The following is a 56583-nucleotide window of genomic DNA, read 5'->3' on the forward strand; positions in this document are numbered from 1 at the left end:
GCCGCGCAGGCGCGCGGCATCGACGTCGCCAAGGCGGCGTTCTATCCGAACGTGAACCTGCTCCTTTCGATGGGCGGCTACGCGGCCGCAGGCCCGCTGTTCCAGTTCCTGAAGTCGATGAGCGGCAGCTGGGCCGGCGGCCCCGCGCTCTCGCTGCCGATCTTCGATGGCGGACGCCTGCGCGCGCAGCTCGGCGCGCAATCGGCTGCGTACGACATCGCCGTCGACCAGTACAACCAGACCATCGTCACCGCGCTCAAGGAAATCGCCGACGAGGTCGTGCGCATGCGCTCGCTCGCGACCCAGGAAGACGACGCGCATCGCTCGGTCGACGCCGCGCAGCGCAATTTCGATCTCGCGACGGAAAGCTATCGCCGCGGTCTCACCGACTATCTGAACGTGCTGATCGCACAGACGCAATTGTTGCGCGCGCAAGAAAGCGTCGCGCGCATCGCGGCCGAACGCCTTGTTGCGCAAGCAACGCTGGTGGCCGCGCTCGGCGGCGGCGCAATCGATTCGTCGACCGGACCGGCCGACGCCGAGCAACTGCCCGCGCACGGCAAGACGACGCGCACGGTGCCGCTCGCGCCCGCTGCGCTGCTTGCGCCCGCGGATCGCGCAGACCACACGGATCGCGCGGACCGGCGCGACGAGTAAGGCAGCGCCCATGCAAGCGTCCCCCTCCGCCTCATCCGGCTCCGAGCGGCTGATCGCAGCCCTCGCCGACTGGGCGCGCACCGATGGCCTCGTCTGGATCTATCTCTTCAAGGCGATCGCCGCTGCGCTGCTCGCGCTCGGCATCGCCATGAAGCTCGACCTGCCGCAGCCGCGCACCGCCATGACCACGGTGTTCATCGTGATGCAGCCGCAAAGCGGCATGGTGTTCGCGAAGAGCTTTTACCGGATCGGCGGCACGCTGATCGGGCTCGTCGTGATGCTCGCGTTGATCGGCCTGTTCGCCCAGCAGCCGGAGCTGTTCATCCTCTCGACGGCGCTCTGGGTCGGCATCTGCACCGCCGGCGCCGCGCGCAACCGCCACTTCCGCTCGTACGGCTTCGTGCTCGCGGGCTACACGGCCGCGCTGATCGGCATTCCGGCCTCGCAGCATCCCGACGGCGCGTTTATGTCCGCGCTCACGCGCGTCGCCGAGATCTCGCTCGGCATCGTGTGCTCGGGCATCGTCAGCGCGGTCGTGTTTCCGCAATACACCGGCAATCAGTTGCGCGCGACCGTGCGCCAGCGCTTCTCGGCGTTCGTCGACCATGTGTCGGCGGCGCTCTCGGGACGCACCGAACGCGCGCAGATCGAAGCGACCAACGCGCGCTTCGTGGCCGACGTCGTCGGCTTCGAGGCCGCCCGCACCAGCGCCGTCTTCGAATCGCCGGATTCGCGCATGAAAAGCGGCCGGTTCGCGCGCCTGAACAGTGAATTCATGACGGCTTCCACGCGCTTTCACGCGCTGCATCAGCTGATGAACCGGCTGCGCGGCGACGCAGCTTCGGCAAGCGTCGAAGCGCTCGAACCGTACTTCCGCGAAATCGCGCCGCTCTTCGCGAAGTGCGGCGAACCGGTGCTCGCCGCCGCCGATGCCGCTCACGTCTCGCAGCAGCTCGAAGCCTGGCGCGCAACGCTGCCGAAGCGCGTGCGCGCCACGCGTGCCGAACTCGAAGCGCGCGGCACGGCAAATCTGCTCGACTTCGATACGGCGACCGAACTGCTCTATCGCTTCATTCACGAGATGACCGAGTACACGGCGACCTACGCGTCGCTTGCCGTCGATACGCACGTGCGCGAGAACTGGCTCGCGCGCTACGTGCCGAAGACGAACTGGATCGCGGCGGGCGTCGCGGGCCTGCGCGCGGCAGTGACGATGTCGTTGCTCGGCGCATTCTGGATCGCCACGGCCTGGCCGAGCGGCCCGAACCTGGTGCTCATGGCGGCAACGATCTGCGCGCTCGCGTCGTCGTCGCCGTTTCCGTCGCGCACCGCAAGTCAGATGGCCGTGGGCGCGGCGCTCGCATCGCTCGTCGGCATGGTCCTCACGTTCGGCGTGTTTCCGCACATCGACGGCTTTGCGCTGCTTGCCGCCGTGCTCGCGCCCGCGCTCGCGTTCGGCGTGTTCCTCACGACGCGCCCGAAATACGCGGGCTGCGGCGTGGGCTACTGCATCTTCCTGTGTTTCCTCGCGGGACCGGACAACGTGATCCAGTACAACCCGGGCAACTACATCAACGACGCCATCGCGCTCGTCGCGTCGATGGCAGTGGCGGCCGCCGCATTCGCCGTGTTCCTGCCGCCCTCCACGCCGTGGCTGCGCAACCGTCTTCTCGCCGACCTGCGCGGACAGGTCGCGCATGCGTGCCGCACGCGCCTCTTCGGCCTGCGCAACCGCTTCGAGAGCGGCGCGCGCGATCTGATGTTCCAGATCCAGGCGCTCGTCGGCAGCGACGACACGCTCAAACGCGACACGTTGCGCTGGCTCTTTTCGGTGCTCGAAGTGGGCAACGCCGTGATCGACCTGCGCCACGAACTCGCCACGCTGCCCGCGCACCCGCGCTACGCGGCGGGCACGGCGTGGCGCGCAGCGATCCACGCGATGCTCGGCACGTTGAGCGCGCTCTTCGCGCGCCCTGGAACGCGCCGCCATGCGCAGGCGCTGTCCGCCACCGATGCGGCCATCGCCGCGGGCCAGGCCGTGCTCGACAGCTTCGAGCCGCCGCGCGAAGAGCGCCATCAGTTGCAGCGCATCCTGAGCCATCTGCATTTCATCCGCACCGCGCTCATCGATCCGCAATCGCCGCTTCCGCACCATGCGGCACCGGCGGGGCACGCTGGTTCAGCGCAAGGAGTCAACCATGCCGCGTGACGTGGCTTTTCTCGACGCCTACATTCCGGCGATCGTCCTCTTGTTCATCCTCGGCTCCGCCATCACCTGGGTGCTCGATTCCATGCTGGCGCGCGCCGGCCTCTACCGGATAGTCTGGCACCCCTCCCTCTTTCGCGTGAGCCTGCTGGTGGTCGTGTGCTGCGCGCTCGGCCTCGCCGTCTATCGTTGAACCGTTCAATCATGACTATCCGAAACATCATGGGCTTTATCGCGACCGCGATCATCTTCGTCGTCGCCCTGCTGGTCGGGCGCGTGCTGTGGGTCCACTACATGGACGAGCCGTGGACCCGCGATGGCCGCGTGCGCGCCGAAGTGGTCAACATCGCACCCGATGTCTCGGGCGCCGTGGTCGAACTGCCCGTCGCCGACAACCAGTTCGTCCACAAGGGCGATCTGCTGATGCAGATCGACCCGTCGCATTACGCGATCGCCGTGGAGCAGGCGCAGGCGGCTGTCGCCGCGCACAAGGCGGAACTGACGATGCGCGAGGACGATGCGAAGCGTCGCGCCGATATGGACAACCTCGTCGTCTCGAAGGAAAACCGCGAAAACGCGTCGCACACCGCGAGCGCCGCGCAGGCGCAGTACCAGGAAGCGCTCGCCGCGCTCGACGCCGCGAAGCTCAATCTTCAGCGGACGCGCGTGATTTCGCCGGTCGACGGTTACGTGACGAACCTTCAGGTGTTCAAGGGCGACTATGCGATTGCCGGCCAGGCGAAGCTTGCGGTGGTGGACAGCCACTCGTTCTGGGTCTACGGCTACTTCGAGGAAACCAAGCTGCCGCACGTGAAGGTGGGCAACAAGGCCGAGATCAAGCTCATGAGCGGCGGCACGCTGGAGGGCCACGTCGAAAGCATCTCGCGCGGCATCTACGACCGCGACAATCCTCAGAGCCGCGAATTGCTCGCCGATGTGAACCCGACATTCAACTGGGTGCGCCTTGCGCAACGCGTGCCGGTGCGCGTGCATATCGACAAGGTGCCCGACGACATGGTCCTCGCGGCGGGCACGACCTGTACGGTGGTGGTGAAGCCCGGGACTTGAGCGATGTGCGTGAAGCGACCGTTGACTATTGGTGGTACCAGTCTCTGTTAATGTCGACCGGCTCCGATCTACCATCGTTCGAGCGCCAGGCGACTTTATAGGCTGCCCGGAAATTTTCGGTCATCCTTACGGCAATGTCCTTGACGGCGTTTGTCTTTGAATCGCGCTCCTGGATCTGAATGAGTTTGCGTTGGTAATTTACTGGGCTCCTAAGCTCGGGCAGTCCATCCCCCAAGCCGAATGCCGGCTCTGCAGCCGGATGGTTCTCGTATGCGACATATACGGGGACCGTATACCCCCCCACCAAAGCACCAGGGATCTGAAGCGCGTCGCAGCACTGCTTGACCCAACTCTCTTGCTCCTGTGCGTTGGTGGGCGGCGCACCCAACGTGCACCCGACGACGCATACTTTCTTTAACCTCCACGACTCCCCTATTTTGGTCTGAACATCCTTCAACAGCTTTGCGATCTGCCCGGGCGACGTATTGTGAGTCGACACCCCGCCATAGCCATGCAAAATAACGTATGCGCCCCATGTAAGCGATTCCGCTTTCTTGTTTGAATAGAGGAGTTTGCCGAGATCGCTCTTCCCCGACTTCATTTATTTTGCGACTGCGTTCCTGATGCCTTCCGCATTTTTTTCATCGAGCCCGGAGAAGCCGATCAAGAACGAGCGCACCACCTTACCCTGCAGTTTTGCAATGGCCTCGTCATTCGTCGCAAGGGCTCGGGCCTCGTCGTGGCGCGCTTTTAGATTCCTCGCTGTCGTGGGCGATTCGCCCTCGGGATTACGCTCTTCCTCGTACAGAATTACAAGGCGATCGACTCTCATATCCCTCCCGATGGCGCAACCGCATTGGAATCGGCCCAAGTCTCACCAGTTATAGCCAGGGCCAACCCAAATTGCCATCTTGGCGGAAGAAAACAAGGGTGGCTTTCTGCCGGAGCGACGCGCAAGCCATTGAACAGCTAAAAGATTGCAAATCGCGCGCGCGTTGGGCTGAATCCTCACTTCGAGACCTTCAACTTCCAACTCGGCCCACCCGAGGAAGAAACGAGAACATAGGCTCCATCCTCAGCCTTCGCGACTGAGCGGCACCAGTCCGAAACCGATTTGCGCCACTCTATGTGGCTGCAGAACTTACCGTCATCGCTGATGTGCCATGTTCCAGGCGCATACGACGAATAGTTCTTGCCGCCGGAAGCCAGACCGGATTGACCCACGGCATGGAGCGTGCCGTCAGCGTTGTTTGTCCAGGTGTTGGTGCCGCCGGAGTCAAAGGTAATGTCAACTTTGGCGCCAGGCATCAACTGCATCAGTTCATCCTTCGTAAGAACCTGTGCGTCTTGCGCATATGCAACGCGGCCAACGCAAGCGACGAGCAAAATCATCGATGTGGACACCAGGTAGAGGCGGGACATGTTGTTCTCCTCTCCGCGCTCAGCGAAGCTGGGGGCGGTAGCAGAGTGACAGGTGAAGGCAATCTTGGACTTCTGGACGCGTGATGACTAAACGGCGAATCACGGGCAAAGGGCTCGCCCGGGTTAAAACAGCAACTGACTGGCTATATGGCCCGGCAATTGTAGTCAGCGCAAAATCACTCGCTCTGTGCGATACCACACAGACGGCACGACGAATCCGCCTCTCTCGTCATACGAGACGGCGCTTTTCCGCGCTCCGGTCCGGCAGTTTGGCTCGTTGTCATTCTGGAAAACTAACCTTTATGCAATTCCGCTTTCCGAAATCCTGTCACGTTTAGAAACATTGGAAATGACGGCTGTACATTGGAAATGGAAGCCGGTGCGACGAGACCAACCGATGCGCTCAGAGTCGCTTATGCAAAAGAAACTACTCCGCCAACTGAAGGGCCGAGCTATCCGGCTATTGTGGTGAAGTCACCATTTCTGAGTTCATCGTCGCTAGACGTCTATACCGCACGTGATGGAATTCCTCTGGCCCAGTTCGATAATCGACCACATACTAAGGCAGCCTCAGAATTTCGGATCCTTTAGAGTTGAAAAATCCAGCACTACTCAGGAGCTTCGTTCAATCGGTCGGAAAGAAGAGCACGTAATCCGGCATGTCAAGTTTCGACACTGCGTCATCCATATATGCACATTGCATCATGAGGTAGTCCGGCCGGCTCAGTTAGTAAAGACGTCGCCCGTTGTGAGAGAATCGGTCGATCAAGAAAACAGTACGGGGAGTAAGGGTGAGGTATCGCGAGAGCAGCATCGACAAAGACCTTCGGCAATGGTTTTCCAACGATTACACTAAGACTCTTCTTCGAGGAATACAGCTCACATCGGGTAGCCTACGGGGTGTGAACTCACTAGATATCACCTTTGACTATCCCATCACGGCATTTGCCGGCGTGAACGGGGCTGGAAAATCCACGATCCTCGCCCTTGCAAGCTGCGCGTACCATGCAGAAGAGGATGGTTTCAAATTGCCCCGAAGAAACCTCCCGTATTACACATTCTCCGATTTTTTCATCCAACACGCGAAAGAAATTCTTCCACAGGGAGTCGAGATTTACTACTCCTTTGCGTACGACAAGTGGAAATCAAATGCCGATATCCCGAATGGCATCGGCATCGGCGCGCAAGTTCGAAGAAAGAAAAAAGGCGGAAAATGGAACGATTACGATAGTAGATTCAAGAAATGTGTAATCTTCCTCGGTATTGAGCGTATCGTTCCACATAGCGAACGCAGTCAGTCACGCTCATACTCACGTTCATTTTCCGATGTAAAACTGAAAGGTTGGGAAGACAAGGTAAAACAAATAGTTGGAAATATCCTTGGAAAGAAGTACGATGATTTTCGATATTTGGAGCACTCCAAATACAGCTTGCCGCTCGTCAAAATCGGAAACCTCACCTATTCCGGATTCAATATGGGCGCCGGCGAAAATGCTCTTTTCGAAATCTTTTCTACCATCTACTCCTGCGGCCAACCGTCCCTTCTCGTTTTGGACGAAATTGAGCTTGGATTACATTCCAAGGCGCAACGGCTCTTTATGCAAGAGCTCAAAAAAGTCTGCAAAGAGACAGGCACTCAAGTCATCTGCACTACACATTCACGCGACATCTACGAGTGCTTGCCGGACGAAGCCAGGTATTTTGTCGAGTCAGTTGGCGGGAAAACGCGCATCACACAAGGTATCTCGGCTGATTTTGCGTTCTCCAAGATGGGGGCAAAGCGAAACTTCGAGTTGGATGTGTTCGTAGAAGACGAGGTTGCACAAGCCCTGATCGAAGAGGCACTTCCTGCCAGCACGCGCTCACGTATCAAAATCACGGTAATCGGATCCGCGACTGCGATTTCGAGACAACTAGCGGCCCTCTACGTCAGGGGCGAGGAACGAAACACAATTGCGGTGTTCGACGGCGACCAGAAGGCAAAGGAATCTGCGAACAGAAAACATGCAAGGCAAATGGCTGAAAATGTCGATTCGACATTTGATGGATGGTTCAAAGAACGTATCGCTTACCTGCCGGGTACGACATGGCCGGAATCATGGATCGTTGAAAAGTGCAGGGCCAACCTGACAGCGACAGCCAATATGTTGTCGATCGAGGACGAAGCAGACGCAAGCGACATACTCGGATACGGACTTCAGGCTGGAAAACACAACGAATTCCATGAAATCGCCAAGCACGTGGGGCTACGCAAAGACCAGGTGCTGCAGCGACTGACATCTGCGGCGAAGACCACGTCCCCCTCTGACTTCTCGCTGATCTCGAGTGCGATCACTGCGAAGCTGAGCTAGTGCATGGAAGGCCGAAAGTCGCATTTCGCTCCCTGCGGTCTTCCCAAATAACCTCCAGGCGTTGTCCTGGCGTCAACATTCAGCTATTGCGGTCCACCGTGCGAGTGATTCGTGCCGTTGAATTTCAATAGGAGCACTTCCTTCGACACACCAAATTATTCGACAAATCATGAGCAATCGCATCGAGGTGGCCGGCACGGATAGAGATTTACTCCCACACCGCGACATGGACCGCGTCCACGTTTTATACGCCCACTATTTTTTAGCTGCCGATTTAATGCGATCGCATTATGCAAAATTAAGAGATAAGTGGGACTCTCGGAATCAAATAAGCCAAAACAATCGCGTCAATTTCGGAATATATTTTTGCTCATGGTTAGGATTTCTCGGCGTTACTAGCGAAGGTTTTCGTGATCTGAATTTGCGCCTACTCCTTCAGCGTGAGCGTCCGGCCAGCTTTGCCGAATTAACAAATAAATCAGATGAGATCGGAAAAATCATGAAGAAGCACGAAGATCCACTTCGCAAATTCAGAAACGATGTCTTTCATCTCAGGAAAAACTCTGACGGCATGACAAAATTTCTCTCTGGTGAAGTTAACCGACTGGAATGGGCTGAAGAACTGCATGAGAAATTCTCTGAGTTTTTTTCTGAATATCGGATTTTATGTGAAGTTCACTACATCCTCAATGGCAGGAACAGCGAGTCACAGCTAGTGAAACAGGATTCGAAGCGTCGCAGAACTAGTACACCGTGAATCGGAGAATTTGAGCGCCCCATGGTGTGAAGCCGTGCTGGCCTCGGTCGACGAGCACCACAATTGCTACTCACACAATCCTAGCTACACGATCCTGGAGGTCTACGGAATCTCGTTTTCTGAACGATTGCGACCAGCGTTTGCAAACTGTGGATTCTCGCTCTTCGAAAATAAGTACTACGGGTTTCGTGCGTGTAAATCCTGACCAAATGCGGAAAACCCGACTGCGATCGACCGCTTTAGGAAACCCTGTCCGTCCGTACCGGCTCGATCCGATCCCAACCCATTCCGCTCCCACAGCGAGCATCGATTTCCCGAACCGCAACATTGATCACAGGATTTGATTCATGTCTATTCAGATCGCATCAGCCACCCTCGATTGATGCAGATCATTGGTACGCGTTCCTGTGTGGAACAGACTGGAAGTGACCGGACGGGCGATTATGCGACGGCCCAATTGCACAGACTTCCCGGAGCAAATAGCTCGCGCAGGGCCGTCACACCTGCCGGTAGTGGTTCTTCAGCTTTACAGAGTCGCCAGCCAGGGTCGCACCCGCTATCGCATGCGCTTAGTAATGCTTTTCGATATCACGCCATGATTAAAAACCTGCACAATGCTCCTGCTCTCATTGAAGCCAGCGTCGCGAAAAATCCAGCCGCCGATCATGGAGGCCGGATTTTAGACAGCGACGATCATCGCCCAGACAGAACTCCGACGACAAGTGACGGTATTTCCGATTACGGCATACCGATCCCTGAGTACCTCCGTCGCGTGTATTCGTACTTTTACATCAAGCCGTGGGCTATTCGATTATTCGAGCGGCCATGGCTCGTGAATCTGATCCTCTGGGGCTGGTACCGGAATCTGGGTAACGCTGCGCTCGAAGCGCTTGGCGTCAAACTCCGCGGCGCAACCATCCAGATCGGCTGCGCTTACGGCAACCTGACGCAAAGACTCGCCTCGCAACTTTCAGCTGCGGGCGGCCGCCTCGACGTGGTCGACATCGTCGAAGGGCAGTTGCGCAACATGAAGGCGAAACTGGATCCGAAGGCTCCGGTGCGCGGCCTGTGCATGAATTCCGCCGATCTCAAGATCCCGGACGCCACCTACGACCGTGGCCTGCTGTTCATGCTGCTCCACGAGATGCCGCAAGATGTGCGCGCCGCCACGCTCAACGAAGCGCTACGCGTCATCAAACCGGGCGGAAAGCTGGTGATCGTAGATTTCGCGCCTTGCTCGCGCTGGCATCCGCTCAAATATCTCTGGCAAGTGCCATTAAGCGTGCTGGAACCGTTCGCACCCGATATCTGGACCCAACCGATCGAGCACTGGCTGCCCGAGTCGCATCGCGACAAGATCGTCGCCAGGACTTTCTACTTCGGGCGGTTCTATCAACGTATCGTGATCGAAGTCTGAACGCGTCGAACCCTCGTTTTATTTTGAAGGCGCCCGGTCGTGCCGCACCGTCCCGACCGGGCGTTTCAGGTTCTAAAAGCCTGCAGCCCCTCAACGTTGATGCAGATCAAAACGCGGCACAGTCTGGGATCGCGCCGGTTTGAAGGCTCGCATCGAAACATCGGCACGCGGCTGCATCGGCGGCACTGCACCGCGATGCCCGCACGCACCGCAGCATAAGGGTCGCGCGCCGCCCGCCACTGCGCCGCGCGTACGCGGGCGCATCGAACCACGCGTCGAAGATCGGGCGCGACACCGCCAAAACCGTGCAGCGCATCATGGAGAACCCGCGTTGCCCGCCTGAGCCGCACTGCTCTATTCTGCGAAAAAACCCACAAAACCAGGCAGGACGACCGCCCCCCGAAGGAGTGTTTTCATGCGCAGCTACCGCGACTTTCACCGCGAATCGATTGCCGACCCCGAGAACTTCTGGCGGCGCGAAGCCTCGCGCATCCATTGGGAAACGCCATTCGACGCCGTGCTCGACCGCTCGAACCCGCCCTTCGCGCGCTGGTTCTGCGGTGGCCGCACGAATCTGTGCTTCAACGCGGTCGATCGCCATCTCGCCGAGCGCGCGCAGCAAAACGCACTCGTCTATGTTTCGACCGAAACCGGCATCGAGCACCGCTACACCTACGCCGAACTCCACGCCGAAGTGAACCGCATGGCCGCCGTGATGCGCTCGCTCGGCGTGAAGCGCGGCGAGCGCGTGCTGATCTATCTGCCGATGATCCCCGAGGCGGTGTTCGCCGTGCTCGCGTGCGCGCGGCTCGGCGCGATCCATTCGGTCGTGTTCGGCGGCTTCGCCGCGCCCTCGCTCGCGGCGCGCATCGACGATGCGAAGCCCGTGCTGATCGTCAGCGCCGATGCGGGCGCGCGCGGCGGCAAGGTGATCGACTACACGCCGCTCGTCGACGAAGCGATGTCACGCGCGCAGCACGCGCCCTCGCGCGTACTGCTGATCGACCGGCAACTCGCGCCCGAGCGCCTGAAGGCGAGCTATATCGTCGACTACGCGCCGCTGCGCGAGCAGTACCACGACGTCCAGGTCCCGTGCGAATGGCTCGAATCGAACGAGCCGTCGTACATCCTCTACACCTCGGGCACGACCGGCAAGCCCAAGGGCGTGCAGCGCGACGTCGGCGGCTATGCCGTGGCGCTGGCGTCGTCGATGGAATACATCTTCGAAGGCCGCGCGGGCGACACGATGTTCACCGCCTCGGATATCGGCTGGGTGGTCGGGCACAGCTACATCATCTATGCGCCGCTCCTCGCGGGCATGACGACCGTGATGTACGAAGGCACGCCGATCCGCCCCGATGGCGGCGTCTGGTGGCGCCTCGTCGAGCAGCATCGCGTGAACCTCATGTTCACCGCGCCGACCGCGATCCGCGTGCTCAAGAAGCAGGACCCGGCGCTGTTGCGCGCCGCCGATCTGTCGAGCCTGCGCACGCTGTTCCTCGCAGGCGAGCCGCTCGACGAGCCGACCGCCGAGTGGATCTCGGAAGCGCTCGACAAGCCCGTGGTCGACAATTACTGGCAAACCGAAACCGGCTGGCCGATGCTCGCGATCCAGCGCGGCGTCGAAGTGCTGCCGCAAAAGCTCGGCTCGCCTGGCGTGCCCGTCTACGGCTACAACCTCACGCTGCGCAATGAGCACACGGGCGAGCCGTGCGCAACGGGCGAGAAAGGCGTGATCACGCTGGGCTATCCGCTGCCGCCGGGCTGCATGCAGACGGTCTGGGGCGACGACGCGCGCTTCGTGAAGACGTACTGGGAAAGCGTGCCTGGCGAGCAGGTCTATTCGACGTTCGACTGGGGCGTGCAGGACGACAACGGCTACGTGACGATCCTCGGCCGCACCGACGACGTCATCAACGTCGCCGGCCACCGGCTCGGCACGCGCGAAATCGAGGAAGCGATTTCCTCGCATGCGGCGGTGGCAGAAGTTGCCGTCGTGGGCGTGAACGATGCGCTAAAGGGCCAGGCCGCGCTCGCGTTTGTCGTGCTGCGCGATGCGGGCGCGAGCGCCGATCCGGCTGCGGCAAAGACGCTCGAAGTGGCGATTGCGTCGACGGTCGATCGTCATCTCGGCGCCATCGGGCGGCCCGCACGCGTGCATTTCGTCGGCGCGCTGCCGAAGACGCGTTCGGGCAAACTGCTGCGCCGTGCAATCGCCGCGCTCGCCGAGGGTCACGAGCCGGGCGATCTGCCGACGATCGAAGACGCGTCGGCGCTGCAGCAGATCCGCGAGGCCGTGGCGCGCGCGTAGCCGTTAAGTCGCAGGTGCGTGGCCAAAGCGCCGGTTCTCCGGCGCTTCAGTGACTCAGCGCCTCAGCGCGGTGTCGATGCGTACGCAACGAGGAAGCGCTTGAGGATGCCCGTGGAATAGGTACCCGCGATATCGGTGAGAAAACTCGCGAACGAGATGCTCGCGTGTTCGTCGGCGGTATCCGAAATCGTGCGCACCACCGCGCACGGCACGCCGTATTCGTGGCAGACCTGCGCGATGGCCGCGCCTTCCATTTCGACCGCGAGCGCATCGGGTTGCGCTGCGCGCAATGCAGCGACCGCCTGCGCGCTCGCGACGAACTGATCGCCGCTGATCACGAGCCCGCGATGCACGCGCGGCGTCGCCGTCTTGAAGTGCGCGGCGAGCGCCGTGCCCTCTTGCTCCACGAAACGCTCGCACGCATCGGCGAGCGCCTGCGAAAGCGTGCGGTCGGCATCGAAGCGCGCGCGCCCAAGCAGCGGAATCTCGAAGCGCGGAAAGAGCGGCTCGGCGTTCATGTCGTGCTGAAGCAGCGTTTCGCCGACCACGATGTCGCCGATATGCACCGAAGCGCCGACACCGCCCGCGACCCCCGTAAACACGATGGCTTCGACGTCGAACTCATGGATCAGTGCGCTCGTCGTGGCCGCTGCCGCGACCTTGCCGATGCGCGCGAGCGTCACGACGCAGGGCACGCCGTGCACGGTGCCGACGTGATAGTCGCGCTTGCCGTGCGTGCGCGTAACGACGCCCGATTCGGCCTGCATCGCCGCGATGAGGTCGCCCAGTTCTTCGGGCAGTGCGGCGAGCACGCCCAGCGGACGCACGGCCGCATCCTTCGTCATGTTCGACGTTGCGTTCTTCGTTGAATTCATCGCTTTCTTTTTTTCGTTGAGGTTCAGTCGGGCCGAAGCACCGGGTCATTCCACCGGCTGCAGCTTCGCCACTGCAAGCGCGAGCCACTTCTCGCCGTGACGCTTGAAGCGGACCTGCGCCTTCGCGTCCGTGCCGCTGCCTTCGAGCGCGGTGATCGTACCTTCGCCGAACTTCGTGTGGAAGACCTGCTGGCCGACGCGAAAGCCCGTCTCGGCCGCGCGTTGCTCGTTGGCGAACGACGGCAGCGGCGCCTTGTCCGGCACGTAGGCATCGCGCTCGCGGCTTCCGCCACCGCTGTTTCCACCACCATTTCCACCCGAGCGCCCGAACCAGTCGCGGCCCCAGCCCGCGTTGTCGGAGCGTCCGCCCCAGCGCGCGCCCGCCTCGACCTTCGGCGTGAGCCACTTGAGCGTCTCTTGCGGCAGTTCGTCGAAAAAGCGCGAACGCACGTTATAGCGCGTCTGTCCGTGCAAGAGACGGCTTTGCGCGAACGACAGATAGAGCCGCTCCTTCGCGCGCGTGATCGCGACGTACATCAGGCGGCGCTCTTCTTCGAGGCCATCGGCTTCCATCGCGCTGTTCTCGTGCGGGAACAGCCCTTCTTCGAGGCCGGTAATGAACACGGCCGTAAATTCGAGGCCTTTCGCCGCGTGCACGGTCATCAACTGCACCGCATCCTGGCCCGCCTGCGCCTGGTTGTCGCCCGCTTCGAGCGATGCATGCGAGAGAAAGCCCGCGAGCGGCGTCATGACGTCGGGATTCTGCGCGGGATCGGTGATTGCGGGCGCATCGATCACTTCGATTTCGCCGTCGAGCGACACGATCTCCGGCGCCGACGTTGCTCCCGGGCGCAGCGGAATCGAGCGCGCGGGCGTATCGAGCCCATAGCCTTCTTCGCTCACGAACGCCGTTGCCGCGTTGACGAGTTCCTGCAAGTTCTCCAGCCGGTCCTGGCCTTCGCGCTCGTTCTGATAGAAGTCGGCGAGACCGCTCATGCGCACCGTGTATTCGACCGTTTCGGGCAGGCTCAATTGCGCCGTCTCGGCGCGCATCTTCGCGATCAGGTTCGCGAACGACGCAAGGCTCGATCCGGCCTTGCCGGTGACGTAGGGAATCGCCGCCGCCATCGAGCAGTTATAGAGGCGCGCCGCGTCCGCGAGCTGTTCGATGGAACGCGCGCCGATGCCGCGCGTCGGGAAGTTCACGACGCGCGCGAACGCGGTGTCGTCGTTCGGGTTGTCGATGAGGCGCAGATACGCGAGCGCGTGCTTGACTTCCTGACGCTCGAAAAAGCGCAGGCCGCCATACACCTTGTACGGGATGCCCGCGTTCACGAGCGTGTGCTCGATCGTGCGCGACTGCGCGTTGCTGCGATAGAGCACGGCAACCTCGTGGCGCGCGAGCCCCTGATTCACGAGCGCGCGAATCTCCTCGACGATCCAGCCCGCTTCCTGCGAATCGGTCGCCGCCTCGTAGACGCGCACCGGCTCGCCGTGGCCCGCGTCGGTGCGCAGGTTCTTGCCGAGGCGGCGCGCGTTGTGCGCAATCAGATGATTCGCGGCATCGAGGATATGACCGTGCGAGCGGTAGTTCTGCTCCAGCTTGATCATGTGCTTCACGCGGAATTCGTTCTCGAAGTCGCGCATATTGCCCACGTTCGCACCGCGAAACGCGTAGATGGACTGGTCGTCGTCGCCCACCGCGAAGATGGCGTTGTTTGCGCCCGCAAGCAGTTTCAGCCACGCGTATTGAAGCTTGTTCGTGTCCTGGAACTCGTCCACGAGGATGTCGCGAAAGCGCGCCTGATAGTGCGCGCGCAACGGCGGATTGTGCGCGAGCAGTTCGTAGCAGCGCAGCAGGAGTTCCGCGAAATCGACCACGCCTTCGCGCTGGCACTGCTGGTCGTAGGCTTCGTAGAGTTCGACGAACTTGCGGTTGAAGCTGTCGGTGACGTCGACATCCTTCGGCCGCAGGCCCTGCTCTTTCGCGTTGTTGATGAAGTACTGGAGATTCTTCGGCGGATATTTCTCGTCGTCGACGTTCAAGCCCTTCATCAGGCGCTTGATGGCCGATAGCTGGTCGGCCGTGTCGAGGATCTGGAACGTCTGCGGCAGACCCGCGTCGCGGAAATGCGCGCGCAGCATGCGGTTGCACAGGCCGTGGAAGGTGCCGATCCACATGCCGCGCGTGTCGATGGGCAAGAGCGCCTGGAGGCGTCCCATCATTTCGCGCGCGGCCTTGTTCGTGAACGTGACGCCGAGGATCGTCGCGGGCGACGCGAGCCCCTGCTGGATCAGCCACGCAATGCGCGTGATCAGCACGCGCGTCTTGCCGCTGCCGGCCCCGGCCAGGATGAGCGCCGGTTCATTCGGCAATGTGACGGCGGCGAGTTGTTCGGGGTTCAGATTCGCGAGCAGATCGGGCATGTGGTGCGCAGGCAGTGATGACGCGCGCGGTGGGCGCGCCGGAAGATGGCAGAGCGCCATTATAAATCCCGCGTGTGGCGACCGCGGCGGGCGGCGGGTCCGCGGCGACCGTCCCACGCGCGGCGCGCAAATCGGCGCTCGCGGCGATCCCGGGTCCTTGCGCTGGCCGGCCGCGCCACGGCGGGGACCGAACTACCCCTTATAATCGAGGGTTTCCGCATCCTTTTTTCGGCAGATCCCACCCATGAGCGACAGCACGCTAGCGAAAAGCTTCGAGCCCCAGACGATCGAGGCCCAATGGGGCCCCGAATGGGAGCGCCGCGGCTACGCCGCCGCGACCTTCACGCCCGGCCGCAACAACTTCTCGATCCAGTTGCCGCCGCCCAACGTCACCGGCACGCTGCACATGGGGCACGCGTTCAACCAGACGATCATGGATGGCCTCACGCGCTATCACCGCATGCTCGGCGACAACACGCTGTGGGTCCCCGGCACCGACCACGCGGGCATCGCCACGCAGATCGTCGTCGAACGCCAGCTCGACGCCCAGAAAATTTCGCGCCACGATCTCGGCCGCGAAAAGTTCGTCGAACGCGTATGGGAATGGAAGCAGCAGTCGGGCTCCACGATCACGGGCCAGGTGCGGCGCCTTGGCGCATCGATCGACTGGCCGCGCGAATACTTCACGATGGACGACAAGATGTCGGCCGCCGTGCGCGACGTTTTCGTGCGCCTCTATGAACAGGGCCTGATCTACCGCGGCAAGCGCCTCGTGAACTGGGATCCGGTTCTGCTCACGGCCGTCTCCGACCTCGAAGTCGCAAGCGAAGAGGAAAACGGGCATCTGTGGCACCTGCGCTATCCGCTCTCGGACGGCTCGGGTCACCTGACCGTTGCGACGACGCGTCCCGAAACCATGCTCGGCGATACGGCCGTGATGGTTCATCCCGAGGACGAGCGCTACGCGCACCTGATCGGCAAGACCGTGAAGCTGCCGCTCGCGGATCGCGAAATCCCCATCATCGCGGACGACTACGTCGACCGCGAATTCGGCACGGGTGTCGTGAAAGTCACGCCCGCGCACGACTTCAACGACTACCAGGTCGGCCTGCGCCACGGCCTGCCGATGATCGAGATCCTCACGCTCGACGCGAAGATCAACGCCAACGCACCGGAAAAATACCGCGGCCTCGACCGCTTCGAGGCGCGCAAGCAGGTCGTCGCCGACTTCGAGGCGCTCGGCCTGCTCGACTCGGTGCAGCCGCACAAGCTGATGGTGCCGCGCGGCGACCGCACGGGCGTCGCCATCGAGCCGATGCTGACCGACCAATGGTTCGTCGCGATGAGCAAGCCCGCGCCGGAGGGCACGTTCAACCCGGGCAAGTCGATCGCCGAAGCCGCGCTCGACGTCGTGCGCAACGGCCAGATCAAATTCGTGCCGGAAAACTGGACCACGACCTACTATCAGTGGCTCGAAAACATCCAGGACTGGTGCATCTCGCGCCAGCTCTGGTGGGGCCACCAGATCCCGGCGTGGTACGGCGAAAACGGCGAAATCTTCGTCGCGAAGACCGAGGAAGAGGCCCGCGCGCAGGCCGGGGCAAAGGGCTACAAGGGCGCGCTCAAGCGCGACGAAGACGTGCTCGACACGTGGTTCTCGTCGGCGCTCGTGCCGTTCTCGTCACTCGGCTGGCCCGAGGAAACCCCGGAACTGAAGGCGTTCCTGCCCTCCTCCGTGCTCGTGACGGGCTTCGACATCATCTTCTTCTGGGTTGCGCGCATGGTCATGATGACCACGCACTTCACCGGCAAGGTGCCGTTCGATACCGTGTACGTGCACGGCCTCGTGCGCGACGCCGAGGGCCAGAAGATGTCGAAGAGCAAGGGCAATACGCTCGACCCGATCGATATCGTCGACGGCATCGACCTCGAAGCGCTCGTCGCCAAGCGCACCACGGGCCTCATGAATCCGAAGCAGGCCGCCAGCATCGAAAAGAAGACGCGCAAGGAGTTTCCGGACGGCATCGCCGCGTTCGGCACGGACGCACTGCGCTTCACGATGGCGTCGATGGCCACGCTGGGCCGCAACGTCAACTTCGATCTCGCGCGCTGCGAGGGCTACCGCAACTTCTGCAACAAGCTGTGGAACGCCACGCGTTTCGTGCTGATGAACTGCGAAGGCCACGACTGCGGCTTCTCGAAGCCGGGCCCGTGCGAACCGGGCGATTGCGCCCCGGGCGGCTACACGCACTTCTCGCAGGCCGACCGCTGGATCGTCTCGCTGCTGCAGCGCGTGGAAGCGGAAGTGGCGAAGGGTTTCGCCGATTATCGCTTCGACAATGTGGCCAACGCCCTGTACAAGTTTGTCTGGGACGAATACTGTGACTGGTATCTGGAACTCGCGAAGGTGCAGATCCAGAGCGGTACGCCCGAGCAGCAGCGCGCGACGCGCCGCACGCTGTTGCGCGTGCTGGAAACGGTGCTGCGCCTCGCGCATCCGGTGATTCCGTTCATCACGGAAGCGCTCTGGCAAAAGGTTGCGCCGCTCACCGACGCGTATCCGCGCGACGTGGCCGCCGGCGCGGCGTCGATCATGGTGCAGCCGTATCCTGTCGCCGAACCGAAGAAGATCGATGAAACCGCCGAACAGTGGGCCGCCGACCTGAAGGCCGTGATCGACGCGTGCCGGAACCTGCGCGGCGAGATGAACCTGTCGCCCGCAACGAAGGTGCCGCTGCTGGCCACCGGCAACGCGGAGCGGCTCGCGACCTTCGCCCCGTACGCGCAGGCGCTCGCGCGCCTGTCCGAGGTCCAGATCATCGCCGACGAAGCGGCACTCGATGCAGCGTCGGCAGGCGCGCCGGTTGCGATCGTTGGAACTGACAAGCTGGTGCTGAAGGTCGAGATCGATGTCGCAGCCGAACGCGAGCGGCTCTCGAAAGAGATCGCCCGCCTGACGAATGAAGTGGCGAAATGCGACGCGAAGCTCGGAAATGAGAGTTTCGTTGCGAAAGCACCCGCCTCGGTCGTTGAGCAGGAGCAGAAAAGACTGGCAGAATATCGGGCCACGTTGGACAAGCTGACCGCGCAGCTCGATCGGCTGCCGGCCTGAGCGCCTATCCGGCAAACAGGATGCGACGCGCGGCACTCTACAGGACGCCGCGCTGCCGCCAGGAACAGCATCAGGACCAGCATCAGGACCAGGACTAGAGCCATGCTAAAAGTTACAAAAGCAGTATTCCCTGTGGCGGGCCTCGGCACGCGCTTTCTTCCGGCTACGAAGGCAAGCCCGAAGGAAATGCTGCCGATCGTCGACAAGCCGTTGATCCAGTACGCCGTCGAGGAAGCGGTCGCGGCGGGCATCACCGAGATGATCTTCGTGACCGGGCGCAGCAAGCGCGCGATCGAGGACCATTTCGACAAGTCCTATGAGATCGAAGCGGAACTGGAAGCGCGCGGCAAGGCAAAACTGCTGGAACTGGTCCGCGGCATCAAGCCGAACAACGTCGACTGCTTTTACGTGCGTCAGCCCGAAGCGCTCGGCCTGGGCCACGCGGTGCTGTGCGCGGAAAAGCTCGTGGGCGACAACCCGTTCGCCGTGATTCTCGCCGACGACCTGCTCTACGGCACGCCGCCCGTCATGAAGCAGATGGTGGATGTGTTCGACCACTACCATAGCTCGGTGATCGGCGTGGAAGAGATTCCGCCTTCGGAGACGCGCTCGTACGGCATCGTCGACGGCAAGGAATGGGAAGACGCGATCGTCAAGCTTTCAGGCATCGTCGAAAAACCGGCGCCCGAAGTCGCACCGTCGAACCTCGGCGTGGTCGGCCGCTACGTGCTCAAGCCGCGTATTTTCGACCATCTGCGCTCGCTCAAGCCCGGTGCGGGCGGCGAATTGCAGCTCACGGACGCAATCCAGTCGCTGCTCGCCGATGAGCAGGTGCTCGCGTACAAATACCACGGCACGCGTTTCGACTGCGGCAGCAAGCTCGGCTATCTGAAGGCCACCGTCGAGTTCGCGCTGCGCCACCCGGAAGTGGCGACCGAATTCGCCGAATATCTGCACACGCGCAAGCCGGTCATGGAAGGCTAAGCGCCGCGCGTGTCACGGCACGCGCTGCAAATTAAATGGCCCGCGATGAACGCGGGCCATTTTTTTATTCACGTTTTAATTCACGTTTTAATTCACGTTTTAATTCACGCTTTAATTCACGTTTTTGTTCGCGCCTTCATTCGCGCACCTGGCGCAGGCGGCGTGCGGAACAGAAAAGCGTACCGGCATTCAGCGCCGGCGCATCAGAAAGACGAACGTCTTGTCCTGCTGCGTGCTTTCGACGATCTCGTTGCCCGTCTGCTTCGCAAACGCGGCGAAATCGCGCTGCGAGCCGGGGTCGGTCGCAAGCACCTTGAGAATCTGGCCGCTTTCCATGTCGGCGAGCGCCTTCTTGGCGCGCAGGATCGGCAGCGGGCAGTTCAGCCCGCGCGCATCCACTTCCTTGTGAACCTGAATCTGCATCGGGGTAGGATCCTTCGAGTGACGCGCCGGAGGCGGCGCATGCGACAGGCTCGATTTTACCGCACGCGTGCTCCATCCTCCGGGGCGGCGCGTCGCACATGCCGGCGCATGCCCTGCGCTGTTTACGCAGCGTTCACAGCAAAACGGCTCGCCCGGTATGCAGCGACTCGCGCAGTGCGAGGCCGATTCGCGTCGCCTCCAGTGCATCTTCGAGCGTCGCGCCCTGCCCCGCCGGTTGCTCATCATTCTGCCCGCCCACGCCCACGCCTTCACGCGCACGCACCGCCGCCACGAACGCCTGCGCCTCGATCAGAAACGCCTCCTCGAAACGGTCGAAGAACGTAGGCGTGCATTCGCTGCGCACGCCGAGCGCATCGTAAATCTCGACGCGACTGGCACGCGGAATGTGTCCGATCGCAAGCGCACCCGCCGTGCCGATCACCTCGCTCGACGTGTCGTTGCCGTGCGCCATCGTGCGCGACGCGTAGAACATCGCCAGTGCGCCGCCTTCGAATTCGCAGATCGCGACGCCATTGTCCACGTCGCCCGCCGCGCGCAGCCCCTCGTGCAGCGCAATCGTGCCGCTCGCGAAGACGCGCGTCGTACGAGGCTTGCCGAGCAGCCAGCGCGCCACGTCGATGTCGTGCACCGTGCAGTCGAGGAAGACGCCGCCCGATTGCGGCGCGAAACGCACGAAGAAGCCGCCTGGATCGTTGAGGTCGCAAGTTTGCGAACGCACCAGAAACGGCCGCCCGATTGCGCCTGCGCGCAGCTTGGCGAACGCGTCGCGATAGCTCGGATCGAAGCGGCGCATGAAGCCGATGGTCACCTGTTGACTGTCGTGGCGGCGCGCTTCCTCCACGACGCGCTCGCACTCGGCGACGTCGAGCGAAAGCGGTTTTTCGCAGAACACGTGCTTGCCCGCGCGCAACGCGTCGACGATCTGCTGCGCGTGCAGCGCCGAAGGCGTGACGATCCACACGGCGTCGATGGTTGCGTCCGCAAGCAATGCCGCGTAATCAGCGTAAAAGCGCGCTTCGGGCAGCGCCTCGCGCGCCCACGCGAGATCGTCGTCGAGCGGACTGCACGCCGCCGCGAGCGTCGCGCCCGGCACGCGGTACGCAAGATTGAGCGCATGCCGCCGCCCGAGCCGCCCAAGTCCCGCCACGCCCACGCGCAACGGCCGGGCCCGTTCTGTCGTCTGCATCGTTCGCCTCCCTCCGTACGGTCGATCAGCGGCTCGCGCACAAGCGCGCGAGCCGAAAGCGCGCTCAGCCGCCGAGTTTCACCACGCGTCCTTCGCGCCACGACAGCGCCGCGGCCTCGGCGAGTTCGAGCGCCTTGAGTCCGTCCGCAACCGTCGTGCGTACCGGCGTGCCGTGCATCACCGCATCGTGGAAATGCGCCATTTCGCTTGCGTAGGCCGCGCGATAACGTTCGAGAAAAAACGCCTCCGGCACGTCCTGCGACACCGCCTGCTTCGACCACGCCACGACTTCGGTCGGCCTCACGTTGCCCGCCTGGAGCATGCCGTTGCTGCCGAGAATTTCGAAGCGCTGGTCGTAACCATAAGCCGCGCGGCGCGCCGTATTGATCTGGCAAAGCCGCCCGCGCTTCGTGCGGATCGTCACCGCCGTCGAGTCGATGTCGCCAGCCTCGGCGATGGCGGGATCGGACAGGCAACTGCCGGTTGCGTGCACGGTGTCGGCTTCGTCATCGAGAATCCAGCGGAAGATATCGAAGTCGTGAATCAGCATGTCCTTGAAAATGCCGCCCGAGTGCCGGATGTAGTCGATCGGCGGCGCCCCCGGATCGCGGCTCGTGACGACGAGCATTTCCGGCGTGCCGATCTCGCCCGCTTCGATGCGCGCCTTCAGCGCCGCGAAGGTGGGATCGTAGCGGCGCTGAAAGCCGATCATGGCGACCACACCCGCGCGCTCCACGGCCTGCGCGCACGCGCGCGCGCGCTCGACCGTGAGATCGACGGGCTTTTCGCAGAAGATGTGTTTACCGGCCGCCGCCGATCTGAGAATCAGTTCTGAATGCGTATCGGTGCTGGAGCAGATCACGGAAGCACCAATCGACGCATCGCCGAGCGCACCGTCGATGTCGGCCACCTGCGCGCCGTGCTGCGCGGCGAGCGCGGCGGCGGCTTCGCGGTTCACGTCGATCACGTATTTGAGCCGCACGCCTTGCTGGCGCGCGAGATTCGCCGCGTGAATGCGGCCGATGCGTCCCGCGCCGAATACCGCCGCGTCCAGCGTCTTGCCTGCGTTTTCAGTCATCGTAGCCTCCTGTGTCGGTCGATTCTTCGACATTCAGTTCGAGCCGGTACGCAAGCGCGATAAAGAGCGCCTGGCACAGGCAGAAAGTGCTGGTGAGCGAGCGGAACGCAAACGCGCTCCCCTCCTTCACGTAGAGGTGGGCATCCGCGTGGCGCGCGAGCGGCGAGAGCTGGCTGTCGGTAATGACGAGCGTTTTCGCGTGGTGCTGCTGCGCGACGCGCAGGCAATATTGCGTTTCCTTGCCGTACGGCGCGAAGCTGATCGCCATCACGACATCGCCCTTCTTCACGCTGCGGATCTGCTCGTGATACATGCCGCCGAGCCCCGAGACGAGATGCACGCGCTTGCGCGTGTGCTGCAGCGCGTAGACGATATAGCTCGCCACCGGAAACGAACGCCGCACGCCGATCACGTAAATGTTGTCGGCCTGTTCGAGCATCTTTACCGCTGCGTCGAACTGCGCGTCGTCGAGTCCCGCTTCGAGTTCGTCGAGCCCGCTGCGGCACGCGCCGATGAATTCCCGCGCCACCGCCCCGCCGAGATCCGGGCTCGCCTTGCCTGCTTTCGCGTCGATCAACTGACGAATGCGCGCCTGGTAGCTCGTGGCCGACGTGCCCTGGCCCGCATACGCCTGACGAAACACGGCCTGCAGATCCGAGAAACCCGAAAAGCCGAGGCGCTGCGCAAAGCGGACCACGGCTGAAGGATGCACGCCGCAGCTCGCGGCGATGTCGCTCGTGCGGTCCATCATCACGCTCGCGCGGTGCTGTTCGATGTAGTTTGCGACGCTCTTCAACTGACGCGGCAGCGCATCGTATTCGTGTGCGATGCGCTGCATCAATTCGTCGACGCCCGCTACGACATCGGTTGTTTCATCCGCCATGATCCGTTTTCCTCTCTGGTTGCCGCAGCGCCGCAAAACCCTTGCCGGGCGCGGCATCCGCGGCATGCCGACGCTGCCGATTATAGGAAGGCTCACGTATGAATGGAACATATTTTCCATTTTTATTTACGGTGAAATATTAATTGCATCCGCTTCGGTGATGACCTACTCTTCTCGATGAGCGGGGTGGCCTCGACTCGCGAAGCCGTCCGGTTCATCCCTAAAAACGACAGACCGAGAAAGGTGGAGACAATGACTGAACGCAAGGGCAAGGCAATGCTCAAGCGGCTCGCGGCGACGCTCGCGCTCGCTGCCGGGCTGGGTTCGCTGTCGATGCTCGCCGTGCCGTCGGCACAGGCCGCCGACGCGCACTTCGTACTGATCAGCCACGCGCCGGATTCGGATTCGTGGTGGAACACCATCAAGAACGCCATCAAGCAGGCCGACGAGGACTTCAACGTCGAGACCGACTACCGCAACCCGCCGAACGGCGACATCGCCGACATGGCGCGTCTGATCGAGCAGGCCGCCGCGCGTAACTACGACGGCGTGGCCACGACGATTGCCGACTTCGACGTGCTCAAGAGCTCGATCGGCAAGGTCACCGAAAAGAAGATTCCGCTCGTCACGCTCAATTCCGGCACTGAAGAGCAAAGCGCGAAGCTCGGCGCGATCATGCACGTCGGGCAGCCCGAATACGTCGCCGGGCAGGCCGCAGGCGAAAAAGCCAAGGCTGCGGGCGTCAAGTCATTCCTCTGCGTGAATCACTTCGCGACGAATTCCGTGTCGTTCGACCGCTGCCGCGGCTTCGCGGACGGCATCGGCGTCGACTACAAGAGCTCCACCATCGATACCGGCACCGACCCGACCGAGATCCAGTCGAAGGTCAGCGCGTATCTGCGTAACCACCCGAACACGGGCGCGATTCTGACGCTCGGTCCGGTTCCGGCTGCCGCCACCCTGAAGGCGGTCCAGCAGATGGGCCTCGCGGGCAAGATCTATTTCGCGACGTTCGACTTCTCCGACGACATCGCAAAGGCGATCCGCGCGGGCACGATCCAGTTCGCCATCGATCAGCAGCCGTACCTGCAAGGCTATATCCCGGTTGCGGTGCTCGCCATCGCGAAGAAGGAACACACGACCGACCCGGTGAAGATCCGCCAGCTGCTCGAAGCGAATCCGAAGTTCAAGCAGCGTCTGGAGACCTACGGCCTGCAACCGTCGTACGGCAAGCGCGATATCCGCTCGGGCCCGGGCTTTATCACGAAGGAGAACCTCGACAAGGTCGTGAAGTACGCGGGTCAGTACCGCTGATTTGCGGTTTTTGGCCGACGGGTTTGTACCAGGCCTGAGTAATCGCCAAAGCGCTTGCTCAGGCCAACAGAGCAGAGGAAAGATCATGGGCGTAGCCGGTAAGCACTTCCCCTCACACGCACACGACAGCAGCGCGCAAGACCCCGGCGGCACGCCGCAGGCATCGGCAGGATCCACCCCGACCGATGAACGCATGCGCCGCGAACCGTGGTTCGGGCATCTGCTCGGCCGCCCCGAATTCGCCGCGATTTCAGGCACCGTGCTCATCTTCGCCATCTTCGCCATCGGCGCGGGCGGGTCCGGCATGTTCGATCTCGACGGCGTGATGAACTGGTCGCAGGTCGCAGCCTATCTCGGCATCCTCGCCGTCGGCGCATGCCTCTTGATGATCGCGGGCGAGTTCGACCTCTCCATCGGCTCGATGATCGGCTTCGCGGGCATGATGGTTGCCATCCCAACCATGTACTTCCACTGGCCAATCTCCCTCTCGATTCTCTTTGCGTTCGCCGGCTGTGTCGCACTCGGCGCGCTCAACGGGTATCTCGTGATGCGCACGCGGCTGCCGTCGTTCATCGTCACGCTCGCATTCCTGTTCATCCTGCGCGGCCTCACGCTCGCCCTGTCGATCATGTTCGCCGACCGCACGATCGTCTCGGGCGTCGGCGACGTCGCGAAAGCCGACTGGCTCACCAACCTGCTCTTTCACGGCACCGCGTTCAAGGGGCTCTTCGTCATGCTCGCGCATGCCGGCATCGGCAAGATGCTCGACAACGGCCAGCCGCTCGTGCCCGGCGTACCGAAAGTGCTGCTCTGGTGGTTCGCGCTCACCGCAATCGGCGCGTTCGTGCTCGCCAGAACGCGTTACGGCAACTGGATTCTCGCCGTCGGCGGCGACGCGAACGCCGCCAAGAACGTCGGCGTGCCCGTCAAGCGCGTCAAGATCTCGCTCTTCATGCTCACCGCGTTCTGCTCGTGCCTCTTCGCCGTGCTGCAGGTGTGCGACATCGGTTCGGCCGCCGCGGACCGCGGCATTCAAAAGGAATTCGAGGCGATCATCGCCGCGGTGATCGGCGGCACGCTGCTCACAGGCGGCTACGGCTCGGTTATCGGCGCCGCGTTCGGCGCACTGATTTTCGGCGTCGTGCAGATCGGCATTACCTACACGAACATCGATTCGGACTGGTTCCGCGTGTTCCTCGGCATGATGCTGTTGATGGCCGTGCTGTTCAATCACTACGTGCGCCGCCGCGTCGCGCAGTCGTAACCGGGAGCCCGCCATGTCCGACACGATCACTGGCAAAAACACAGATAACAGCGCCGACACGATCCTCGCGCTCGAAAACGTCAGCAAGTATTTCGGCAAGGTCATCGCGCTGAACGGCGTCACGATGCGCTTGACGCGCGGCGAAGTGCACTGCCTGCTGGGCGACAACGGCGCGGGCAAGTCCACGCTCATCAAGACGCTCGCGGGCGTGCACGCGCCCTCTTCCGGCCAGTATTTCGTGGACGGCAAGCCCGTGCATTTCGCTTCGCCCAAGGAGGCGCTCGACCTCGGTATCGCGACGGTGTATCAAGACCTCGCGCTTGTGCCGCTCTTGTCCGTGGCGCGCAATTTCTTCATGGGCCGCGAGCCGCAGAAGAAGTTGTTCGGCTTTCTGAACGTCATGGATCTCGATGCGAGTGCAACGATCGCGCAAGACCGGCTCGCGGAAATGGGCATCAACGTGCGCGATCCGCATCAGGCCATCGGCACGATGTCGGGCGGCGAGCGCCAGTGTCTCGCGATTGCGCGTGCAATCCACTTTGGCGCGCGCGTACTGATTCTCGACGAGCCGACCGCCGCGCTCGGCGTCAAGCAGAGCTTCAATGTGCTCAAGCTGATCCACAACGCGCGCGCCAAGGGCATCTCGGTGATCTTCATCACCCACAACGTCCATCACGCCTACCCCATCGGCGATTCGTTCACCCTGCTCAATCGCGGGCGCTCGCTCGGCACGTTCACGAAAGAAACCATCAGCAAGAACGAGGTGCTCGACATGATGGCCGGCGGCGCGGAGATGCAGAAGCTCATCGCGGAACTCGACGGCGCGACGGTCTGAGCACAAGACGACAGCATTGCAACGGCACAGCAACGGCACCGATCTCACGAGGAATGCACATGGCCACGACCCGCTCCCCCGCCGCCGCGGCTTCGCGCTTTGCGCCCGGCAAAAGTCGCGACGTCGTCTGCCTCGGCCGCCTCGGCGTCGATCTCTACGCGCAGCAAGTCGGCGCGCGGCTCGAAGACGTCTCGACGTTCGCGAAGTATCTGGGCGGATCGTCGGCGAACATCGCATTCGGCTGCGCACGGCTCGGTCTGCGGACGGCCATGCTCACGCGCGTCGGCGACGATCATATGGGCCGCTTTCTCGTCGAAACGCTCGCAAAAGAAGGTTGCGACACGAGCCACGTGCGCGTGGACCGCGAGCGCCTGACGGCACTCGTGCTGCTCGGCCTGAAGGACCGCGACACGTTTCCGCTCATTTTCTATCGCGAGCACTGCGCCGACATGGCCGTCGACGCGCAGGATTTCGACGAGACATTCATCGCCTCATCGAAGGCGCTGCTCATTACCGGCACGCACTTTTCCACCGAACACACGAACCGCACGAGCCTCACGGCGCTCGACTACGCACGGCGGAACGACGTGCGCACGGTGCTCGACATCGACTATCGCCCCGTGCTCTGGGGCCTCACGGGCAAGGCCGACGGCGAGACGCGCTTCATCGCGAGCGAGGGCGTTTCCGCACATTTGCAGCGCATCCTGCCGCACTTCGATCTCGTGATCGGCACCGAAGAGGAATTCCGCATCGCGGGCGGCGCGGCATCGCTCATCGACGCACTCGCGCGCGTGCGCGAAGCGACCCGCGCCACGCTGCTCGTCAAGCGCGGCCCGCTCGGCTGCCAGATCATCGAAGGCGCGCTGCCCGCATCGCTCGACGATCTGCCGATGCAACGCGGCGTCGCGGTCGACGTGCTCAACGTGCTCGGCGCGGGCGATGCATTCGCCGCGGGCTTCCTCTCGGGATGGCTGCGCGACGCGCCGCTCGAAGACTGCGCGCGCACGGCCAACGCATGCGGCGCGCTCGTGGTGTCGCGCCACGGCTGCGCGCCTGCCATGCCGACGCCCGCCGAACTCGACTACTTCCTGCGCGAAGCCGCAGCCGACCCTGAGCGCATGCGCCGCCCGGACCGCGACGCCACGCTCGCGCGCCTGCATCGCGTGACGCCCGCACGCACGCCTCGCGACGAGGTGCTCGGTTTCGCCTTCGACCATCGCAATCAGTTCTTCGATCTCGCGCAGCAAGCGGGCGCCGACGAATCGCGCATCGCGCAACTCAAGAATCTCCTGGTCGTTGCGGTTGCCCAAACCGAACAGGCGCTCGGTCTGCAAGGACGCATCGGCGTTCTGATCGACGACCACTACGGCCAGGATGCACTGAACGCCGCGACCGGGCGCGGCTGGTGGATCGGCCGCCCTGTCGAGTTGCCCGGGTCGGTCCCGCTCGTGTTCGATCATGGCCGCTCGATCGGCACGACGCTTGCGAGCTGGCCCATCGAGCACACGGTGAAGTGCCTCGTGCAGTTCCATCCCGACGAACCGGTCGAACAGCGCATCGAGCAGGAATCGCAATTGCGCGCGCTCTACGACGCCGTGCAGGCAAGCGGCCACGAACTGCTGCTCGAAGTGATTCCGCCGAAGCTCGACGGCGCGCCGAACGCGCCCGACACGGTGTGGCGCGCACTCAAGCGCCTCTACAACATCGGCATCTATCCCGAGTGGTGGAAACTCGAACCGATGGACGCCGCGCAATGGCGCGCCATCGACGCGCTCATCGCCGAACGCGACCCGTACTGCCGAGGCGTCGTGCTGCTCGGACTGTCGGCAAGCGTCGAGCAAATGCTCACAGGCCTGCGCAGCGCGGCGCAGTCGGCGACCTGCCGCGGCTTCACCGTGGGCCGCACGATCCACCACGAGCCTGCGCTCGCGTGGCTCGCGGGCGAGATCGGCGACGACGAACTGATCGCACGCGTGCGCCGCACGTTCGAAACGCTGATCGCGACGTGGCACGACGCACGCAGCAACGCGCACGCCAATGCGGATGGCAACGCACAAGCGAACGGCGACCGATCGCAGACGCACGAGGAGAGAGCAGCATGAACCAGCGCATCGCTTCCGCCGTGAACGAAAGCCAGCCTGCATCGACGCACGCGGCGCACATGGCGTCCGGACAGACCGTGCGTCTCACGGCTGCGCAGGCGCTGGTACGCTACCTCGCTGCACAGCGCGTCGCCTGCGAAGACGGCTCCGGCCGCACCGAACCGCTCTTTGGCGGCGTGTTCGCGATCTTCGGCCATGGCAACGTGGCCGGGCTCGGCGAAGCGCTCTATCAGTGGCGCCACGAGTTGCCCACACTGCGCGCGCATAACGAACAGGCGATGGCGCACAGCGCGATTGCCTACGCGAAGGCGCAATTGCGCCGCCGCATGATGGCGGTGACGACGTCGATCGGACCCGGCGCGACCAACCTCGTCACGGCTGCGGCGCTCGCGCATGTGAACCGTCTGCCGATCCTGCTGCTGCCCGGCGACATTTTCGTTTCGCGCGCACCGGATCCCGTGCTGCAGCAGGTCGAGGACACGCACGACGGCGGCCTCTCCGCCAACGACGCGCTCAAACCCGTTTCGCGCTACTTCGACCGCATCGTCCATCCCGCGCAACTGCTGACGGCGCTGCCGCGCGCGCTGCGCGTGCTGACCGACGCGGCGCTGTGCGGCCCCGTCACGCTCGCGCTGCCGCAGGACGTGCAATCCGCCGCGTGGGACTACCCGGCGAGCTTTTTCACGCCGCGCCTCGTGAGTTTTCATGCACCCGCGCCCGTGCAGGCCGAAATCGACGCCGCACTGGCCCAGTTGCATCGCGCGAAGCGTCCGCTGATCGTCGCGGGCGGGGGCGTGCTGTATTCGCACGCGTCGGAGGCGTTGCAGTCGCTCGCGGCCGCCCGCGGCATTCCCGTCGCGGAAACCCAGGCCGGCAAAGGTGCGCTCGCGTGGGACGATCCGCTCAACGTGGGCGCGATCGGCGTGACGGGCTCGCCCGCAGCCAACGCGCTCGCCCACGACGCCGACTACATCCTCGCCGTCGGCACGCGGTTGCAGGACTTCACGACGGGATCGAATTCGCTGTTCCAGCACGCGCACGTGATCGGCGTCAACGCCAACGGCTTCGACGCGATCAAGCACGACGGGCTCGCCGTGCAGGCGGACGCACGTCTCGCGCTCATCGCGCTCGCCGACGAACTCGTGAACTGGCGCGCCGAGGCCAACTGGACCGCGCACGCGCTGCAACTCGCAGGCGAGTGGCGCGCGAGTGTCGACCACCTCACGCATGCGCCGCAGGATCGCAGTTGCCTGCCCTACGACGCCGATGTGATCGGCGCCGTGCAACGCTCGTCGAGCCGCTCGCCCACCGACGACATCGTCGTCTGCGCGGCGGGCACGCTCCCCGCCGAGTTGCACAAGCTCTGGCGCGCGGGCCAGCCGGGCGCCTATCACGTCGAATACGGCTACTCGTGCATGGGCTACGAAATCGCGGGCGGGCTCGGTGCAAAACTTGCGCGGCCCGATCGCGAAGTCATCGTGATGCTCGGCGACGGCAGCTATCTGATGATGAACAGCGAGATCGCGACTTCTGTGATGCTCGGCGCGAAACTCATCATCGTCGTGCTCGACAACCGCGGTTACGGCTGCATCAACCGCCTGCAGCAGGCGTGCGGCGGCGCACCGTTCAACAATCTTTTCGACGACTGCGCGCAGGGGCCGCTCGGCGCGCCGCGCATCGACTTCGCATCGCACGCGCGCTCGCTCGGCGCGCAGGCGGAACACGTCGCCAACGTCGCCGAACTCGAAGCGGCGATGCAGCGCGCACGCGCCGCGTCGCGCACCTACCTCATCAGCATCGACACCGATCCCACCCGCACGACCGACGACGGCGGCTGGTGGTGGGAAGTCGCGGTGCCCGAGGTGTCGTCGCGCGCCAACGTCCGCGAGGCGCGCAAGCAGTACGACGAGCGGCTCGCCGCGCGCAGCCGCCGCGAGAAAAGCGGCGGCGTGGACGAGGCAGGCAGCGCCGCCAGCGATACAAACAGCGACGCGGGTAATAACACGGACAACGACAACCCGGCGCAATGACGATCCACGGCAACAGGTACGCAGAGGTACGCACATGAGCGCATTCGACGTACGCATCGGCATCAATCCGCTTTCGTGGATGAACGACGACCTGCCGTCGCTCGGCGGCGAAACGCCGCTTTCGGTGGCGCTCGCCGAAGGGCGCGAGATCGGCTACGAGGGCTTCGAACTCGGCAACAAGTTTCCGCGCGAGCCGCAGGCGCTCAAAACGTTGCTCGCGCAATATGATCTTGCGCTCGTATCCGGCTGGTACTCGGGGAGGCTCGCGCGCCGCAGCGTCGAAGAGGAAATCGCCGCCGTCGGCCCGCATCTCGACCTGCTGGCACAAAACGGCGCGACGGTGATGGTGTACGGCGAAGTCGCCGATTCGATCCAGGGCGCAGCGCGTCCGCTCTATCAGCGTCCGCGCTTTTTCACCGACGCGCAGTGGGACGCCTACGCCGCGCGCGTCGATGCATTCGCGCGCCACACGCTCACGCGCGGCGTGCGCCTCGCGTATCACCATCACATGGGCGCCTATGTCGAAACGCCCGCCGACATCGACAAGCTCATGGCACGCACGAGCGACGCCGTGGGTCTGCTGTTCGACAGCGGTCACATCACGTTCGCGGGCGGCGACCCCGTGCGCGAACTCGACAAGCACGTCGCACGCGTGTGCCACGTGCATTGCAAGGATGTACGTCCCGCGGTCGTGAAGCTCGCGCGCAACCGCAACTGGAGCTTTCTCGACGCGGTGCTCGCGGGCGCGTTTACCGTGCCCGGCGACGGCGCGGTGAACTTTGCGGCGATCGTGGAGCGCCTCAAGCGCCACGGCTATCGCGGCTGGCTCGTTGTCGAGGCCGAACAGGACCCCGTCATCGCGCCATCCTATGCGTATGCACAGAAAGGCTGGCGCACGCTGCGCGCGCTCGCCGATGCGCCGCTCGATGCAACGAAGGAGGCAGCATGACTTTGCTAGTGAAGGCCGCGCGCGAAGGCCAGACGATCGCGCGCGTGACGCCCTCGACGGCAGGCTGGCAGTACGTCGGCTTCGCCGCTTACCGGCTTTCCGAGGGCGATGTGGTGTACGTGTACGAGAAGGAACGCGAGAGCTGCATCGTCGTGCTCACGGGCACGGTGGATATCGAAGCGGGCGGCGAGCGTTGGTCGGGGATCGGCTCGCGCGACAGCGTGTTCGAAGACGCCGCACCGTATGCGCTCTACGTGCCGCCCGGCGTGAAAATCACGGTGCGCGCGACACGCAGCGCCGAAGTGGGTGTCGCGAGCGCGCCCGCTAAAGGCACGCTGCCCGTGCGGCTGATCGAGCCCGCGCAGATGAAGCGTTCGACGCGCGGCAAGAGCCTCAATACACGCTATATCTGCGATATCCTGCCGCAAACCGAGCCCGCGGAATCGCTGCTCGTCGTGGAGGTGCGCACGCCGTCGGGTCATTCGTCGAGCTATCCGCCGCACAAGCACGACGCCGACCGCCTGCCGCAGGAGAGCGCGCTCGAAGAGACGTACTATCACCGCCTGAGCCCGCCGCAGGGCTTCGCGTTTCAGCGCGTCTACACCGACGCGCGCGACCTCGACGAAACAATGGCCGTCGAGGACCACGACATCGTGATGGTGCCGCGCGGCTATCATCCGGTGGTGGTGCCTTACGGATACGACTCGTACTATCTGAACGTCATGGCGGGTAAATGCCGCGAATGGCACTTCCATAACGATCCCGCGCATGCGTGGATTATTGAGCGCGATGCGAAGTGAGCGGTTTGAAGCGGCTCAGGATTCCTTCAGCAGATCACGGGGGCGTTATCCAATGTACGGGCAAGTCTAGGCCGCGAGTTCAGCCGCCAACTCCGGATGTTTGATAATCAGGCGCAACAAACACAGCACAGCCCCCGGGGGAGCAAAGCGACCCTGCTCCCAATCGCGCAGCGTGGCAACTGGCGTGCCAATACGTTCAGCGAACGCTGCTTGCGTCATGTTCGACGCCTCGCGCGCCTGGCGCACGAGTATCTGCTCCGGAGTCGTCACGCGTCCGGCACGAGTCCTGGCTTCTTCAAGCGCCTGACGCAGATCGGGCAGCGACTCGCCCGCATCGGCCTCAATGGCTTTGGCAATCTTCTCGACGTTCATCACAGCACCTTTCGAATGTCCTGAGGGAGCAGGTTCTCACGCTCGGCCTTGGCATAGACCGCCACGAGCAACACAATCTCCTCGTCGGTGAGGTCAAAGTAGATCACGCGAGCACCGCCCGACTTGCCAGTACCCGCGCGTTTCCAGCGTACCTTGCGCGCCCCCTCAGCCCCCGGAATCACATCCCCCGCATCGGGGTTCGCTGCGATCCAGGCAATAAAGTCGAAGCGCTCCGCGTCGGACCAAACACGTTCGGCTTGCTTCTGAAAGGTTGGGGTTTCGATCACTGTCCACACGATCAACATTGTACGGGATTCCCTCACATCATCAAGTCACTACAATTGGCCGCCAGCGTTCGGAATTGGTGCACTGTCATACCCAGGCTACGGTGGTGTCACCGGATTTTTTTGCGGGCCGAGCCCCATTACGCTTGTCACGCGTAGCATGACTCGACGTAACATCGCGTTTCGACGTCCTCAATTTCGGGAGAGACGCGTCAGAAATCGTTCCCGTGTAAACGTACTGGATGACTAGCAATGCAAGCAGCCCCCCAAAAGACCTACCCAACCACGGAACAGCACCGCGTGAAACGAATCGCATGCCGCGCTTCGTATGCGCCAGAAGTTGTTCACGCGATCCTTGACGCGGGCTACGTCTGCCACATCTCCTTCGTTGAAGCCGGCCTGCCACAGATCATCCCGATGACCTATTGGCGCGACGGAGAACACGTCTACTTCCATTCCGCCGCGCGCGGACGGTTCGCCGATGCCTGTTCCTCCCGCCCCGTCGCGCTGTCGGTGACGCTGATGGACGGACTCGTCCTCGGCCACAGCCCGATCAATCACTCGGTGAATTTCAGATCGGTCATCCTCCATGGCCAACCCGAAGTGATCCATGGCCGCGAGGAAAAACGCGACGCCATGCGTGAGTTCTTCCGCCGAACGCTCCCCGGCCGCTGGGAAACGCTGCGTGATGTCCGAGAAGACGAACTCGATTCGATGACCGTCTTTCGATTGTCGATAGACCAGGTCGCCGCGAAGGTGCGCAACGAATTTCCGGATCAGGAGGATCACATGCCGGAAATACCGGTATGGACCGGCATCGTGCCGTGCTCGACGGTTTTCCGGCCGCCGGTGGCCGATCACCGGTTTCCGTCCGAGCCGCTGCCGGATCATCTGAGGGAATTCTCGGGCAAGCCCGAATTCGCGGATCGCGTCGACGGGACACGATAGACTCTGCGCGACTAGTGCCCGGTATCAGACCGAAGAGAGGTGGCCGCGCAGATTCGGACAACGGGATAAGTGGACCATCGAGCGCGATGCGAGGTGAACGGCTTGAAGCGCCCGAATGCAAAACGCCGCCTTTTCAGGCTAGCCGTTCTGTTAAAGAGTTGCTAAGGGGTTCCTGATTTCCCACATTGACGCCTCAGTCAACGACTGGGGCGTTTTCTTGTCCACGGAAAAATCTTCTTCAGCCAAAGGGGCGTCGCCCGGGACGCCTCCAACGATTCCGTCGGCCGTTTCCGGGTTTCAGTCCAACTTCTGCCGTAACCCAAAGTACGGCAACTTTGGCGTGCCGCCCGGTCCTCCAGGCAAGCGGGGCCGCCCCGCAGATGGTGCCCCAACGGCGCGAAAGCCCGGCGACTACAAGGTCGTGGCCAAAGGCAAGGACTTGCCCTCGCTGGAGTGGAGTCTGTGCGGCGAAGTCTTCCTGATGCAGAGCAACGCGGCTGTCGGTGGACGAGCTTCTGCGGATATCGGCGTATCTCGAGCCCGTTCTCCCCCATTGTCCCAACGAGGCCTGCGCCCTCGCGACGGCACCTCCAGACGCGGCGCATTGCACCAGATATGCCGTAAACGCCCACGGAACGCCGCGTTTTAGATGCGTCGGATGCTCAAAGGTGTTCGCGTTCAAGCACGGCGGCAGACCGACCCAGGGGCAACGGCACACGCACCACAACCGGGACATCTTTGTTCACCTGATGAACGCGATGCCGCTGCGCCGCATCATCAACTTCCTGGGTATCTCGCTGTGTACTTCGTCTCAGGGTGCCCCGGTTAGTGCATGCGCGACGGGTAAGTATTTGGTGAGAATGTCCAACATTGTCGTTGCCTCAGCTTTTGAAACTGGAGGGAACGGTGAATGATAGGACGTACCATTTCGACGTTCGTGTGCCTTTGTGATGAACGCGAATTCTTGGGTTGTGACGCCCAAGGAGGTCGATACACGCTGGATGGCCAGATTGCGCCCCGCATCCTTGGTCCGCACCTCGTAGAATTCCAAGATGGCTTGGACGACTTGAAAGTAGCCTTCGTAGGCCATGGTGAAGATTTGTAGATGCCGGTCAGAGTCCAGTTTCTCAGCAGTGGCGCGGTAGTCCGCCGCATTCCGCAGGAAGCCGACGATGGCTCCCGGGGTCGGTGCAACCGCATCGAAAGCTTTCGTTTTGATGAGATTTTCGTATTCGGCTGGCCGTGGCATCACACTATCTTCAGAATGGGACCTTGAGCAATCTGACTCATTATGGGGTCGGATTTTACCAGCTCCGCCCATTCGTCAGGCGTGTACGACGAGAAGTTGACCGAGCGCATCAAGTCTTGCTCAGCGGTGTGAAGTGCCCCGGATAACTCGAGAAGAGGAGCGTCTCCAACGACAATCAGGTCGATGTCGCTTTGACCACGGTCGGTGCCTTTAGCCACGGAGCCAAACACGAACGCCGAGGTGATGTGGCCCGCGAATGGCTCAAGAGCTTCTCTTAACGGCTCTACAACGGCAAATGACTTGCGCGCGATGCTGAGCAATTCCGGATAGAAAATGAACTCCGGGTTGGCTCGAATGCTCCGCTGATTTCCTCGTCGAGCGTCTTCGAGTAGTACTCCGATCTCGACCAAGCGGTCCACTTGCTTCTGAGTACTGCCGCGCCCATTCTCCGCAAGACGCAGCAATTCCCTTAGCGTGAAACTTCGGTCCGGCTGTAGCAGGGTCGCGCCGAGTACTCGCTGCAAGCCCGGTGGGAAGAGGAAGTCCGCAAGACTCATTGTGATTTCTCTGGCTAAAAGTCGTATTTCCCAAGTGCAGCGGTCAACAGCGCGCTGAACATCAAGAGGGCCACCTCCCCCCAAAACAGCATCCATGATTTATGGACGAACGTCCATATTTTATGGTCAATTGTCCATGATTTATGGACAAACGTCCCTATTTTATGGATTTCTCTGTTGTCTTGCAATTGCCCACATCGAGCAAATTCGTCGAAAAGGTATCTGAAAGCGTCCCTGACGGGTATCGACCGGTTCTTCATGCGGGTGCGACGCGCCCTGACGCTCGCAGAACGAGGTATCACCAGTGCGAACGCTGGCCGAAGAGTCTGGTTCGGGAAGAACGCGTATAACCCCGAGGTGCGGGTCAAGCTGCGCGCCATCTTCCGCACCTACTTTAACTATTGGGAGCCCGGTTATGACGGCGCGACCCCGGCCATGCGTCTTGGGCTTGCACGAGGGCCTGTTGCGCCCGAAGACGTCATGCCCGAGCAGCCGGAGCGCCAACGCGCGAGTGCCGCGGCGAAGTAATAACGAGCCTATTCACAAACATTAGACCCGCCAAAAGCAAGAGCCCTCTCGAAATCGAGAGGGCTCTAAATTACCGCCTTACCAACTCTTTAACAGAACGGCTAGCCTTTTCAGGCGGCGTTTTGCATTACAGCCAGGCAAGCAAGGCACTCAGGCAAGCCTGAACTTCCCGACAAGCCGCTTGAGCGTTTTCGCCTGATCGTCGAGCGACTGCGCAGCCGCCGTCGCCTCTTCGACAAGCGCCGCGTTCTGCTGCGTACCGGCGTCCATCTGCGTCACGGCGCGGCTGATTTCCTCGATGCCCGCGCGCTGCTCGTGCGACGCCGCCGAAATCTCGCCGATGATGTCGTTCACGCGCTTCACCGCCTTCACGACTTCGTCCATCGTCTGACCGGCGTCCTGCGCGAGCGTGGAGCCGTTCGCCACGCGCTCCACCGACGCGCTGATCAGCGTCTTGATCTCCTTGGCCGCCGCCGCGCTGCGCTGCGCGAGGTTGCGCACTTCGCCCGCCACGACCGAGAAGCCGCGACCGTCCTCGCCCGCGCGCGCGGCTTCCACCGCCGCGTTCAGCGCAAGAATGTTGGTCTGGAACGCGATGCCCTCGATCACGCCGATGATGTCCGCAATGCTCTTCGCGCTCTCGTTGATCTCGTTCATCGTCGCGACCACGCGGCCCACCACGCTGCCGCCCTTCTCCGCGATCTCCGAGGCATTGCCCGCAAGCGTGCTGGCCTGTGCCGCGTTTTCGGCGTTCAGGCGCACCGTCGACGTGAGTTCCTCCATGCTGCTCGCGGTGCGTTCGAGCGCGACCGCCTGTTGCTCGGTGCGATGCGAGAGATCGAGATTGCCGGTCGAAATTTCGCCCGACGCAGCGGCAATGGCCTCCGCACTCGCGGCAATTTCCGACACGGTCGAGGCGAGCCCGGTTTGCATGTCGCGCAGCGCGCCGAGCATGCTGGACGCGTCGCGCGCATCGACCTTGACCGGCTGCGCCAGGTCGCCCGAGGCGATGCGGCTCGCGATCTCCTTGGCGTGCACGGGTTCGCCGCCGAGCTGCCGCGCGATGCGCCGCACGACCCACTCGCCCATGACGAACGCGAGCACGAAGAGCGCGACCGTCGCGACGGCCATCATGACGAACGACGATTTATAGATGAACCCGGCCGTATCGATGGTCGCCTTCGCGGCCGTGCCGCGCTGCGTCACGAGCTGGTCGACGAGCTTTTCGAGTTTCTCCGTTTCGACGAGCAGCGACACGTCCTGCGTGCCGACCTGCCAGTTCATCTGCGAGAGGTCGAGCGGCTGTGCCTTCACGAGCGTCACGAAATCGCGTAGATGGCCGCTCCACGTCGAAGTCGCGGCGGCGAACTTCTTCTCCTGATCGAGCGCCTCGCCGCCGGACTGCGCCGCGTATTGCGCGAGCGAGCCCAGCTCGCGCTCGAGCGCGGCGAGATCGCGGTCGATGTCTTGGCCCAGTTCATCGCGCTCTTTCGCGGTCGTGGCGGTGAGCAGCATCTTTTGCGCACGGCTTGCGCGCAGCAGGTGGCCACGCGCCTCTTCGGCGGCGCGGCTGGCGATATAACCCTGTTCGTAGATCGATTGCGTCGAGCTGTTGAGACGGCTGATCTGTGCGAGCGAGAACACGCCCATGGCAAGCGTGCCGATGAGGAGCACGGCAAAGGCAATCCGCAGCGTCCCCTTCACCGAGAACGATTTGCCGTCCCCGCCCCGCGCGGCACGCGTCGTGCGTGTGCTGGCGCCCGCGGCCCCCGTGTCCTGCGGCATGAATCCGGCGCGCCGGCTGGCTTGTGATGCTGCTTTCATGTGGTTACGTCTCCTGCTTGTTGTAGAGCGCCCGGGAGCTGCGTCGCGGTCCGCCAGAACCGGTTCTACGGCAAAGCAGGACGCAAACTTTAGCCCTCCGCTGTCGTGCCCTGATCTGTCGCATTCCGGCCCCGTCCCGTCACGCCTCGTGAGCGTGCGTACGGCGGGTTATACCCGGCCAAAATGACGGACCAATAAATCGCTCCAGAATCTGTTGCGCGCGCGCCGCAACGGTCGCCGTCGCGGCGCGCTGCAGTAAGCGGCTGCGGATGTCCGATTCTCAACAAATAATGTCCGGACTATTCGTGCGAGACACATTACACTCCCGTTCATAACTCTTATACATGTCCATTTCGTGCCGTTGCCGACGCCCTTGGGGCGCGGTGCCCGCACGAATACTCCTGCGATTTACAACATGGAAACGAGCCTCAAGAAGGGTGCCCTTGCGGGCGCCGCGCCATCGGCGTCCGCGGCCTCCGCTACATCCGCCGCGCAGCAGCCCACGATCTATTCGGTCCTCGGCGCGATCAGCTTTTCGCACCTGATCAACGACATGATCCAGTCGTTGATCCTCGCGATCTATCCGATGCTCAAGGACAGCTTTTCGCTGTCCTTCACCCAGATCGGCCTCATCACGCTCACCTACCAGCTCACGGCGTCGATGCTGCAGCCGGTCGTCGGCACCTATACCGACAAGCGTCCGATGCCGTATTCGCTGCCCGTCGGCATGGGCTTCACGCTGTGCGGCCTGCTGCTGATGTCGGTGGCGTCGAGTTTCACCGTGCTGCTCTGCGCAGCCGCGCTCGTGGGCTGCGGCTCGTCGGTGTTTCATCCGGAGTCGTCGCGCGTCGCGCGCATGGCCTCGGGCGGCCGTCACGGGCTCGCGCAGTCGCTCTTCCAGGTGGGCGGCAATGCGGGCACGTCGCTCGGGCCGCTGCTCGCCGCCGCGATCGTCATTCCGCACGGCCAGCGCAGCATCGCGTGGTTCTCCGTCGCGGCGCTCGTCGCAATCTTCGTGCTCACGCGGATCGGCCGCTGGTACAAGTCGCATCCGAACATGAAGAAAAAGCGCGTCGCGCCCCCGCACGCCGCGCTCTCGCGCGGCCGCGTCGCCATGGCGCTCGGCGTGCTCCTGCTGCTCGTGTTCTCGAAGTACTTCTACCTCGCGAGCATCAACAGCTACTTCACGTTTTATCTGATCGACCGCTTTCACCTGAGCGTGCAGGCCGCGCAGATCCATCTGTTCGTGTTCCTCGCAGCCGTCGCGGCGGGCACGATCATCGGCGGACCGGTAGGCGACCGCGTCGGCCGCAAATACGTGATCTGGGTGTCGATTCTCGGCGTCGCGCCGTTCACGCTGCTCCTGCCCTACGCCAACCTGTTCTGGACCAGCGTGCTGACCGTGATCATCGGCCTCGTGCTGGCTTCCGCGTTCGCGGCCATCCTCGTCTACGCGCAGGAACTGATTCCGGGCAAGGTCGGTACGGTCGCGGGCCTCTTCTTCGGCCTTGCGTTCGGCCTCGGCGGCATCGGCGCGGCCGTGCTCGGCCAGCTCGCGGATGCCACGAGCATCGGCTTCGTCTACAAGGTCTGCTCGTTCCTGCCGCTGATCGGCTTGCTGACCGTGTTCCTGCCCGATGTCGAAGGCAAGCGCGTGAAGAAGGCCGCTGCTTGAGTGGCGCCTGATTGCTGACTGAGTGAGCGCACCGCGTGCGCGATGAACGGCCGGACGCCTCGCGGCGCCGGCCGTTTTGCTTTTCTGGCGGCCAGCGCGCTTGCAGGTCGTGCTGTACTGTACTGCGCCGCGCTGCACCAGGCTTGAGCCCGTTCCGGTTCGCGCGAATAATAGGGCTCCCGCGGCAGCGTCCTGACCCGCACGACCCGCCCGGCGCGCTGCCCCCAGAATCAACGACTGCGTCAACCACTGCACCACCCACTGCCCAAAGAGGCCCGCCATGCAACTGTCCACGGTAGAGATCGTCAAGCCCGAAGCCGCCAACTTCATCCTCGGCCAGTCGCACTTCATTAAGACCGTCGAGGATCTGCACGAAGCCCTTTACGGCACGGTGCCCGGCATCCGCTTCGGCCTCGCGTTTTGCGAAGCGTCCGGCAAGCGACTCGTGCGCCGCTCGGGCACCGACGATGCGCTCGTCGAACTCGCCACGAGCAATCTTCAGCGCATCGGCGCGGGACACAGCTTCATCGTGTTTCTGGGCGACGGTTTCTTCCCCGTGAACGTGCTCAACGCGATCAAGGCCGTGCCGGAGGTGTGCCGCATTTTCTGCGCGACGGCCAATCCCACCCAGGTACTCGTGGCCGAGACCGATCAGGGGCGCGGCATCGTCGGCGTCGTGGACGGTTTTACGCCGCTTGGCGTCGAAGCCGAAGAGGACGTCAAATGGCGCCGCGACCTGTTGCGCGCCATCGGCTACAAGGCCTGAGCGCGATGCCGCCCCTCATGGCAGACTCCACCTCGCTTGGCGCGGCCATCGCGCAACGCAGCGAACACGCGCTGCGTTGCGGCGCGTTGCTCCCGATCGCAACGAAGCGCACGGTGATCGAAGACGGCGGCGTGCGCTTCGTGGTGCGCGAAGTTTCGAGCCTCGCGCGCAAGGAAGCCGCAACAAGCGCGCCGCACACGCCACATGCAGCCGATCCGTTCCTGCCGTACGAACCCGATCTCTTCGTCGCCGATCTCTCCAGCACGCACGTGGCGCTGCTGAACAAGTACAACGTGATCGCGCATCATCTGCTGATCGTGACGCGGCGTTTCGAGCCGCAGCAAGCGTTGCTCGATCAGACAGATTTCGCGGCGCTCTGCACGGCGCTGCACGCGATAGACGGGCTCGGCTTTTACAACAGCGGGCCCGAGGCGGGCGCGAGCCAGACGCACAAGCATCTGCAGGTGGCACCGCTGCCGCTCGACGAAAGCACGGCAACCGTGCCGGTAGAAACGCTGTTCGATTCGGCGCACTTCGTAGGCGGCATCGGGACCGTGCCGGGGCTGCATTTCCGGCATGCATTCGCAAGGCTCGATCTCGCTGGCGAAGATGCGGCAGCGCGCATGACGGGCTGCTATCGCGCGCTGCTCGACGCCGCCGGAATCGGCTCGCGCGACGTGCAAGGCGTCGCCCATCAAGCCATGCCGTACAACCTGCTCGTGACGCGCCGCTGGATGCTCGTGGTGCCGCGCGCGGCCGAGCGCGTGGAGGGCATTTCGGTGAATGCGCTCGGCTTTGCCGGTTCGCTCTTCGTGCGCGACGCCGCGCAACGGGAAGTGCTCGCGCAGATCGGGCCGATGGCCGCGCTCGCACGCGTCGCGCTTCCGTAGGTTCGCTGCGGGTGCGGTACAAGCGTGAGTGGCTCAGCCGATGCCGAGCCACTCGCGCACCACGTCCTCACGCGCCGCCAGTTCGCGCGGCGTACCGTCGAACACGATGCGCCCGTGCCCCATCACCGCGACGCGATCGGCGAGTTCCGGCGCAAGCGCGAGTCGCTGCTCGATCAGCAGCACCGCAACACCGCGCTCGCGCAACGTGCGCAGACATTCGCCGACGCGCACGATCATCTGCGCGGCAAGTCCCTCAGTCGGTTCGTCGACGATCAGCAGATCCGGATCGCCCACCAGGGCGCGCGCGAGCGCGAGCATCTGCTGCTCGCCGCCCGAGAGGACGCCCGCGCGCGCGGCGCGCCGCTCGCGCAGGATCGGAAAAAGCGTCCACGCATCCTCGATGCCGAAGCGCGCGCGGCGTGCGCGCCCTGTGAATCGGGTGACGCCGAGCCGTAGATTCTCCTCCACGCTCAAATCCGGAAACACGTCGCGCTGTTCCGCGACGTAACCGAGCCCGAGCCGCGCGATCTCGAAGGTGCGCAGGCCGTCGAGCGAACGCCCCGCGAACATACGCGCACCCTCGGTGCGCACAAGCGACATCAGGGCTTTCGCGAGCGTCGAGCGGCCCGAGCCGTTGCGCCCCGCGAGCGCGACGATCTCGCCCGCGCCGACGCGCAAATCCACGCCATGCAATACCTGGCTCGCGCCGTACCACGCCCGCAGACCCGCGATGTCGAGCAGCGCACTCATGATGCGAACCCGCTGCCGAGATAGGCGTCGCGCACGGCGGCATCGGCGCGGATCGCATCGGGCGTCCCGGTCGCAATCACACGGCCCTGCACGAGCACCGACACGCGGTCGGCGAGGCCGAACACCGCGTCCATATCGTGCTCGATGACGAGGAGCGTCTTGCCCGGCGTCACCGTGCGGATCAGTTCGATGGCACGGGCGCTTTCCGCGCGATTCATGCCTGCGGTCGGTTCGTCGAGCAGCAGCGTATGCGCGCCGCCCGCGAGCGCAAGGCCGAGATCGAGCGCGCGTTGCTCGGCATAACCGAGCATGCCTGCAGCGTGCTGCGCGACCGATGCAAGGCCGATCGCCTCAAGCACTTCTGCGGCGCGCGCATCGACGTCGCGCGAGCCGAACCAGCGCTCGACACACCCCGCCCAGCCGCGCCGCGAGGCCAGCACCGCGCAACGTACGTTGTCGAAGACGGAGAGCCGCGCGAACACGCTCGTCGTCTGGAAACTGCGTGCGAGCCCGCGCCGGGCGACCGCGGCGGACGATAGACGTGTCGTGTCGACGCCGTTCAGTTCGATGCGGCCCGCACTCGCGCGGCGCTCGCCCGCGATCAGACTGAAGAGCGTCGATTTGCCCGCGCCGTTCGGGCCGATCAGCGCGTGACGCTCGCCCGCGCGCACGGCGAGATCGACGCCGCGCAATATCGGCGTCGCGCCAAACCTTTTTTCGATGCCGCGAAGCTGGAGCATGTCGCTCATCGCGTGTTCTCCTGCACATCGAGCGCACGCGCCAGATCGCGCGCTCGATACGCGCCCGCCACAGCGAACGCCGCCAGCACGACAATCGCGCCCGCGAGCCACCACGCGCCGCGCGGCGTCAATGACGCGAGCCATGCACCGGGATCGGCATCGCGCAAGCGCACGGCGTACGCCCATTGCAGGGCGAGCACGAACGCGAGTGCACCGCTTGCAACCGCGAACGCACCCGCGGCCCACGCGCGCATACCGCGCCGCCAGCCATGCCGTGCGATCCACGCTCGCTGGCGCGCGACGAAACCTGCAAGCCCATCGGGCGCGGCGAGCACTACAGCGATGAAAAAGAGCCCCACGTAGAGCATCCAGGCGCGCGTGACGCTCGCGATGCCCACGCTGAACGCGACCCACACGAGCGCGCCGAGCACCGGGCCGAAGAACGACGCCGTGCCGCCCGTGACAGTCGCGATCAGCACGGCGGCCGAGCGCATCATGCCGACGCTCTCGGCGGCGGCCAGTTCGATGTTGATGAGCGCAAGCGTACCGGCCACGCCCGCGAAGCCCGCGCTCCACACGATCATCGCGGCTCGCGCGCGCGCAGGTGCGACGCCAAGCGCGGCCGCGCGCACCGGGTTGTCGCGCACGGCGTTCGCAAGCCGTGCGAACGGCGTACGCGAGAGTGCGAACATCGCCGCGCTCGCGAGGAGACACCACGCGGCGATGACACAGTACGCCTGAAGATCGGAGCCGAAGGTCCAGCCCGCCCAGGCGGGCCCGCTCGCGCGGTCGATACCGACGCCCGCCTCGCCGCCGAACGCGCCGGGCAACGCCCACGCGGCCGCCGCGACGAGTTCGCCGAGCCCGAGCGTGATCATCGCGAACGCGGTGCCCGCGCGGCGCGCGGCCACGAGCGCCGTCAACACGCCGAAGGCCGCGCCGCCGAGGCCGCCCACGAACGGCAACAGCGGCAGCGCCATCGCATAGCGGTTGAACAGATGCGCGGCCACAAACGCACCGATCCCCGCGGGCGCGGCGTGGCCGAACGAGAGCAGCCCGGTTCCCCCGAGCAGCAGGTTGTATGAAAGCGCGAAAACGATCATCGTCGCGGCCTGCGCGAGACACGCGAGCAGCCAGCCCTGGGACATGCGCGCGGGCAAGATCAATGCCGAGACCAGCGGCGGCACGACGAACAGCGCGACGAGCGCGAGCCACGGCGCGCACGCCCGCCAGCGCGCGGCGGGTCGCCTCCTGCAGGTCACGGTCGCGAGCGGTTCACGCATCGTCGCCACGTTGTCCGAAGAGGCCGCGCGGCCGCACTGCGAGCATCACGACGAGCAGCAGATACGGCAAAAGCGGCGCGGCCTGTGCGAGCGTGAGTGCACACCATGCGGGCGAGATCGCCACGCCCCATCGTGCACCGAGTGCATCGAGCGACACATTGCTCGCCACGGCAAAGGTCTGCAGGCAGCCCACCACGAGCGACGCGACAAACGCACCGGACAACGAGCCGAGTCCGCCCGTCACGACGACCACGAACACGATCGAGCCGAGCGATTCGGCCATCGCGGGCTCGACAACAAAAACCGGCGCGGCGACTGCGCCCGCGAGCGCCGCGAGCGCGGTGCCGAGCGCAAACACGAGCGTGCGCACGCGCGGCACGTCATGGCCGAGCGCCTCAACCGCCTGCGCGTGCGTGAGCGCCGCGCGCACGATGAGACCGGTCTTCGAGATGCGCAGCACGGCCCAGAGCGCGCCGAGCATGACGATGGAGACGGCCATCGTGAACGCGCGATAGCGCGAGAAAACCGCGCCGCCGAGCGCGAAGAGCGGACCGTCGAGCACGGCGGGCATCGTCGCGGCGAGCGGTTCGAGTCCCCACGCGAGCTTGACGAGTTCGCCGATCACATAAGCGGCGCCGAACGTGAGCAAAAGCGCGTTGAGCGCGGTGCCGGCCCGCACGCGGCGCAGCAGCGCGCGTTCGAACCACGCACCGGCGAGCCCGGCCACGAGTGGCGCGAGCACGAGCGCCCAGCCAAAGCCGAGTGACGATGCAAGGGTCACGCCCAGATACGCGCCGAGCATGTAGAAGCTCGCGTGGGCGAAATTGAGCACGCCGAGCATGCTGAAGATCAGCGTGAGTCCGGCGGACAGCATGAAGAGCAGCAGACCGTAGCTGATGCCGTTCAGTGCGTCGATGGCGAAGGTCTGCACGAAAGACGCCCTTTGCTCGCTGTGCGGCGGTGCGAAGGCGAGGCGCTCAGCCGCGCGTTGCTTCGTCGGCAGGCACGACGACGAGCCGCGCGAGCGCGGCATGCAGCGCCGCGGGCAGCGCGTCGACCGGGCGGCGCGTCGCACGGTCGACATAGACGTGCACGAAGTGGCCCTGCGCGGCAGGCTGCGCTTCTCCCTCGCGAAAGAGGCCGACTTCGTAGCGCACGCTCGACGCACCCAGCCGCGCGACCCGCAGACCCGCTTCGACGCGCTCCGGAAACACGAGCGGCGCGAAGTAGTTGCACTGCGTTTCGACGACGAGGCCGATCGTCGTGCCATGCTCGATATCGAGCACACCCTCGCGAATCAGATACTCGTTCACGACGGTATCGAAGTAGCTGTAGTAGACAACGTTGTTCACGTGGCCGTAGACATCGTTGTCCATCCAGCGCGTGGTGATGGGCAGGAAGTGAACGTAATCGGTGCGGGCAAGGGCGACGGGTCGGTTCATCGGGAACGGGGCGAAGGGTTTTGGGGTGAGTTTCGGGGCGAGTTTCGGGGCGGATTTCGTGGCGAATTTCGTGGCGAATTTCGTGGCGAATCTTCGTGGCGAATCTTCGTGGCGAATCTTCGTGACGATGACAACGGTATGGGCGGCGGGCGTCAATCCCCGGGCCGCTCGACGAATTCGAACGGTAGCCCACGGCGGCGCATCCATTCGCCGAGCGCCTGGCCCGTGCCCGCGCGCCACGGACGCAGCTTTGCAGGTTCGACGAGCCGGTATTCGAGCAGTTCGGGCGACAGCGCAATCGTACCGGACGCGCGAACGTGATACGCGATGATCAGCTCGTTCTTGCGAATGAACTCATAAACGCCGATGAGTTCCGTGCTCTCGGTGTGCAGCGCCGTTTCCTCGAGGACTTCGCGTGCGATGCCCTCCTCGGGCGTCTCGCCGTTTTCGAGGAAGCCGGTGATGAGCGCGAACACGCCCTCGGCCCAGGCCGCATTGCGCGCGAGCAGCACGCGCCCTTCGTATTCGACGATCGCCGCGACAACGGGTAGCGGATTGTCCCAGTGGACGTAACCGCACTCGATATCCGGGCAGGCGAGCCGCACGCGGCCGCCTTCGTGTGCCGCGTCCGTGCGCTCGGTGAGCCGCGACGCGCAACGTGGGCAAAACTGGTATTCGCTCATGGATGGTTCGCTGTGGATCGCGCGCGGGCACAGGGCACGCGCACCAAGCGGCTATTGTAGAGCGCGATCGGCACGACCGTTCAAAAGCCAAACCTCGGCCCCAACCCCAATCTCGCGCCCAAAACAAAAGGGCCGCCCTCGCGAGCAGCCCTTCTTTACGTCGATCGGCCGATCAGCCGACCGGTTCGCGCGTTACAGCTTCGCTTCGACCCAGCCCTTCACGCCCGCGAGCGCGGCCGGCAGATTCGCCGGCTCGGTGCCGCCCGCCTGCGCCATGTCGGGACGGCCGCCGCCCTTGCCGCCCACTTGCTGGGCGACGAAGTTCACGAGTTCGCCGGCCTTGACCTTCTTGCTCGCTTCGGCGGTCACGCCCGCGATCAGGCTCACCTTGCCGCCTTCGACAGCCGCCAGCACGATCGCCGCGCTCTTGAGCTTGTCCTTGAGCTTGTCGACGGTTTCGCGCAGCGTCTTCGCGTCCGCGCCTTCGAGCGTCGCCGCCAGCACGTGCACGCCGCCCACTTCGACAGCCTGGCCCGCGAGTTCGTCGCCCTGGCTCGACGCGAGCTTCGACTTCAGCGCGCCCAGTTCCCTCTCCAGCGACTTCACCTGGTCCTGCACCTGCACGATGCGCTGCGTGAGTTCCGACGGCTGCGCCTTGAGCGCCGCGGCTGCCGCGTTGATGCGCGCATCGAGCTCCTGCACGTAGCGCACGGCGTTGTCGCCCGTAATCGCTTCCACACGGCGGATGCCCGCGGCCACGCCGCCTTCCATCACGATCTTGAAGAGGCCGATATCGCCGCTGCGACTCACGTGCGTGCCGCCGCAGAGTTCGCGCGAGAAACCGAGGTCGAGCACGCGCACTTCGTCGCCGTACTTCTCGCCGAAGAGCGCCATCGCGCCGCCCTTCACCGCGTCGTCGAACGACATCACGCGCACGATGCCCGGCGCGTTCGCGAGCACTTCGGCATTCACAATGCCTTCGACGCGGCGGATTTCGTCGTCCGTCATCGGCGCGTTGTGGGCGAAGTCGAAGCGCGTCTTCTCGGGGTCGACGAGCGAGCCCTTTTGCTGCACGTGCGAACCGAGCACTTCGCGCAGCGCCTTGTGCATCAGGTGCGTCGCCGAGTGGTTGCGCGCCGTGCGGGCGCGGCGGACCGCGTCGATTTCGCCCTTCACGATGTCGCCGACCTTCAGCGCGCCCTGCTCCAGCGTGCCGTGGTGGCCGATCACGTCGGCCTGGACCTTGAGCGTGTCCGCCACCGCGAAGCGCATGCTCGCGTTCGAAATCACGCCCTGGTCGCCCACCTGGCCGCCCGACTCGGCGTAGAACGGCGTGTGGTCGAGCACGACCACGGCGTCCTGGCCGGTTTTCACTTCGTTGACCGACGCGCCGTCGACGTAGAGCGCGACGACCTTCGCGTCGTCGAACACGATCTCTTCGTAGCCGTGGAACGTGGTCTTCGCGCCCGAGTATTCGAGGCCCTGCGCCATCTTGAACTTGCCCGCCGCGCGCGCCTGCTCGCGCTGGCGCGCCATCGCGCCGTCGAACGCTGGCTCGTCGACGCTCACCTCGCGCTCGCGGCACACGTCCGCCGTGAGGTCGAGCGGGAAGCCGTACGTGTCGTGCAGCTTGAACGCGAGTTCGCCGTCGAGCACCTTGCCGCCCTTCGCGGCGAGATCGGCCAGCGCGCCTTCGAGGATCGACATGCCGTGCTCGATCGTTTCGAAGAAGCGCTCTTCTTCCTGACGCAGCACGTCGGTCACGCGCTGTTCGGCGTCCTTCAGTTCCGGATAGGCCGCGCCCATTTCCGCGACGAGGTCGCCCACGAGCTTGTGGAAGAACGCGCTCTTCTGGCCGAGCTTGTAGCCGTGCCGGATCGCGCGGCGCACGATGCGGCGCAGCACATAACCGCGGCCTTCATTGCCGGGGATCACGCCGTCGACGATCAGGAACGCGCAGGCGCGGATGTGGTCGGCGATGACCTTCAGCGAGTTGTTCGTGAGGTCGGGCGTGTTGGTTTCGCGCGCAGCGGCCTTGATGAGGTTCTGGAACAGGTCGATCTCATAGTTGCTGTGCACGTGCTGCAGCACGGCCGCGAGACGCTCCAGACCCATGCCCGTATCGACGCACTGCTTGGGCAGCGGCGTCATGTTGCCCTGGGCATCGCGGTTGAACTGCATGAACACGAGATTCCAGATCTCGATGAAGCGGTCGCCGTCCTCTTCGGGCGATCCCGGGGGGCCGCCCCAGATTTCCGGGCCGTGATCGTAGAACACTTCCGAGCACGGGCCGCACGGGCCGGTGTCGGCCATCTGCCAGAAGTTGTCGGATGCGTAGCGCGCGCCCTTGTTGTCGCCGATGCGGATGATCCGCTCGGCCGGAACGCCGATTTCCTTCGCCCAGATGTCGAACGCCTCGTCGTCTTCCTTGTAGACGGTCACCGTGAGCTTCTCGGCCGGCAGCCCGTAGACCCTGGTCAGCAGCTCCCAGCAATAGTGGATCGCGTCGCGCTTGAAGTAGTCGCCGAACGAGAAGTTGCCGAGCATCTCGAAGAACGTGTGGTGGCGCGCCGTGTAGCCCACGTTTTCGAGGTCGTTGTGCTTGCCGCCCGCGCGCACGCTGCGCTGCGCGGTGGTCGCGCGCGAGTACGGACGCGACTCGGCGCCGAGGAACACGTCCTTGAACTGCACCATGCCCGAGTTGGTGAAGAGCAGCGTCGGGTCGTTGCCCGGCACGAGGCTCGACGAGCGCACGATCGTGTGGCCCTTCGATTCAAAGAACTTGAGGAATTTCTCGCGGATTTCAGCGGCTTTCATGGCGTGCTTTGGAGGCGTCCTGTGCGTATGTCCTCGCCCCGGGACCGGCATGCCGCGCGCGTGGCGCCGACGTGACGGCCGGACAGCGTTCTGGTTTTCTATCGGAGTATGGCTTGCATTCGTTCCGGTCCGACCGGTGGCGTTGCGGGTTCTTGCGAACCGGTTGGAAGCGGTTCGCGGCCGTATCGGTCGCCGGGAATCGGTCGATTATACGGGATCGAAGCGTGATCGAAGCAGGCGCGCGGCGGCGCGGCCGGGCTGACTTGCGGCGCGACCCTGTCGCGTGCCAATCCGGCGCCGAATGCTCGACGAATGCACGGCAGCTGAACGGTAAATGGACGAAGCCCGTGAGCGAAATCCGCCCGGCTTATCGACTTGCCGGTCGCCGAAGTTCCGCTACGCGAAACACTGTACCGAAATTCACACTACCACTACCGGATCGCGTAAGATGCCGAAATCGGCCGCGCGCAAGGTAACGGGCGGCCAACCGCACAACAACCTTGGACGACACCGCATGGGCGCTCTCAGCCATATCCGCGTACTGGACCTCACCCGCGTGCTCGCGGGGCCGTGGTGCGCGCAGACCCTCGCCGACTTCGGCGCCGACGTGATCAAGGTGGAGCGCCCCGGCGCGGGCGACGACACGCGCCACTGGGGTCCCCCGTACCTGAAGACGCCCGACGGCAAGGACACGGCCGAAGCCGCCTACTATCTCGCCGCGAACCGCAACAAGCGCTCGGTGAGCGTGGATATCTCGACGCCCGAAGGCCAGCGCATCGTGCGCGAACTCGCGGCACAGAGCGACGTCGTGCTGGAAAACTACAAAGCCGGGCAACTGAAGAAATACGGACTCGACTACGAATCGCTGCGCGCCGTGAAGCCGGACCTCATCTACTGTTCGGTGACGGGTTTCGGCCAGACGGGCCCGTACGCCGCGCGCGCGGGCTACGACTTCATCGTGCAGGGCATCGGCGGCTTCATGAGCATCACCGGCGAGCGCGACAGCCTGCCGGGCGGCGGCCCGCAAAAAGCGGGCGTCGCGATCGCGGACCTCATGACCGGCATGTACGCGACCATCGCCGTGCTCACGGCGCTCGCGCACCGCGACCGCACGGGCACGGGCCAGTACATCGACATGGCGCTGCTCGACGTGCAGGTGGCCATGCTCGCGAACATGAACTCGAACTACCTCGCGAGCGGCAAGCCGCCCGTGCGCTGGGGCAACGCGCATCCGAACATCGTGCCCTACCAGGCCTTCCAGACGAGCGATAGCTGGATCATCCTCGCCGTGGGCAACGACGGGCAGTTCCGCAAGTTCGTCGAAGTGGGCGGAAAGCCCGAACTCGCCGACGACGAGCGCTTCGCGACCAATCCCGCCCGCGTGCGTCACCGCGATACGCTCGTGCCGGTCGTCGCCGACATGGTCCGCTCGCGCACCAAGGCCGACTGGATCGCCGCGCTCGAAGCCGCAGGCGTGCCGTGCGGGCCGATCAACGATCTGTCTGAAGTGTTCGAGAACGAACAGGTCATCGCGCGCGGGATGCAGGTGGATCTGCCGCACCCGTCGGGCGCGACGGCAAGGCTCGTGCGCAACCCCATCCGCATGAGCGAAACGCCGCCGCGCGTGGAGCGCCATCCGCCGACGCTCGGCGAGCACACCGACGCCGTCCTGCGCGACGTGCTCGGCTACGGCGAAGAACAGGTCGCCGCGCTGCGCGGCAAGGGCGTCGTCTGAGCTTGCGCGGCAGCGGCGCGCCGCTGCCCGCTCTACTGCGGCTTCACTGCCCGCTTTACTGCCGCCGCTTTACTGCCCCCGCTTCACTGCCCGCTTAACTGCGGCCTCACTTCGACATCGATTCGAGCCATTCGAGACCCTGCGGCCAGCCGCCGAGGCCGCTTTCGGCGTTGATGTGACCGCGCGGGCCAATGCCGTTCCAGCGGCTGCCCCACGCCTGCGCGCAGCGTTCGGCGAACGGGATGCCGCCGTACGGATCGTCGCTGCTCGCGACGACGATGCTTGCAAACGGCAACGGGACGAGCGGCACCGGATCGAAGCCGTGGGCATCGGCGGGAAACGCTGGGCCGTGCGGATCCGGCACCGCGACGAGAAGCGCCCCCGCGACCTGCGCCACCGCGCCACCTGCACGCGCGGCGCTGGCGTGCCGCGCAGCCCAGTGGGCAATGGTCAGGCAGCCGAGGCTGTGCGCCGCCAGCAGCACGCGAGCGCCCGCCGCGCTCGCCTCGCCCACCGCAGAATCGAGCGCGCGGCACCAGGCATCGCACTCGGGATGTGTCCAGTCGGGCATCTGCACCCGCACGAAACCGGCCCGTTCGTCTTCCCAGCGCGTCTGCCAATGGCCAGGCCCGGAATTCAGATAGCCCGGCAGCACCAGCACGCGTTGTTCTTTCATCGTTATTCCCCGTCAAATACGCCGTGTCACTGCACCGTGGTAGCGCCGGGGCAGCATCGGCGCGTCTAACAAACTGTCAGGGCTTCCTCGCCCGGTTACGTCAGGTAAAATGGGCAGCACACCACCCGGGCGTGTGGATTTTCGTTGAAATCGCGCCCTCGAACGATCTTCCCCTTCTCGCATGAATATCGAACGCAAAGACGCTGACCGCAGCGACGCGCCCGCGGCATCCAACTTCATCCGCAACATCATCGACGACGACAACCGCTCGGGCAAGTGGGGCCAGCGCGTGGAAACGCGCTTTCCGCCGGAGCCGAACGGCTACCTGCACATCGGCCACGCCAAGAGCATCTGCCTGAACTTCGGCGTGGCGAAGAGCTACGGCGGCGTGTGCCACCTGCGCTTCGACGACACGAACCCGGAAAAAGAGAGCACCGAATACGTCAACTCGATCATCGACGCCGTGACGTGGCTCGGCTTCGAATGGAAGAAGGCCGACCAGGAACACCTCTATTACGCGAGCGACTACTACGACAAGCTCTACGCATTCGCCGAACTGCTGATCGAGCGCGGCAAGGCGTATGTCGACAGCCAGAGCGCGGAAGAAATGCGCGCGAGCCGCGGCTCGCTCACGGAGCCGGGCAAGCCATCGCCGTACCGCGACCGCACGCCGGAGGAAAACCTCGCGCTGTTCCGCCGCATGAAGGCGGGCGAGTTCGCCGAAGGCGAGCACGTGCTGCGCGCGAAGATCGACATGGCGTCGCCGAACATCAACATGCGCGACCCCGTGATCTACCGCATCCGCTTCGCGCATCACTACCGTACCGGCGACAAATGGTGCGTGTATCCGATGTACGACTACACGCACTGCATCTCGGACGCGCTCGAAAACATCACGCATTCGCTCTGCACGCTGGAGTTCGAAGACCACCGCCCGCTTTACGACTGGGTGCTGAACGAACTCGCGGACGCCGGCGTCTTCACGCGCCCGCTGCCGCAGCAAATCGAGTTTTCGCGCCTGAACCTGACCTACGCGATCACGAGCAAGCGCAAGCTGCTGCAGTTGGTGAACGAAGGCCACGTCGAAGGCTGGGACGACCCGCGTTTGCCCACCATCGTCGGCGTGCGCAGGCGCGGCTTCACGCCGGAGAGCATCCAGCTCTTTTGCGAGCGCATTGGCGTGACGAAGGTCGATTCGTGGATCGACATGAGCGTGTTCGAAGGCGCGCTGCGCGACGACCTCGACGAGAAGGCGCCGCGCACGACCGCCGTGCTCGACCCGCTCAAGCTCATCATCGACAACTATCCTGAAGGCCAGAGCGAAGACTGCACGGCGCCGGTGCATCCGCACCATCCGGAGCGCGGCCAGCGCACGTTCCCGATCTCGCGCGAACTGTGGATCGAGCGCGAAGATTTCACGGAAACGCCGCCGAAAGGCTACTTCCGCCTGTTCCCGGGCAACAAGGTGCGTTTGCGCTACGGCTACGTCATCGAATGCACGGGTGCGGACAAGGACGAGAACGGCAACGTCGTCGCCGTCCACTGCAACTACTTCCCGGACAGCAAGTCGGGCACCGAAGGCGCGAACAACTACAAGGTGAAGGGCAACATCCACTGGGTGAGCGCAGCGCATGCGTACCCGGCGGAAGTGCGTCTCTACGACCGCCTGTTCCGCGAGCCGCAGCCGGACGCGGGCGGACGCGACTTCCTCGAAGCGCTCAATCCGGACTCGAAGCGTGTCGCCCACGCGTACCTCGAACCGGGCGCACGCAACGCCGCCCCAGAAGACCGCTACCAGTTCGAGCGTCACGGCTACTTCGTGGCGGATCGCGTCGATTCGAAGCCGGGCCAGCCGGTGTTCAACCGCATCGTCGGCCTGCGCGACAGCTGGGCGAAGTAAGTCGGCTCGCGGGTTCACGCGCAAAAGAAAACCTGCTGCGTGAATCGCCGGCCCGCGCCACAAAGGTACGGGAAAGCCGAAGCTGATTCCGAATCAATCCCCCGTAAACATGACGTTTCGGGGGATTTTCCGTTGCGGGAATGATTTGCGGGAGTAATTTGCCGGAGACTACGCCCTGGCTTGAACGGATTGCTCGGGCTGACCGAGCAAGTGCTGGTTGCCTTGTGCCGCGCGCCAGGACACGGTTACCTGACCTTGCGATGGCGTGGCCATCGCAAGACGCTGTTGCCATTCCTCGCGAGCGGCGAGCAACGCGATGACCGACAACGCGACGAACACCACGATCAGCACCCGCGCGACCCATTTCCACATCTGGTTGACCACATTCGGCGAACTGCGCCAGGCAGCAATCAGCCAGAGGATCCACAAGCCGACGCCGACGATGGCGGGCAACCAGTATCCAGGGCTGCGTACATCGAATAAACCGTTCCTTTGACGGTTCAGTAGCAGTATCCAGATAACCTCAAGGACGATCCAAAGCGGTACACCAACCAGCCACCACACCTTCCAGAGCCTCTCCTGTCCGGCCCAAACTCGCTTGAGCGTTTCCATCGCATCTCCTTTAGTCGTGGTTCTCCTTGGCCTGAAGCTACCTGCTGAAGGCCCCCTGCTCTGCGTGCCAACGCACGCATAGTTAGTGCTCGATCCCTAACGCTAAAACCAATCCTCCGAAACAAACTTCCCGAAACGGAGTTTGCGGGAATGGGCGAATCACACTCGTTGCGGCGTCCACTAACACCTTTGCGGTACGGCCAGGCAAATCACGCAACGGCTTTTGTGTTTCCCCCGACCGCCGATGCATCGATACTCCGACACGCCGAGGCACGTTCACAGCGTGCGATGCAGCAGGACGAGCGAGAGCGTCGTCTCGAAGAGACGCGTGAGGCTGCGGCTTGCGAACTGCCCGACCTCGTCCGGCGCGATCCAGCGCCAGGCATCCATTTCGGGGATCATCACGCCGTCTTCGCGGCGCGGGAACCACGACGTGCAGACGCAATGCGAAAGATCAAGTTCATTTGTGAGCGCACGCGCGGCGAACAGGTGCAGGTCTTTGTCGCGGCGATAGACGTAACGCCCCAGATCCCTCAGCCGCGACGAATCGAGCGCGATTCCGGTTTCCTCGACCATCTCGCGCACGGCGCTCTCGGCCTCGGTCTCGCCGGGTTCGCCGTGCCCCTTCGGGATGTCCCAATGGTTCGTGCCGGTTGCATGCGCGAGCAACACACGGCCCGCGGGATCGAGCAGCACGGTGCCGCATGACACGATCTTGCCGTTCACCACGCTCAGTGCACCTTCCGGTCGAGCCACGCGGCCGCCGAGCGCGGCTGCGATACGCTCTTACCGAACCGGGTTCGGGTGGTCATCGAATCTTCTCCTTCATGAGCAATCGGATCGGAAAAAGAATAGCACGCGAGGTTTTTTTCTTGACTGCCGCCGTGCGGGAGTGCGCCTTGTTTTAGGCGAGATTCGGGAATAACCGGCTGCCGCCAACGACAGCTACATTCCTTGCGGTTTGTGCTTATGCAGACTTCAGTTTTGCGGAGATTAAATGCTCTATCGGAGTGCGAATTTTTTTCATTTATGTTTATGTCCCGATTTCGCACATGCAGATTAAACGGCGCAATGAAAAACGCGTGCGCCCTCGCCACTGCAAAGTGGGTGTCTATGAAACGTGCGTAGATGTAGAAAGAATCCGCCGAGATCACGGCGGACCAAATAGCGCGGCAGCAATGGAGGAAATACGAATCGACATGCAGTGGGCCTGAGCGGTCCACTGGTCCCCACTGGCTCGTCGCTATTCGGCTGGACGAGCTGCGCGCCGAAGAGTCAGCGGCAAGGCCGGGCAACGCGTGGCATTGACCGGCCAACGTGCCGCATCACGAGGCTCAAGCGGCTCAACAGGCGAGTACGTCGTCTATGACTCGTTGGCCCGCAATGTAGCCCGTACTCTGCACGTCAGCTACCGTCACAAACGGCTTTCGATTGTCAGACATAAGACGCATCGGTGCGACCGCCGGGCGTGCCGCCCCCATCCTGCCGATGCGCACGACGGCAACAAAGCCGCACGCGGCCAACGAAGCAACGTTACCCGATGACGCCCGCATCGGCTCAGCCTCGACGGTTACGTCAAAGCCTCTGTAGTTGTACATCTTCTTCATCCAGCCCCCACCGAAATTCCGCGCATCAGGCCCAAGAAAGCTCGCCGGGTGCAAGTTTACTGGTTAGCAAAGGCTGTGGATCGGGCTGCGACGCTTGGTATCAGGCCTGCGTCAAAGGGTTAATTCATCCCTAATTTCACGGCGCGTTTGGACGGCCGGGCTGAGGTGGCATGCCACCCTCACCTGTCCGAGGGGAAGCCCGGTGACGAGACACAAATCAGTCGAGAGGAACTACCGGGAGTCGTGAAGGAATTGGCTATGGGCGAGATCAATGCGGCCCGGGACGAACGCACCCGCAAAGGTATCGGATTTCGTTCGCCGGAAATAGAAATATTGGGGATCGTCGAAGAAATTGGATGCAGTGGTGAGCAGGACCGAAGCGGTCAAATCGCGTCCAACTTCGTTGAAGCGGGATGCGTGGGGCACTGGATTCGTTGAAGACTGCAAAAGCGTCGAGAAAACACGCTGGCCGCCCAATGGGCCTGGAAATGGTTGGTTTTTTACGAGGGCAAAATACTTCTCAAAGCATTACCGTTACATCCGGATATTGCCAGCGCAGCTTGACCGTAAGTCCAGGCACACCCTGAGCGCAGTGAACATAGCGACAGGGTGCAATCCAGGCAGTGCTCGAATTGCAGACCCATTGATTTTGGTGGGGAAATCTGGTGCGACAGGAGGGGCTCGAACCCCCGACCCTCGGCTTAGAAGGCCGATGCTCTATCCAGCTGAGCTACTGTCGCGTAAGCGCGTGCCTGGCGCGCCGCCTCCCGCAT

The 56583-nt window shown here is 63.7% G+C and carries 50 protein-coding genes and 1 tRNA gene (1 of these 51 cut by a window edge); 25 read left to right on the forward strand and 26 right to left on the reverse strand.

Going from position 1 to position 56583, the window contains the following annotated elements:
- The 4 genes in view from Q0L30_RS21780 to Q0L30_RS21795 are tightly spaced (at most 11 nt apart) and all read left to right on the forward strand, a layout consistent with a single transcriptional unit that may run on beyond the window.
- Positions 1-657: the 3' portion of an efflux transporter outer membrane subunit gene (locus Q0L30_RS21780; RefSeq protein WP_296661724.1), read on the forward strand. Its footprint begins 921 nt before the window's first position; 657 of the gene's 1578 nt are visible here — the last part of the coding sequence; its start codon lies off the left edge, out of view; its stop codon occupies positions 655-657.
- A gap of 10 nt (positions 658-667) precedes the next feature.
- Positions 668-2866 (forward strand): FUSC family protein, encoded by a 2199-nt coding sequence (locus Q0L30_RS21785; protein ID WP_296661725.1) that lies wholly within the window; start codon positions 668-670, stop codon positions 2864-2866.
- Entirely contained in the window at positions 2856-3056 is a 201-nt protein-coding gene (locus Q0L30_RS21790; RefSeq protein WP_293040053.1) for a DUF1656 domain-containing protein, read from the forward strand. Before Q0L30_RS21785 ends, Q0L30_RS21790 begins: the two co-directional genes overlap by 11 nt.
- Before the next feature lie 11 nt (positions 3057-3067).
- Positions 3068-3931 (forward strand): HlyD family secretion protein, encoded by an 864-nt coding sequence (locus Q0L30_RS21795; protein WP_296661726.1) that lies wholly within the window; start codon positions 3068-3070, stop codon positions 3929-3931.
- Between the two features lie 25 nt (positions 3932-3956).
- Here the strand turns inward: Q0L30_RS21795 and Q0L30_RS21800 are convergent, their stop codons facing one another.
- From Q0L30_RS21800 to Q0L30_RS21810, 3 genes are all read right to left on the reverse strand, one after another.
- Positions 3957-4532 (reverse strand): hypothetical protein, encoded by a 576-nt coding sequence (locus Q0L30_RS21800; protein WP_296661727.1) that lies wholly within the window; start codon positions 4530-4532, stop codon positions 3957-3959.
- Entirely contained in the window at positions 4533-4763 is a 231-nt protein-coding gene (locus Q0L30_RS21805) for a hypothetical protein (RefSeq protein WP_296661728.1), read from the reverse strand.
- A 176-nt stretch (positions 4764-4939) separates the two neighbouring features.
- Positions 4940-5353, reverse strand: coding sequence for a DUF995 domain-containing protein (locus tag Q0L30_RS21810; protein ID WP_296661729.1), 414 nt, complete (start codon positions 5351-5353; stop codon positions 4940-4942).
- A 902-nt stretch (positions 5354-6255) separates the two neighbouring features.
- On the opposite strand from Q0L30_RS21810, the gene Q0L30_RS21815 reads away from it, so the two are divergent.
- The 4 genes from Q0L30_RS21815 (at position 6256) to Q0L30_RS21830 (ending at position 12189) form a co-directional block, all read left to right on the forward strand.
- A complete protein-coding gene (locus Q0L30_RS21815) occupies positions 6256-7704 on the forward strand; it encodes an ATP-dependent endonuclease (protein ID WP_296661730.1) in 1449 nt (482 codons plus the stop codon).
- A 169-nt stretch (positions 7705-7873) separates the two neighbouring features.
- Positions 7874-8461, forward strand: a complete 588-nt coding sequence (locus Q0L30_RS21820; RefSeq protein ID WP_296661731.1) for a hypothetical protein — start codon at positions 7874-7876, stop codon at positions 8459-8461.
- 595 nt (positions 8462-9056) lie between these two features.
- Positions 9057-9878: a rhodoquinone biosynthesis methyltransferase RquA gene (gene rquA / locus Q0L30_RS21825; protein WP_296661732.1), complete on the forward strand. Its 822-nt coding sequence runs from the start codon at positions 9057-9059 to the stop codon at positions 9876-9878.
- A gap of 349 nt (positions 9879-10227) precedes the next feature.
- A complete protein-coding gene (locus tag Q0L30_RS21830) occupies positions 10228-12189 on the forward strand; it encodes a propionate--CoA ligase (protein ID WP_296661780.1) in 1962 nt (653 codons plus the stop codon).
- Positions 12190-12251: 62 nt separating this feature from the next.
- Here the strand turns inward: Q0L30_RS21830 and Q0L30_RS21835 are convergent, their stop codons facing one another.
- Complete coding sequence (locus Q0L30_RS21835) at positions 12252-13064, reverse strand: 5'-methylthioadenosine/adenosylhomocysteine nucleosidase (protein WP_296661733.1); 813 nt, start codon at positions 13062-13064, stop codon at positions 12252-12254.
- A 45-nt stretch (positions 13065-13109) separates the two neighbouring features.
- Positions 13110-15491 (reverse strand): UvrD-helicase domain-containing protein, encoded by a 2382-nt coding sequence (locus Q0L30_RS21840; RefSeq protein WP_296661734.1) that lies wholly within the window; start codon positions 15489-15491, stop codon positions 13110-13112.
- A gap of 244 nt (positions 15492-15735) precedes the next feature.
- On the opposite strand from Q0L30_RS21840, the gene Q0L30_RS21845 reads away from it, so the two are divergent.
- Both Q0L30_RS21845 and galU read left to right on the forward strand, forming a co-directional pair.
- Positions 15736-18603: a valine--tRNA ligase gene (locus Q0L30_RS21845; RefSeq protein WP_296661735.1), complete on the forward strand. Its 2868-nt coding sequence runs from the start codon at positions 15736-15738 to the stop codon at positions 18601-18603.
- A gap of 102 nt (positions 18604-18705) precedes the next feature.
- Positions 18706-19587, forward strand: coding sequence for a UTP--glucose-1-phosphate uridylyltransferase GalU (gene galU / locus Q0L30_RS21850; protein WP_296661736.1), 882 nt, complete (start codon positions 18706-18708; stop codon positions 19585-19587).
- Between the two features lie 189 nt (positions 19588-19776).
- On the opposite strand, the gene Q0L30_RS21855 is transcribed toward galU, so the two are convergent.
- The 4 genes from Q0L30_RS21855 to Q0L30_RS21870 all read right to left on the reverse strand — a co-directional run bounded on the left by Q0L30_RS21855 (position 19777) and on the right by Q0L30_RS21870 (position 23178).
- The gene (locus Q0L30_RS21855; RefSeq protein WP_027815106.1) at positions 19777-20004 is read right to left on the reverse strand and encodes a sulfurtransferase TusA family protein; all 228 of its coding nucleotides are present in this window, start codon (positions 20002-20004) and stop codon (positions 19777-19779) included.
- Between the two features lie 139 nt (positions 20005-20143).
- Positions 20144-21217 (reverse strand): Gfo/Idh/MocA family oxidoreductase, encoded by a 1074-nt coding sequence (locus Q0L30_RS21860; protein ID WP_296661737.1) that lies wholly within the window; start codon positions 21215-21217, stop codon positions 20144-20146.
- Between the two features lie 64 nt (positions 21218-21281).
- Complete coding sequence (iolG, locus tag Q0L30_RS21865) at positions 21282-22295, reverse strand: inositol 2-dehydrogenase (RefSeq protein ID WP_296661738.1); 1014 nt, start codon at positions 22293-22295, stop codon at positions 21282-21284.
- Positions 22288-23178: a MurR/RpiR family transcriptional regulator gene (locus Q0L30_RS21870; protein WP_296661739.1), complete on the reverse strand. Its 891-nt coding sequence runs from the start codon at positions 23176-23178 to the stop codon at positions 22288-22290. Before Q0L30_RS21870 ends, iolG begins: the two co-directional genes overlap by 8 nt.
- Here Q0L30_RS21870 and Q0L30_RS21875 point away from each other — a divergent pair.
- From Q0L30_RS21875 to iolB, 8 genes are all read left to right on the forward strand, one after another.
- A complete protein-coding gene (locus tag Q0L30_RS21875; protein WP_296661740.1) occupies positions 23177-23359 on the forward strand; it encodes a hypothetical protein in 183 nt (60 codons plus the stop codon). The two genes, Q0L30_RS21870 and Q0L30_RS21875, sit on opposite strands and share 2 nt — an antisense overlap.
- A gap of 71 nt (positions 23360-23430) precedes the next feature.
- The gene (locus Q0L30_RS21880; RefSeq protein ID WP_296661741.1) at positions 23431-24492 is read left to right on the forward strand and encodes a sugar ABC transporter substrate-binding protein; all 1062 of its coding nucleotides are present in this window, start codon (positions 23431-23433) and stop codon (positions 24490-24492) included.
- An 85-nt stretch (positions 24493-24577) separates the two neighbouring features.
- Complete coding sequence (locus Q0L30_RS21885) at positions 24578-25756, forward strand: ABC transporter permease (protein WP_296661742.1); 1179 nt, start codon at positions 24578-24580, stop codon at positions 25754-25756.
- 13 nt (positions 25757-25769) lie between these two features.
- Positions 25770-26591: an ATP-binding cassette domain-containing protein gene (locus Q0L30_RS21890; protein ID WP_296661743.1), complete on the forward strand. Its 822-nt coding sequence runs from the start codon at positions 25770-25772 to the stop codon at positions 26589-26591.
- 59 nt (positions 26592-26650) lie between these two features.
- Entirely contained in the window at positions 26651-28693 is a 2043-nt protein-coding gene (gene iolC / locus Q0L30_RS21895; protein WP_296661744.1) for a 5-dehydro-2-deoxygluconokinase, read from the forward strand.
- Entirely contained in the window at positions 28690-30723 is a 2034-nt protein-coding gene (gene iolD / locus Q0L30_RS21900; protein ID WP_296661745.1) for a 3D-(3,5/4)-trihydroxycyclohexane-1,2-dione acylhydrolase (decyclizing), read from the forward strand. The genes iolC and iolD overlap by 4 nt, the downstream gene beginning before the upstream one ends.
- A 34-nt stretch (positions 30724-30757) precedes the next feature.
- The gene (gene iolE / locus Q0L30_RS21905) at positions 30758-31672 is read left to right on the forward strand and encodes a myo-inosose-2 dehydratase (RefSeq protein WP_296661746.1); all 915 of its coding nucleotides are present in this window, start codon (positions 30758-30760) and stop codon (positions 31670-31672) included.
- Entirely contained in the window at positions 31669-32472 is an 804-nt protein-coding gene (gene iolB, locus Q0L30_RS21910) for a 5-deoxy-glucuronate isomerase (protein WP_296661747.1), read from the forward strand. Before iolE ends, iolB begins: the two co-directional genes overlap by 4 nt.
- 66 nt (positions 32473-32538) lie before the next feature.
- Here iolB and Q0L30_RS21915 read toward each other — a convergent pair whose 3' ends face one another.
- Positions 32539-32844: a helix-turn-helix domain-containing protein gene (locus tag Q0L30_RS21915; protein WP_296661748.1), complete on the reverse strand. Its 306-nt coding sequence runs from the start codon at positions 32842-32844 to the stop codon at positions 32539-32541.
- On the reverse strand, positions 32844-33140 hold the full coding sequence (locus Q0L30_RS21920; protein ID WP_296661781.1) for a DNA-binding protein: 297 nt from the start codon (positions 33138-33140) through the stop codon (positions 32844-32846). Before Q0L30_RS21920 ends, Q0L30_RS21915 begins: the two co-directional genes overlap by 1 nt.
- A gap of 240 nt (positions 33141-33380) precedes the next feature.
- On the opposite strand from Q0L30_RS21920, the gene Q0L30_RS21925 reads away from it, so the two are divergent.
- Positions 33381-34076, forward strand: coding sequence for a pyridoxamine 5'-phosphate oxidase family protein (locus tag Q0L30_RS21925; RefSeq protein ID WP_296661749.1), 696 nt, complete (start codon positions 33381-33383; stop codon positions 34074-34076).
- An 811-nt stretch (positions 34077-34887) separates the two neighbouring features.
- Here Q0L30_RS21925 and Q0L30_RS21930 read toward each other — a convergent pair.
- The 3 genes from Q0L30_RS21930 to Q0L30_RS21940 all read right to left on the reverse strand — a co-directional run bounded on the left by Q0L30_RS21930 (position 34888) and on the right by Q0L30_RS21940 (position 38234).
- The gene (locus tag Q0L30_RS21930; RefSeq protein WP_296661750.1) at positions 34888-35325 is read right to left on the reverse strand and encodes a hypothetical protein; all 438 of its coding nucleotides are present in this window, start codon (positions 35323-35325) and stop codon (positions 34888-34890) included.
- Positions 35325-35882: a nucleotidyltransferase domain-containing protein gene (locus Q0L30_RS21935; protein ID WP_296661751.1), complete on the reverse strand. Its 558-nt coding sequence runs from the start codon at positions 35880-35882 to the stop codon at positions 35325-35327. Before Q0L30_RS21935 ends, Q0L30_RS21930 begins: the two co-directional genes overlap by 1 nt.
- A gap of 678 nt (positions 35883-36560) precedes the next feature.
- Complete coding sequence (locus tag Q0L30_RS21940) at positions 36561-38234, reverse strand: methyl-accepting chemotaxis protein (RefSeq protein WP_296661752.1); 1674 nt, start codon at positions 38232-38234, stop codon at positions 36561-36563.
- A gap of 415 nt (positions 38235-38649) precedes the next feature.
- On the opposite strand from Q0L30_RS21940, the gene Q0L30_RS21945 reads away from it, so the two are divergent.
- From Q0L30_RS21945 to Q0L30_RS21955, 3 genes are all read left to right on the forward strand, one after another.
- Positions 38650-39909 carry an MFS transporter gene (locus Q0L30_RS21945; protein ID WP_296661753.1) on the forward strand — a complete coding sequence of 420 codons (1260 nt, stop codon included), beginning with the start codon at positions 38650-38652 and terminating at the stop codon, positions 39907-39909.
- A gap of 280 nt (positions 39910-40189) precedes the next feature.
- Positions 40190-40675 carry an adenosine-specific kinase gene (locus Q0L30_RS21950; protein WP_296661754.1) on the forward strand — a complete coding sequence of 162 codons (486 nt, stop codon included), beginning with the start codon at positions 40190-40192 and terminating at the stop codon, positions 40673-40675.
- 17 nt (positions 40676-40692) lie between these two features.
- Entirely contained in the window at positions 40693-41565 is an 873-nt protein-coding gene (locus tag Q0L30_RS21955; RefSeq protein WP_296661755.1) for a DUF4922 domain-containing protein, read from the forward strand.
- Between the two features lie 33 nt (positions 41566-41598).
- Here Q0L30_RS21955 and Q0L30_RS21960 read toward each other — a convergent pair whose 3' ends face one another.
- The 7 genes from Q0L30_RS21960 to alaS form a co-directional block, all read right to left on the reverse strand.
- Positions 41599-42315, reverse strand: coding sequence for an ABC transporter ATP-binding protein (locus tag Q0L30_RS21960; RefSeq protein ID WP_296661756.1), 717 nt, complete (start codon positions 42313-42315; stop codon positions 41599-41601).
- The gene (locus Q0L30_RS21965) at positions 42312-43064 is read right to left on the reverse strand and encodes an ABC transporter ATP-binding protein (RefSeq protein ID WP_296661757.1); all 753 of its coding nucleotides are present in this window, start codon (positions 43062-43064) and stop codon (positions 42312-42314) included. The genes Q0L30_RS21960 and Q0L30_RS21965 overlap by 4 nt, the downstream gene beginning before the upstream one ends.
- On the reverse strand, positions 43061-44338 hold the full coding sequence (locus tag Q0L30_RS21970) for a branched-chain amino acid ABC transporter permease (RefSeq protein WP_296661758.1): 1278 nt from the start codon (positions 44336-44338) through the stop codon (positions 43061-43063). The genes Q0L30_RS21965 and Q0L30_RS21970 overlap by 4 nt, the downstream gene beginning before the upstream one ends.
- Positions 44331-45269 carry a branched-chain amino acid ABC transporter permease gene (locus Q0L30_RS21975; RefSeq protein ID WP_296661759.1) on the reverse strand — a complete coding sequence of 313 codons (939 nt, stop codon included), beginning with the start codon at positions 45267-45269 and terminating at the stop codon, positions 44331-44333. The genes Q0L30_RS21970 and Q0L30_RS21975 overlap by 8 nt, the downstream gene beginning before the upstream one ends.
- 46 nt (positions 45270-45315) lie before the next feature.
- The gene (locus Q0L30_RS21980; protein ID WP_296661760.1) at positions 45316-45780 is read right to left on the reverse strand and encodes a thioesterase family protein; all 465 of its coding nucleotides are present in this window, start codon (positions 45778-45780) and stop codon (positions 45316-45318) included.
- Between the two features lie 152 nt (positions 45781-45932).
- Positions 45933-46463, reverse strand: coding sequence for an NUDIX domain-containing protein (locus Q0L30_RS21985; protein ID WP_296661761.1), 531 nt, complete (start codon positions 46461-46463; stop codon positions 45933-45935).
- Positions 46464-46655: 192 nt separating this feature from the next.
- On the reverse strand, positions 46656-49280 hold the full coding sequence (alaS, locus tag Q0L30_RS21990; protein ID WP_296661762.1) for an alanine--tRNA ligase: 2625 nt from the start codon (positions 49278-49280) through the stop codon (positions 46656-46658).
- Positions 49281-49794: 514 nt separating this feature from the next.
- Here alaS and Q0L30_RS21995 point away from each other — a divergent pair.
- Positions 49795-51015, forward strand: coding sequence for a CaiB/BaiF CoA-transferase family protein (locus Q0L30_RS21995; RefSeq protein WP_296661763.1), 1221 nt, complete (start codon positions 49795-49797; stop codon positions 51013-51015).
- Between the two features lie 106 nt (positions 51016-51121).
- Here Q0L30_RS21995 and Q0L30_RS22000 read toward each other — a convergent pair whose 3' ends face one another.
- Positions 51122-51697: an alpha/beta hydrolase gene (locus Q0L30_RS22000; protein WP_296661782.1), complete on the reverse strand. Its 576-nt coding sequence runs from the start codon at positions 51695-51697 to the stop codon at positions 51122-51124.
- Positions 51698-51872: 175 nt separating this feature from the next.
- On the opposite strand from Q0L30_RS22000, the gene Q0L30_RS22005 reads away from it, so the two are divergent.
- Positions 51873-53591: a glutamine--tRNA ligase/YqeY domain fusion protein gene (locus tag Q0L30_RS22005; RefSeq protein ID WP_296661764.1), complete on the forward strand. Its 1719-nt coding sequence runs from the start codon at positions 51873-51875 to the stop codon at positions 53589-53591.
- Positions 53592-53759: 168 nt separating this feature from the next.
- Here Q0L30_RS22005 and Q0L30_RS22010 read toward each other — a convergent pair whose 3' ends face one another.
- The 3 genes from Q0L30_RS22010 to Q0L30_RS22020 form a co-directional block, all read right to left on the reverse strand.
- Positions 53760-54203 carry a hypothetical protein gene (locus Q0L30_RS22010; protein ID WP_296661765.1) on the reverse strand — a complete coding sequence of 148 codons (444 nt, stop codon included), beginning with the start codon at positions 54201-54203 and terminating at the stop codon, positions 53760-53762.
- Positions 54204-54479: 276 nt separating this feature from the next.
- Positions 54480-54929, reverse strand: a complete 450-nt coding sequence (locus tag Q0L30_RS22015; RefSeq protein ID WP_296661783.1) for an NUDIX hydrolase — start codon at positions 54927-54929, stop codon at positions 54480-54482.
- 617 nt (positions 54930-55546) lie between these two features.
- Entirely contained in the window at positions 55547-55810 is a 264-nt protein-coding gene (locus Q0L30_RS22020) for a hypothetical protein (RefSeq protein ID WP_296661766.1), read from the reverse strand.
- A 258-nt stretch (positions 55811-56068) separates the two neighbouring features.
- Here Q0L30_RS22020 and Q0L30_RS22025 point away from each other — a divergent pair, with 258 nt between their 5' ends.
- Positions 56069-56248, forward strand: coding sequence for a hypothetical protein (locus tag Q0L30_RS22025; RefSeq protein WP_296661767.1), 180 nt, complete (start codon positions 56069-56071; stop codon positions 56246-56248).
- 225 nt (positions 56249-56473) lie between these two features.
- Here Q0L30_RS22025 and Q0L30_RS22030 read toward each other — a convergent pair.
- Positions 56474-56550, reverse strand: a tRNA-Arg gene (locus Q0L30_RS22030).
- Between the last annotated feature and the right edge of the window lie 33 nt (positions 56551-56583).

The sequence above is a fragment of the Paraburkholderia sp. genome, from assembly GCF_024281035.1.
In the GTDB taxonomy this organism is placed as follows: Bacteria; Pseudomonadota; Gammaproteobacteria; order Burkholderiales; family Burkholderiaceae; genus Paraburkholderia.

What these genes read in the sequence shown, in the direction of transcription:
- Q0L30_RS21785 (WP_296661725.1), top strand. Translation starts at nt 668, where the DNA reads ATGCAAGCGTCCCCCTCCGCCTCATCCGGCTCCGAGCGGCTGATCGCA.
- Q0L30_RS21790 (WP_293040053.1), top strand. Translation starts at nt 2,856, where the DNA reads ATGCCGCGTGACGTGGCTTTTCTCGACGCCTACATTCCGGCGATCGTC.
- Q0L30_RS21795 (WP_296661726.1), top strand. Translation starts at nt 3,068, where the DNA reads ATGACTATCCGAAACATCATGGGCTTTATCGCGACCGCGATCATCTTC.
- Q0L30_RS21800 (WP_296661727.1), bottom strand. Translation starts at nt 4,532, where the DNA reads ATGAAGTCGGGGAAGAGCGATCTCGGCAAACTCCTCTATTCAAACAAG.
- Q0L30_RS21805 (WP_296661728.1), bottom strand. Translation starts at nt 4,763, where the DNA reads ATGAGAGTCGATCGCCTTGTAATTCTGTACGAGGAAGAGCGTAATCCC.
- Q0L30_RS21810 (WP_296661729.1), bottom strand. Translation starts at nt 5,353, where the DNA reads ATGTCCCGCCTCTACCTGGTGTCCACATCGATGATTTTGCTCGTCGCT.
- Q0L30_RS21820 (WP_296661731.1), top strand. Translation starts at nt 7,874, where the DNA reads ATGAGCAATCGCATCGAGGTGGCCGGCACGGATAGAGATTTACTCCCA.
- rquA (WP_296661732.1), top strand. Translation starts at nt 9,057, where the DNA reads ATGATTAAAAACCTGCACAATGCTCCTGCTCTCATTGAAGCCAGCGTC.
- Q0L30_RS21835 (WP_296661733.1), bottom strand. Translation starts at nt 13,064, where the DNA reads ATGAATTCAACGAAGAACGCAACGTCGAACATGACGAAGGATGCGGCC.
- Q0L30_RS21840 (WP_296661734.1), bottom strand. Translation starts at nt 15,491, where the DNA reads ATGCCCGATCTGCTCGCGAATCTGAACCCCGAACAACTCGCCGCCGTC.
- Q0L30_RS21845 (WP_296661735.1), top strand. Translation starts at nt 15,736, where the DNA reads ATGAGCGACAGCACGCTAGCGAAAAGCTTCGAGCCCCAGACGATCGAG.
- galU (WP_296661736.1), top strand. Translation starts at nt 18,706, where the DNA reads ATGCTAAAAGTTACAAAAGCAGTATTCCCTGTGGCGGGCCTCGGCACG.
- Q0L30_RS21860 (WP_296661737.1), bottom strand. Translation starts at nt 21,217, where the DNA reads ATGCAGACGACAGAACGGGCCCGGCCGTTGCGCGTGGGCGTGGCGGGA.
- iolG (WP_296661738.1), bottom strand. Translation starts at nt 22,295, where the DNA reads ATGACTGAAAACGCAGGCAAGACGCTGGACGCGGCGGTATTCGGCGCG.
- Q0L30_RS21875 (WP_296661740.1), top strand. Translation starts at nt 23,177, where the DNA reads ATGATCCGTTTTCCTCTCTGGTTGCCGCAGCGCCGCAAAACCCTTGCC.
- Q0L30_RS21870 (WP_296661739.1), bottom strand. Translation starts at nt 23,178, where the DNA reads ATGGCGGATGAAACAACCGATGTCGTAGCGGGCGTCGACGAATTGATG.
- Q0L30_RS21880 (WP_296661741.1), top strand. Translation starts at nt 23,431, where the DNA reads ATGACTGAACGCAAGGGCAAGGCAATGCTCAAGCGGCTCGCGGCGACG.
- Q0L30_RS21885 (WP_296661742.1), top strand. Translation starts at nt 24,578, where the DNA reads ATGGGCGTAGCCGGTAAGCACTTCCCCTCACACGCACACGACAGCAGC.
- Q0L30_RS21890 (WP_296661743.1), top strand. Translation starts at nt 25,770, where the DNA reads ATGTCCGACACGATCACTGGCAAAAACACAGATAACAGCGCCGACACG.
- iolC (WP_296661744.1), top strand. Translation starts at nt 26,651, where the DNA reads ATGGCCACGACCCGCTCCCCCGCCGCCGCGGCTTCGCGCTTTGCGCCC.
- iolD (WP_296661745.1), top strand. Translation starts at nt 28,690, where the DNA reads ATGAACCAGCGCATCGCTTCCGCCGTGAACGAAAGCCAGCCTGCATCG.
- iolE (WP_296661746.1), top strand. Translation starts at nt 30,758, where the DNA reads ATGAGCGCATTCGACGTACGCATCGGCATCAATCCGCTTTCGTGGATG.
- iolB (WP_296661747.1), top strand. Translation starts at nt 31,669, where the DNA reads ATGACTTTGCTAGTGAAGGCCGCGCGCGAAGGCCAGACGATCGCGCGC.
- Q0L30_RS21915 (WP_296661748.1), bottom strand. Translation starts at nt 32,844, where the DNA reads ATGAACGTCGAGAAGATTGCCAAAGCCATTGAGGCCGATGCGGGCGAG.
- Q0L30_RS21925 (WP_296661749.1), top strand. Translation starts at nt 33,381, where the DNA reads ATGCAAGCAGCCCCCCAAAAGACCTACCCAACCACGGAACAGCACCGC.
- Q0L30_RS21930 (WP_296661750.1), bottom strand. Translation starts at nt 35,325, where the DNA reads ATGCCACGGCCAGCCGAATACGAAAATCTCATCAAAACGAAAGCTTTC.
- Q0L30_RS21935 (WP_296661751.1), bottom strand. Translation starts at nt 35,882, where the DNA reads ATGAGTCTTGCGGACTTCCTCTTCCCACCGGGCTTGCAGCGAGTACTC.
- Q0L30_RS21940 (WP_296661752.1), bottom strand. Translation starts at nt 38,234, where the DNA reads ATGAAAGCAGCATCACAAGCCAGCCGGCGCGCCGGATTCATGCCGCAG.
- Q0L30_RS21945 (WP_296661753.1), top strand. Translation starts at nt 38,650, where the DNA reads ATGGAAACGAGCCTCAAGAAGGGTGCCCTTGCGGGCGCCGCGCCATCG.
- Q0L30_RS21950 (WP_296661754.1), top strand. Translation starts at nt 40,190, where the DNA reads ATGCAACTGTCCACGGTAGAGATCGTCAAGCCCGAAGCCGCCAACTTC.
- Q0L30_RS21955 (WP_296661755.1), top strand. Translation starts at nt 40,693, where the DNA reads ATGGCAGACTCCACCTCGCTTGGCGCGGCCATCGCGCAACGCAGCGAA.
- Q0L30_RS21960 (WP_296661756.1), bottom strand. Translation starts at nt 42,315, where the DNA reads ATGAGTGCGCTGCTCGACATCGCGGGTCTGCGGGCGTGGTACGGCGCG.
- Q0L30_RS21965 (WP_296661757.1), bottom strand. Translation starts at nt 43,064, where the DNA reads ATGAGCGACATGCTCCAGCTTCGCGGCATCGAAAAAAGGTTTGGCGCG.
- Q0L30_RS21970 (WP_296661758.1), bottom strand. Translation starts at nt 44,338, where the DNA reads ATGCGTGAACCGCTCGCGACCGTGACCTGCAGGAGGCGACCCGCCGCG.
- Q0L30_RS21980 (WP_296661760.1), bottom strand. Translation starts at nt 45,780, where the DNA reads ATGAACCGACCCGTCGCCCTTGCCCGCACCGATTACGTTCACTTCCTG.
- Q0L30_RS21985 (WP_296661761.1), bottom strand. Translation starts at nt 46,463, where the DNA reads ATGAGCGAATACCAGTTTTGCCCACGTTGCGCGTCGCGGCTCACCGAG.
- alaS (WP_296661762.1), bottom strand. Translation starts at nt 49,280, where the DNA reads ATGAAAGCCGCTGAAATCCGCGAGAAATTCCTCAAGTTCTTTGAATCG.
- Q0L30_RS21995 (WP_296661763.1), top strand. Translation starts at nt 49,795, where the DNA reads ATGGGCGCTCTCAGCCATATCCGCGTACTGGACCTCACCCGCGTGCTC.
- Q0L30_RS22005 (WP_296661764.1), top strand. Translation starts at nt 51,873, where the DNA reads ATGAATATCGAACGCAAAGACGCTGACCGCAGCGACGCGCCCGCGGCA.
- Q0L30_RS22010 (WP_296661765.1), bottom strand. Translation starts at nt 54,203, where the DNA reads ATGGAAACGCTCAAGCGAGTTTGGGCCGGACAGGAGAGGCTCTGGAAG.
- Q0L30_RS22020 (WP_296661766.1), bottom strand. Translation starts at nt 55,810, where the DNA reads ATGAAGAAGATGTACAACTACAGAGGCTTTGACGTAACCGTCGAGGCT.
- Q0L30_RS22025 (WP_296661767.1), top strand. Translation starts at nt 56,069, where the DNA reads ATGGGCGAGATCAATGCGGCCCGGGACGAACGCACCCGCAAAGGTATC.